Consider the following 57671-nt stretch of genomic DNA (forward strand, 5'->3'; position numbering starts at 1 on the left):
CTGACCGATATCGAAGAAAAGTTCGGCTCGCTTCTGCATCGTGTCGAATGGGTCAGCCTTGGCGGCGGCATTCATTTCACCGGTGAGAATTATCCCGTCGATGAATTCTGCGCGCGCCTGAAGGCGTTTTCGGAAAAGTTCGGCGTGCAGGTCTATCTGGAGCCGGGCGAAGCCTCGATCACCAAGACCACGACGCTGGAAGTGACGGTTCTTGACACGCTTTATAACGGCAAGAACCTCGCCATCGTCGATAGCTCGATCGAAGCACATATGCTCGATCTGCTCATCTATCGCGAAAAGGCGAAGATGGCGCCCAACAATGGCGGGCACAGCTATATGGTTTGCGGCAAATCCTGCCTTGCTGGCGATATTTTCGGCGAGTTCACTTTCGACAAGGAGCTCTCCATTGGGGACCGCCTCTCATTTGAAGATGCAGCCGGTTATACCATGGTCAAGAAGAACTGGTTTAATGGCGTGAAGATGCCAGCCATTGCCGTGCGTGAACTTGATGGCACGGTCAAATTAGTCCGCGAATTTGATTATGCGGATTTTGAAGGGTCGCTTTCTTAAAGATCCTTTTGCAGCCCTCAAACTGCAATGAATTCATGTGTTCCGGGTGAGAAGGCAATCGGGACGGTTAACAGATGGCGGGTAACCGCTGGAAGAGGAAGCATCGACAGAAAATGAAGAAGAACGTTCTCATTATCGGCGCCGGGGGCGTGGCACAGGTTGTTGCACATAAATGTGCGCAAAACTCTGACATATTGGGCGATATCCATATTGCGTCCCGCACGGTTGAGAAATGCCGCAAGATTATCGATAGCGTGCATGAAAAGAAGAGCCTCAAGACCGAGGTGAAGCTGGAAGCGCATGCTTTGGACGCGCTGGATATTGAAGCCACCAAGGCTCTGATCCAGAAGACGGGCGTTCAGATCGTCATCAATGTCGGCTCGGCCTTCCTCAATATGTCGGTCCTTCGCGCCTGTATCGATACGGGCGTGGCTTACATGGACACCGCGATCCATGAAGATCCGAAGAAGATCTGCGAAACCCCGCCATGGTATGGCAACTACGAATGGAAGCATCTCAAGGAATGCGAAGAGAAGGGTATCACCGCCATTCTCGGCATTGGCTTTGATCCGGGCGTGGTTAATGCCTATGCACGTCTGGCTGCTGACGACTATCTCGATGAAGTCAAATCCATCGACATCGTTGACATCAATGCCGGTTCGCATGGCCGCTGGTTCTCGACCAACTTCGACCCGGAAATCAACTTCCGCGAATTCACCGGCACGGTCTATTCATGGCAGGGCGGTCAGTGGCAGTCGAATAAGATGTTCGAAGTCGGCCACACCTTTGACCTGCCTGTCGTCGGCCCGAGCAAGGCTTATATGACTGGTCATGATGAAGTGCATTCGCTGTCTAAGAACTACCCGAACGCAGATGTGCGTTTCTGGATGGGCTTTGGCGATCACTATATCAACGTCTTTACGGTGCTGAACAATCTGGGCCTCCTGTCCGAACAGCCGGTCAAGACTGCCGAAGGTCTGGAAGTCGTGCCGCTCAAGGTGGTCAAGGCCGTTCTGCCTGATCCATCGTCGCTGGCACCAGACTATACCGGCAAGACCTGCATTGGTGATTTCGTCAAAGGCACCAAGGACGGCAAGGAGAAGGAAGTCTTCATCTATAACGTTGCCGACCATAAGGACGCTTACAACGAAGTGGGTTCGCAGGGCATTTCCTATACCGCTGGCGTTCCGCCGGTTGCGGCCGCAATCCTGATCGCCTCGGGTGAATGGGATGTGAAGAAGATGGTGAATGTGGAAGAGCTTAATCCAAAGCCGTTCCTCCACATCCTCAACCAGATCGGCCTGCCATCGCGCATCAAGGATGAAGACGGCGACCGCGCACTCGACTTCGCGTAAGCCTCATCTGAATGAGTAAAGAAAACCCCGCCCAATGCCATGCTTTGTGCGGGGTTTTTTATTGGCGCTTTGCTCTGGCTTACTCTGGCATATTTGGCCAAGTATCCGAGAGACGATACCCACTCGGAAACGGATCGCTCGGATCGAGCATGAGCTGCGAAGTTCCCGTCACCCAAGCGCGACCGGAAATGATTGGGCTGATGGCCGGTTTGCCACCAAGCTCCAGAGCCTTGTCCAACCGACAGTGAAACTCTGTGCCCAGCACGGACTTTCCGATAAATTTCTCGCCGACTTTCATCTGGCCTTTTGCATGAAGCACGGCCATGCGCGCCGAGCAGCCAGTGCCGGTCGGGGAACGGTCGAGTTTGGCCGGGCGAATGGCAACGGTGTTCACGCCAGTCAGCACATCGCCGTCGCGCGTCACCGGCTCGGTGATCTGGCAGAAGGAAATGTGGTTCCAGTCTTTTTCAGGATGGCGGAAACCAAGCTGCTCGTTGGCGGCTTTGGTAATCTTCACGCCAATTTCGGCAAGTTCCCGCGCCTGGCCCGGCTCGATCTTCATTCCGATAGAAGCTGCATCGACAATGACGAAACTGTCACCGCCATAAGCCGTGTCGACAATGATCGTGCCAAGGTCTTCAACTTCCAATGAGACATCCAGACGGTCAGCGAAAGATGGAACGTTGCGCACACTGATGCGCTCGGCCTTGCCGTTGCGACATTCGGCTTCCACTTCAATGATTCCGCCCGGCGCCTCCAGCACCATGCGCGTCACGGGTTCCTGCATCGGGATAATGCCGCTATCCAGCAAAACGGTGGAGACGCAGATTGAATTGGACCCGGACATGGGCGGCGTATCGGCTGGCTCCATGATGATGAAACCCATCTGCGCGCGCGGATCTTTTGGTGGCACCAGCAGATTGACATGGCGAAACACACCGCCGCGCGGCTCGTTCAGCACGAAATTGCGCAGGGTCTCGTCGCTGGCGATGAAGCGCGATTGTTCCCACACAGTATCGCCAGGAGGAGGGGCCACGCCACCGACAATGACATCACCGACTTCGCCTTCTGCGTGACAGCCGACAATATGGATGACTTTGGTGCTGCGCATGACGCCTCCTGCAATTAATGCAATCATTCCTATCGGTTAGGGCGTTAGCGTCAATCCTTTATCGGACGGGCAATTGCGCTTTCGCGTCAGAATGAGGATTCCATTCCCCTCAGTGTCAGGAGATGAAAAATCCATTCCGAGATGTGTTGCTTCTTTAAGCAAGTCTGATATCCATTGTGCTCTTATTTTGTGCAAATCGATGCGCAGCCCGCTTGGCTCCGGATCAGTTTCTGGAACATACACAACGTTCCCGTTAGAAATTGAGCAACCCGAAAAGTTGGGGTGTGATCGCTCTCTTGGCGATGGACACCCTTAGCCGGCATGGGACGGTCGATGATCGTATTTCCGCGCCTCTTCTCAGATTGACATGGTCTCTGATGTTCCGGGGCGTGACCTCATTCAAATGGAACATCCGGCGGATTGACGGCCCCGGATGCTTCGGGGAGCGGACAATGGACAGGACAATCGATGCGGGCTTTCGGGGGCCGCATGAATCCGGCACGCAACGCTGGGGCAGGGAGATGGCGGCAGCGTTGAAGCTTGGCTGGCCGCTGATCTTCACCAATCTTTCGCAGGCAGCGCTGACTGCAACCGACGTCATCTTCATCGGCCGTCTTGGAGCGGATACGCTCGCTTCGGCACTGCTGGCGACCAGCTTCTATCATACGCTCATGATCTTCTCGATGGGGCTCGTTTCGGCCGTCATGCCGATGATCGCCATCGCGCTTGGCAAGAACCGTCATTCGGTTCGCGATGTGCGCCGCACGGTGCGACAGGGGCTATGGACGGTCATAATGATCTCGATCCCGGTCTGGATCGTGCTCTGGCATTGCGAGGAGATATTCCTGTTTCTCGGCCAGCGCCCGGATATAGCTGCCCGATCGACGGATTTCATGCACACGCTGCAATGGGCACTGCTGCCTTATCTCGGATATATTGTTCTACGCTCGTTCTTTGCGGCGATGGAAAAGCCGATGTGGACGCTGCTTATTGCGGCCCTTGCCATCGGCTTCAACGCGCTTGCCGGCTGGACGCTGATATTCGGTCACTTCGGTTTCCCGCGCATGGAACTGCACGGCGCCGGTATCGCCACAACAGCGTCAAGCACGATGATGTTCCTCGGGCTTGCATTCATCACGGTGCGTCACCACCGCTTCCGCCGCTATCACCTGTTTGGCCGCTTCTGGCGTCCCGACTGGGCGCGCCTGCGTGAACTGTGGCGCATTGGTATTCCAATGGCGCTGACATTCGTGTTCGAGACTTCGATCTTCTATGCTGCAGTGGTGATGATGGGCCGCATCGGGCCGACGGCCATGGCGGCTCATGCCGTGGCGATCCAGATTGCATCGCTCAGCTTCATGGTGCCACTCGGTTTCGGTCAGGTTGCAACCGTGCGCGTGGGCCGTGCCTATGGCCGCGGCGACCCTCAGGCTGTCGCCTATGCAGGCTGGAGCGCCTATGCGCTCGGCGTCGGTTTCATGGCCGTGATGGGGCTTCTTATGGTTCTCATCCCGCGCGTGTTCATTGGTGTTTTTCTCGATCTGCACGATCCGCAGAACCTGCCAGTGATGGAACTGGCTGTCACATTTCTTGCGCTGGCGGCTCTCTTCCAGATCGTTGACGGTGCACAGGCCGTTGCCGCGGGCATGTTGCGCGGATTGCGCGATACACGCATTCCGATGTTCCTGGCTCTATTCGGCTATTGGGGTGTGGGTTTGCCGTTGGGTGCCTTGCTTGCATTCCAGTTTGAACTGGGTGGGGTCGGTATCTGGCTCGGCCTTGCCGCCGGTCTCGGTATTGTCTCGGTATTGATGACGCTGCGATGGCGCAGGCATCTCGCGCATATCTCGGCGCATCCGGCCTGACAAAAGAAAAAGCCATACGCCCGTCGGGCGTATGGCTTTTTCATCAAAGTTTTGAAGCTTACTTCGTCAGTGCGGTGATGCGGTCAAGCGCTGCGCCGAAGCCCTTCAGCGAAACCTTGAAGGCGACCGGCTGGCTTGGGCTCAGGGCTGTCGTGGTGACGTTGATATTGGTGCCAGCCTTGAGAGCTGCAACCTGCTTTGCTTCGAAGCTGACCGGCGCCAGGCAACCCTGCGGCAGGCAGGTAGAGAAAGCGAGGTTCGGTCCGGCAACTTCGTCGATCTTGAGAGCTGCGCCCTTGGCAAGATCAAGGCCAAATGGCATCAGCAGAACACCTTCGACCTTACCTTCCACATTGCGCAATTCCGCGGTCAGAACGCGCTGGCCGGTCTGCGTGCTGCTCTGGTCCTGACGCATCACACAGATGCTTGTTTCCTTCTGGCTCTGACAGGAAACGGTCCAGTCTTGGTAAGTCTCCTGAAGGGTGCTAGCTCCACCTGGAAGTGGAGCCGCAAAGGCCGAAGCGCCGGAAATGGTTGCAAGCGTGAATGCAAGACCGATTACGCGATAGCTTTTCATAAAAAGATTCTCTCTGAAATTAATGAGCCCCAGAACCGTATACTCGGACGCACTGTCCAAGAAAACATTATTGAACATAAAATATTCGTGTCTTCAACTATAAATTATTGTTTATATTTCAGTTATATAAGAAAAGAATAATATATTATTGGTTGTGCAAGCGTCTTTTTCTTGGGGCAAGGTTTTGCTGATTGTCCCCTTTTCCTCATCAAGCCGGAACTCTAAAGTCGCCTGGGAAAAGTCGGCTCGTTGTGCCGGGAGGAGAAGTCGTGACGCTACGCTATCAGATCGTTGCACTGGCGATTGTGCCCCTTATCGTGGCTATTCTGACGGTCACGGCCTTCATTACCTGGCAGTCGGCAAATCTTGTGCAGAGCAGTATCGCGACCTTCGAGAAGAATATGCTGAAGGCCAAGGAGACTGAGCTTCTCAATCTTACCAACCTGGCGCTTTCTTCCATCCAGCAGATTTACGACGATGCAGGCCCCGACGATACCGCTGCCATGGAAAAGGTGCGGAAGATTCTGACCTCGCTCGATTATGGTCGCGACGGCTACTTCTTTGTCTATGACTATGACGGCAACAATGTCGTCCATCCTCGCCAGACATTTCGGCCCGGCCATAACTGGCTCGATCTTGTTGATCCTGATGGAGATCGCGTTATTGCCAATCTGATTGACAAGGCGAAGGAAGGTGGAGGACTGCACCAGTATAAATGGGAAAAGCCGTCAAGCGGCGAAATGGCGGACAAGCTCTCCTTCGCTGTTGGACTGAGCAAATGGAAGTGGATGCTCGGAACTGGCGTCTATCTTGACGATGTCTATGCGCAGACTGCTGCCGCCAACGCCGATTTCCGGGCCAATATCCGAACGACATTCCTGATCGTCAGTCTGATCGCCGTGCCAGCTGTGATGCTCGTCTTCGCGACCTGTATGCTGCTCAATCTGCGCGAGCGACGTATGGCTGATAACAAGCTGAAGGAGCTGGCGCAGCGCATCATCGATACGCAGGAGGAGGAACGGGCACGTCTGGCGCGTGAACTGCATGACGGCATTTCCCAAAATCTCGTCGGCGTTCGCTATGCCATCGATTTAGCAAGCCGTCAGGTGCGCATGGACAGCGGAGGCGCGCCGCTTGCGATCGAGAAGGCATCGGATGCGCTCAATGGTGCAATCAAGGAGGTGCGGCGGCTTTCGCATGATCTGCGTCCGCGCATTCTGGACGATCTTGGCCTGACCGTTGCGCTCAAGGCTTTGTGCGAACATTTTTCGGAGCGGACCGGCATTGAAACGCAGCTCGAAGCAAGCGGACTAAACGAGACGCTGAAGCCGGAGGCAAGCACGGCGCTTTATCGCGTCGTGCAGGAAGCGCTCACCAATGTCGAGCGCCATTCCGGGGCAAGCCAGGTGAACATCCGCCTCTGGGGTTCCGGCGGCAAGGTGACGATGACAGTCGCCGATGACGGCAATGGTTTTACCGCGCGTGATCTGAAAGATCAGCTTTCAGGGCTTGGCTTGCGAAATATGCAGGAGCGGATGGCGCATTTCGGCGGTGTGCTCTTGGTTGAAACCGGCGCAGATGGTACGCAGCTCACCGCGCGCTTGCCGAAATCGGCAACAGAGAGAAAGCGGGAACCGGAAGTCGCATGACGAATGAATGCAAGATTCGCGTATTGCTCGTGGATAATCATCCGCTGGTTCTGGATGGTTTGCGAGCTGTACTCGAAACCTATGACGATATCGATATTGCAGGCGCGGCTTCCAATGCGCGGGCTGCACTGGAACTGGCGCTGACCGTTAATCCCGATGTGGTTTTGATGGATATCAACATGCCACTTCTCAACGGTATCGACGCTATCGAACTGTTCAAGAAACAATTGCCGGGCATTCGCATCCTCATGCTGTCCATGCACGACAGCCGCGAATATATCTCGACCTCCATCATGCGCGGAGCTTCCGGCTATGTGTTGAAGGATGTGTCCACCACTGAAATCGTCGCCGCCATTCATGCGGTCGCTTCGGGTGGAACTTATTTCTCTTCCGGTGTTTCGGAAGCGCTGCTCGACAGCGGCGACAGGAAATCGGAAGGGCTGTCGGTCCGCGAAAACGATGTTCTGGTGCTGGTGGCCGAAGGTGGAAGCAACCGCGAAATTGCAATCAGGCTCGGCATTTCGGAGGCGACGGTCGAAACTCATCGCAAGAATATCAAGAAGAAACTCGGAATAGCCAGCACTGCCGGGCTTACGCGCTACGTCATCGAGAACCGGTTGCGCCTGTCTTCGCAATAGCTGTCCTCGCAATAGCGGATATTCCGTTCGTCTCCCGATATTGCCTTACCCACTAATGGGTAGGTCTCCGTTTCTTAGAACTTTCGTCAACTTGCGGCATGGATTCGCCGGTCCTATCATTCGCTCCAAAACCGCTTGAGGAGGCGGAACAGGAGGGGAGGAGCGATGTCAGTCTTGCTGGCGTTGTCGCGTGCTATCGACGCGGCCAATAATTTCATCGGAAAATCCGTATCGTAGCTGATCCTGGTGGCAGTGCTCATCAGTGCTATCAATGCCGTCTCGCGCAAGCTGTTCAATGTCAGCTCGAATGCGTGGCTGGAAGCGCAATGGTATCTGTTCTCGGCGGTCTTTCTTATCGCCGCCGGATATACGCTTCTGCATAGCGAGCATGTGAAGGTTGATCTTCTCTACAGCCGTTATTCGCGGCGAACCCAGCTATTGGTCGAGATTTTCGGCACGCTCTTTTTCCTCCTGCCTTTCTGCCTCATCACCATTTACCTCTCCTGGCCCATCGTGGAAGCCAAGATCGCCAGCGGTGAAACCTCCAACAATACGGGTGGGCTGGTTCTCTGGCCGGTCTGGGTGTTGATCCCCATCGGTTTCGGGCTGCTCGCATTGCAAGGCATTTCCGAACTCATCAAGCGCATCGCCATCCTTCAAGGGCGCATACCGGACACGGTCGCCCTTGAAGATGCGGAAGCCCAGACGCTCTGAGGGGAACGGATATGATTGCTTTTATTGCGGAAAATCTCGCTCCGTTGATGTTTCTGTCGCTGGTGGTCGTGCTGTTGCTCGGCTACCCGGTGGCTTTTGCGCTGGCCTTCGTCGGTTTTGCCTTCGGCTTCGTCGGCATCGAAATGGGGCTTCTGCCTGTCAACCTGTTCGGCGCGATACCGGATCGCATCTTCGGGCAGATGTCGAATGAAACGCTGCTCGCTATTCCATTCTTCACCTTCATGGGGTTGATACTGGAGCGAAGCGGCATGGCGGAAGAACTGCTCGATACGATCGGGCAGCTTTTCGGTCCCGTGCGTGGCGGGCTGGCTTTTGCGGTGATCATCGTCGGCGCGCTTCTTGCGGCCACGACCGGCGTTGTCGCTGCCTCGGTGATTTCGATGGGACTGATTTCGCTCCCGATCATGTTGCGCTACGGCTATGATCGCAAAGTGGCGAGCGGCACGATTGCAGCATCCGGCACGCTGGCACAGATCATTCCACCAAGCCTCGTCCTGATCGTGCTTGCCGATCAACTGGGCCGTTCGGTTGGCGATATGTACAAGGGCGCGCTGGTTCCCGGTCTTCTGCTGGTTGGCTTCTACTGTGCCTTTATCATCGGCATGTCGATTTTCCGGCCTGATACGGTCCCGGCTCTGCCGCCGCATGCCCGTACATTGAAGGGCTGGAAACTGGCGCAGAAAGTGGTGATCTCGCTCGTGCCGCCGCTTGTGCTGATCTTCCTTGTTCTCGGAACGATCTTCATCGGCGTTGCAACGCCTACGGAAGGTGGCGCGATGGGGGCGGTCGGCGCTCTGCTTCTCGCTATCATCAATCGCCGCCTCAACATGACGATGCTGACGTCGGCGCTTTACGCCACGGCAAAACTGTCGTCCTTCGTCATTTTCATTCTGCTGGGCGCGCGCGTGTTTTCGCTCACCTTCTATGGCGTCAACGGTCACATCTGGGTCGAACACCTGATGACGTCCATCCCCGGCGGTGAAGTCGGCTTCCTGATTGTCGCCAATCTTCTGGTGTTCTTTCTGGCCTTCTTCCTCGATTATTTCGAGCTGGCCTTCATCATCATCCCGCTTCTGGCGCCGGTGGCCGACAGCCTTGGCATTGATCTGGTCTGGTTCGGCGTCATGCTGGCGGTCAATATGCAGACATCGTTCATGCATCCGCCTTTCGGCTTCTCGCTCTTCTATCTGCGTTCGGTCGCTCCATCCCGACCCTATAAGGACAAGGTCACAGGCGCGACTATCCAGCCGGTGACGTCGGGGCAAATCTACATGGGATCGATCCCGTTCCTTTTGATCCAGCTTGTCATGGTCGGCATCATCATCAGCTTCCCGGGCATCGTCACCCACTACAAGAGCGGCCATCCGCAGGCCGATCCGGCATCGATCCAGATCAATGTGCCAATGCCAGATGCTGGCGGCGGCAATCCGTTCGGCGCAGCACCCGCACCTTTCGGAGCGCCTTCGCCGTCAACTGAGCCTCTGCCCGCGCCGTCTTTCGGTTCTCCGCAGCCGAGCTTCGGACAGGACAAAGACCAACAGCAAAAACCTGCGCAATGAGGGGAAAACGAGCATTGCGTAGATTCTGATAAACCAGAACAATCTTAGGAGGAGACACATGACACAGGATTTGAGCCGTCGCACATTTCTGACGAAGGGTGCCGCAATCGGCGCTGCCGCTGCCACAAGTGGAGCGGCACTCGCAACACCGGCAATCGCGCAGGAGTTGCCGACGCTGCGCTGGCGCCTGACTTCGGGCTTCCCGAACAATCTGGATACGATCTACGGCGGTGCGGTCTATATGGCCAATGCCGTTTCAAAGATGACAGAAGGCAAGTTCCAGATTCAGGTATTCCAGGCCGGCGAAATCGTGCCTGGCCCACAGGCCATCGATGCGGTTCAGGCCAACACGGTCGAAATGGCGCATACGTGCGGCTATTATTTCACTGGCAAGAACCCGGCTTTCGCCATCGGGACGGCTATTCCCTTCGGCATGAACACACGCCTGCAGAATGCCTGGCTCTATCATGGCGGTGGCAACGAGCTTTATAATGCGTTCCTTGCCGATTATGGCATTGTCGGTATCGTCGGCGGCAACACGGCGGCCCAGATGGGCGGCTGGTATCGCAAGGAAATCAAAAGCCTTGCGGATCTGAAGGGCCTGAAGATGCGTATCGCGGGCGTGGCTGGCGAGGTCATGTCGCGCCTCGGCGTCGTTCCGCAACAGCTTCCGGGCGGCGACATCTATCCGTCGCTGGAGCGCGGCACGATCGATGCGGCCGAATGGGTCGGTCCTTATGATGACGAGAAGCTCGGCTTCTACCAGATCGCGCCATATTATTATTACCCGGCCTTCTGGGAAGGCGGCGCTTCGGTACACTTCTTCATCAACAAGCAGCAATATGAAAGCCTGCCGGAGCCATACAAGGTTGCGCTGAATACGGCTGCCGAAGCTGCGACCCAGAACATGATCTCGCTTTATGACGTGAAAAACACCGCTGCGATTCGTTCGCTGGTGTCGAAGGGCGTGAAGCTTCAACCGCTTCCGCGAGACGTTCTGGATGCCGCCTACAAGGTCGCGTTCGAACTCTACGCCGAATACAACGAGAAAAATCCGGCATGGGCGAAAATCTACCCGAGCTGGAAAAAATTCCGTGACGAGGGCTTCGAATGGTTCCGCGTCGCTGAATATACCTATGACAGCTACGTCTATGCGCAGCAGGCTGCAGGCAGGTAGCCATCGACTGACATAGTCGCGAAACGCTTGTGAAACGGGGCCTTCGGGCCCCGTTTTCGTTTATTGTATTTAAGGCGAAAGTGGTTTTGTAGTTAGAAATTGCTAGTGTTAATATACTTGAAATTTTATTTGATTTATATTTTATGAGTTATTTATTGTTATAAAGTAAAGATGTTTATAATTAGTGTCATAATGGACACATGTTCCTTTTCAACTTCATATAGTTCTTAAAATTGGAATTGATGTATTTGTAGAATTCATTCTATCAGGCCTCGTCTGAAAAATTTCTGGAGGCAATGAAATGAAGATCAAGAGCTTGTTGTTCGGTTCGGCTGCAGCACTGGTTGCAACCACTGGAGCATATGCTGCGGATACCGTTGTGGCACCGGAGCCTGAATCTGTTGAGTATGTTCGCGTTTGCGACGCCTATGGTGCGGGATATTTCTATATTCCGGGCACCGAAACCTGCCTTCGCGTATCCGGCTATGTCCGTTACGACGCTGCTGGCGGTGACAATGTCTACGGTCGCGGTTTCGTTGATCGTGACGGTAGCGTCGATACGCGCCGCAATTCCTGGGATAACAAGGCTCGCTTCACACTGCGCCTCTCCACGGCGTCGGAAACCGATCTTGGCACTCTGAAGACCTTTGCCGAAACCCGTTATGATTGGGGCAATGGTGTTGAAGGTGCCTCCGGTTCGCTGCGTTTTGCCTATATCCAGCTTGGCGGTCTCCGCGTCGGTCTCGATGAATCGGCCTTCGTTACCTTCCCGGGCTATCTCGGCGATGTCATCAACGATGACGTGATTCTCGCTGGCGGCTATCGCACCGGCTTGATCAGCTACACCTTCACCGGTGGCAACGGCTTCTCCGCCATTCTGTCGCTCGAACAGGGCAACAATGATGATACGGATAGCGCATACGGCTATGATGGCGTCATCAAGGACTACACGCCGCACGTTGTCGGTGGCCTGAAGTATGAAGGCGGCTGGGGCAAGATCGCAGGCGTCGCTGCTTATGACGCCCGCAACGAAGAGTGGGCCGGTAAGGTTCGCGCTGACGTGAACATTACGGACCGCTTCTCGGTCTGGGCGATGGGTGGTTACAAGTCCAATAAGGACCAGTACATCATGCAGACCGATGGCAATGGCCATGATATCGGTCAGGTTCGTGCGATCAGCAGCTTCTACGGTACCTGGGGCGGCGATTGGGCTGTCTGGGGCGGCGCAGCATTCAAGGCTACCGACAAGGCAGTCTTCAATGCGCAGCTTGCTTATGACGGCACGAACACTTTCGCAGCTACTGCCAACGTAGCGTATGAAATGGTTCCGGGCTTCACGGTCACGCCGGAAGTTTCCTACACCAAATGGAGCGACAGCAAGTCCTATCTCAACGGCAAGGATGCCGTTCAGGGTATGATCCGCTTCCAGCGCTCGTTCTAATGCTTAACCGGGAGGCCGACATCGGCCTCCCGGTCTGCATTCAAAAGTATATTGAACCGTTCATCTTGGTGTGACGGTCATGAGTTCAATAAAATTTCTAATACTTTGATATTTAATTGAAGAAATATTCTTGAATTTTCGAATGAAATAACAAGTAACCAAGTGCTGATATAACAAAAATGTAATTTGCATTCTGGTGTGCTTGTACTATTTTAAAAGAACCATTCGATAGCGTAGAAGGACTGCGCTGTTTACAAATCTGATCTCCAGTCGGAAGAGTGGTACGGCGAGCTTCGGCTCGCCGTTTTTGTTTCCGTCCTATCGTTCTGCACATATGAAAAAGGCCGGATTGATCCGGCCTTTTCGTTGCGTGAATGCATCGCAGAATATGAACTGCTCTCCTTTATCGGGAAAACTTCATATGCCGGTTGACGTCCTTGTAGAGCAGATAGCGGAACTTGCCGGGGCCGCCTGCGTAACAGGCCTGCGGGCAGAAGGCGCGCAGCCACATGAAGTCGCCGGCTTCCACTTCCACCCAGTCCTGATTGAGCCGGTAGACGGCCTTGCCTTCCAACACATAGAGGCCGTGTTCCATGACGTGGGTCTCGGCAAAAGGAATGACGCCGCCGGGTTCCAGGGTCACGATGGTGACGTGCATGTCGTGGCGCAGGTCATTCGGATCGACGAAGCGGGTCGTCGCCCAGGCGCCGTTGGTGTCCGGCATCGGATTGGGCGCGATATCCTTTTCGTTGAGGAATAGCGGTTCGGGAACATCGAGACCGTCGACATATTCATAAGCCTTGCGCACCCAATGGAAGCGGGCCGTCGTCGCGCCGTTGTTGCGAAGTGTCCAGCCGCTTTTCGGCGGCAGATAAGCGTAGCCGCCTTCGGTCAGCGTGTGCGTTTTACCAGCTACGGTGACGGCGATTTCGCCCTCGACCACGAACAGCACGCCTTCCGCGCTTTCATCCAGTTCGGCACGGTCGCTGCCGCCGCCCGGCTGCACTTCCATGATGTATTGCGAGAAGGTCTCGGCGAAGCCGGAGAGGGGGCGGGCAATCACCCAGAGCCGTGTCTTGTCCCAGAAGGGCAGGAAGCTCGTCACGATATCGCTGAACGTGCCCTTGGGGATCACCGCATAGGCTTCGGTGAACATAGCGCGATCGGTGAGGAGCTGGGTCTGCGGCGGCAATCCGCCAGTCGGTGCATAATAGCTGCGATTGTTCTTGTCGTTGCCCATGTGGGGAATTCCTTATGTGAGAAGCTGGCACTCACGGCGAGTTCTGGAAAACCTGTCGTGAGATCATGGAATGAATGCGCCCGGAAGTCGACCTTCCGGGCTGCAAGGATCAGTAGAGCGCTTCCGGCAGAATATCCTTGAGGCGCAGGAGGGCGATGCGCTCCACCTGAGCGCAAGCCGTTTCAAATTCCGTATCGCGGTCATTGGAAACGCGGCGCTGGAAAGCGTCGAGGATTTCCTTTTTGTTGCGTCCCTTCACGGCGATGATGAACGGAAAGCCGAACTTCGCCGTATAGGCGTCGTTCAATTCGGTGAATGTCTGCTTTTCCGCATCAGTCAGCGCATCGAGACCCGCACCAGCCTGTTCGGCGGTCGATTCCGCTGTCAGCCGCTTGGCCTGTGCGAGCTTGCCAGCAAGATCCGGGTGCGCCTTCAACACGGCAAGCCGCTCATCTGCCGAGGCGGCGCGGAATGCCTTCGTCATCGCGGCAGCAAGACCGGATGCGGTATCTTCCTCCAGGCTGAAACCCGCATCATATGCGCGTTCGGCAATCCATGGCGAATGCTCGAAAATGCTGCCATAACGTGCGACGAACGCATCCCTGCTGGCTTTCGAAGGCACGACGTCGGCGGTAACGGGCTTGTAGTTTTCGTGCCAGTGGCGGGCAATGTCGACGCGCTTGGCGACCCATACCTTGTCATGGCTTTGCACATAGTCGAGGAACCGTTCGAGCGCGGCCACACGGCCGGGGCGACCGACAAGGCGGCAATGCAGGCCAATGGACATCATCTTCGGTGCGCCTTCCGCGCCTTCGCGATAGAGCACGTCGAACGTGTCCTTCAGATAGGTGTAGAACTGATCGCCGGAATTGAAACCCTGCGGCGTCGCAAAACGCATATCATTGGCGTCGAGTGTGTAGGGCACGATCAGGTGCGGTCCCTTCGGACCTTCAACCCAATAAGGCAACTCGTCGGCATAGGAATCGGCGGAATAGAGAAAGCCACCTTCTTCCATCACCAGTTTCAGCGTGTTGTCGGAAGGCTTGCCCTGATAGATGCCGAGCGGTCGCGAGCCGGTAAGTTCCGTATGAAGGCGTACCGCATCGCGGATATGCTCGCGTTCGATCTCTTCGGGAACGTCCTTATATTCCCACCAGCGCAATCCGTGGCTGGCGATTTCCCAGTCAGCCTCTTTCATGGCGGCAACGGCTTCGGGATTGCGCGCCATGGCGAGTGTCACGCCATAGACGGTGACTGGCATGTTGCGGCGGGTGAAGGCGCGCCACAAGCGCCAGAAGCCGGATCGCGCGCCATATTCGTAGATGGATTCCATATTCAGGTTGCGCTGGCCCTGCCAGGGCTGCGCGCCGACAATCTCGGACAGAAGGCATTCGGAGGCCGCGTCACCGTCGAGAATGCTGCATTCGCCGCCTTCCTCATAGTTGACGACGAATTGAACTGCGATATTGGCTCCTCCCGGCCAGCGCGGATCTGGCGTGTTGCGTCCATAGCCGACGAGATTGCGCGGATATTTCATTGCGGGTCTTCCCTCGTTTTCGTTCGTTTTATCCATGATAATAAAGATTTATCGCTATTATTCCCCTCCAAAAATTTGAAAGACATCCAACGATAACCATCTTTCAGAATGAGGAGGATCGCGAAATACTAAATGCTGGGAACATGGTGTGGTTTGCGGCCCCCACAGCCGATGGCGACGTTGGGCTCAAATAAACCACCGGAAATCAAAAGCTTGTAACATTTTCCAATCTATTTGATGAGAGAATCAGCAAGCTGCAGGAGTGTAAATGGGTCAGGAAAACAGCGGTAATGGCCGGTTGACGACGCATGTCCTCGACACGGTAAGCGGCAAGCCGGCGGCAAATCTGCGCATCGAATTGCGTCGCGTCGAGAATCAGCAGGCCGAACCAATCCGGGAAATTCGCACCAACGACGATGGCCGCTGCAGCGAGCCGCTGCTGGCGGGCGAGAATTTGCGGGCCGGTTCCTACGAGCTTCTGTTCCATGTCGGCGAATATTTCGGCAAGACAGATGATGTCGTACCGTTCCTCGATGTCGTCCCTCTGCGCTTTGGCATTTCCGATGAAAAAGCGCATTATCATGTACCGCTTCTCGTTTCGCCGTTTTCCTATTCCACCTATCGCGGGAGCTAAGCGCCATGAACCAGTCTGTGCACCAGTCTGTGCGACACACGATCCGCTTTCTTCTGAACGGTGAAAAGGTTGAACTCGACCGCGTTTCCCCGACCGAAACGTTGCTCGATTATCTGCGGCTGTCCGCCAAGCTGCGCGGCACCAAGGAAGGTTGCGGCGAAGGCGATTGCGGTGCGTGCACGGTGCTGGTCGGCAAGATTTCCGACGGCAAGCTCGTTTACGAAAGCGTCAATGCCTGCATCCGCTTCATGGGTTCGCTGGATGGCTGCCATGTCGTGACGATCGAGCATCTGCGCGGCGCCGATGGCGATCTGCATCCGGTGCAGAAGGCAATGATCGAGTTTCATGGCTCGCAATGCGGCTTTTGCACGCCGGGCTTCGTCATGTCACTCTACGCTCTGTGGATGCGCGAACCGAAGCCCGCCGATGCACAGATCGAAAAGGCATTACAAGGTAATCTTTGCCGCTGCACGGGCTATGAGGCGATCATGCGCGCTGCCCGCATCATTTCCGACTACGGTACGGTCATGGAAGACCCGCTTGCTGCTGAGCGCGCCCATGTTCTTGAACAGCTGACGGCCATGCGCGATGGCGTTCGGGTGGAAGTGGGTGAAGGCAAGGACCGGTTGATTGTGCCCGGTGATCTCGATGATTTCGCCACCATCCTGGCGGCAGAGCCGAAGGCGACCATCGTTGCCGGTTCTACCGATGTGGGCTTGTGGGTCACCAAGATGATGCGTGACATTTCCCCGGTCGTCTTCATCGGTCATCTGGAGGAACTGCGCTCCGTCCGTGAGGAAAATGGTGTCGTTACCATCGGCGCAGGTGTCACCTACACGGAAGCATTCGGATTTCTTGCCAAGCGCATTCCGCAGCTCGGCCAGCTCATCAACCGCATTGGCGGTGAGCAGGTGCGCAATATGGGAACTATCGGCGGCAATATCGCCAATGGTTCGCCGATTGGTGACACGCCGCCGCCGCTGATCGCGCTCAATGCAAAACTGACGCTGCGCAAAGGGGCGGAACGCCGCACTATACCGCTGGAAGAGTTCTTCATCGCTTATGGCAAGCAGGATCGCCAGCCCGGCGAGTTTGTCGAAGCCGTGCATGTACCGGTTCCGGCAGAAGGCAGCCATTTTGCCATTTACAAAGTGTCGAAGCGTTACGAGGAAGACATTACGGCGACGCTCGGCGCTTTCCATCTGACGCTCGACGCGGCAGGCAATGTGGAAACGGTCCGCATCGCTTATGGCGGTATGGCCGCAACGCCGAAGCGCGCCAGCACGGTGGAAGCCGCACTGACGGCCAAGCCCTGGACCGAGGCTACGGTTGAAGCTGCATTGGAAGCCTATGCACAAGACTATACGCCCTTGAGCGATATGCGCGCGACAGCGGATTACCGGCTGCTCGCGGCGCGCAATCTGTTGCGGCGTTTCTTCGCCGAAACGGAAGGCAGTTACGTGCCGCTGCGTGCGGCTGAAATCGCGGCGGCGTGAGGAGGCAATCATGAACAAGCATCCTGCAAATGCATTGAAAGCTGCCCGCATTGTGGGTGGCGTCGCGACCGACCAGAAACACGATTCCGCGCACAAGCATGTGACGGGAACGGCTGTCTACATCGACGATATACCGGAGCCCGAAGGCACGTTGCATATCGGGGTCGGCTATTCGTCCGTTGCACATGGTTCATTCAAGTCGATTGATTTGTCGGCAGTGCGCGCCGCTCCCGGCGTGATCGACGTGTTGACCTACAAGGACGTGCCCGGCGAAAACGATGTTTCGCCATCGGGCATGCATGACGACCCGATCTTTGCCGTCGACAAGGTTGAGTTTCACGGTCAGCCGATCTTTGCGGTTATCGCGAAAAGCCGCGATCAGGCGCGCCGCGCTGCGCGTTTGGCAAAGATCGAATATGAAGAAACGACAGGTATCTATTCCATCGATGCGCTGGACGGTCTGAAGGACCGGCTTGTCACCACGCCGCTGACGTTGAAGCGCGGTGATGCACGTGCGGCCATTGATACTGCGCCGCACCGTATCAAGAACCGCATGTATCTTGGTGGGCAGGATCATTTCTATCTTGAGGGTCAGGTTTCGCTGGCTATCCCCGGCGAGGATGAAGACGTCACCGTCTATTGCTCCACGCAGGGACCGAGCGAAACCCAGCATCTGGTTGCCCATGCGCTGGGCGTGCCGAGCCATTCCGTGACGGTGGAAGTGCGCCGCATGGGCGGTGGCTTCGGCGGCAAGGAAACGCAGGCCAACCAGTGGGCGGCCATTGCAGCCATTGCTGCCAAGAAGCACAAGCGCGCCATGAAGATCAGGCTCGACCGCGACGAGGACATGACCTCGACCGGCAAGCGCCATGGCTTCGTCATCGACTATGAAGTCGGCTTCGACGATGACGGCAATATTCTGGGCATCGATTATCTGTTTGCCCTCAATGCCGGGTTCTCGGCAGACCTTTCCGGACCTGTCGGCGACCGCGCACTGTTTCACTGCGACAATGCCTATTTCTTCCCGGCAGTTCATGCGCAGTCGGCACCGCTTTACACGAACACCGTGTCGAATACGGCGTTTCGCGGCTTCGGTGGCCCGCAGGGCATGGTTGGTGCAGAACGCGTGATCGATGAGGTGGCTTTCGCCGTCGGCAAGGACCCGCTCGAAATCCGCAAGCGCAATTTCTACGACGAGATGGGTAAGGACGGCACACGCAACGTCACCCCTTACCATCAGAAGGTCGAAGATTGCATTATCCAGCGCATCGTTTCGGAACTTGAGGAAAGTTCAGATTACGCGAAGCGCCGCGAAGCGATCCGCGAGTTCAACGCGAAAAGCCGTTATGTCAAACGCGGCATGGCGCTGACGCCGGTGAAATTCGGCATCTCCTTTACCAAGACGGAGTCCAATCAGGCTGGCGCTCTGGTGCATGTATACAATGACGGCTCGGTGCATATGAACCATGGCGGCACGGAAATGGGGCAGGGGCTCCATTTGAAAGTGGCGCAAGTCGTGGCCGAGGAATTCCAGATCGACATCGACCGGGTGAAGATCACCGCGACGACCACCGCCAAGGTGCCGAACACGGCGCCGACGGCGGCTTCTTCCGGTGCCGATCTCAACGGCATGGCTGCACAGGACGCAGCCCGCCAGATCAAGAAACGTCTCATCCATTTTGCGGCACAGCAATATCAGGTGCCGGAAGATCAGGTTGTCTTCCTTCCCAACCGGGTTCGCGTCGGCAATCAGGAAATCAGCTTCAACGATCTCGTAAAGCAAGCCTTTATCGGTCGTGTGCAGCTGTCGGCGGCAGGTCACTACAAGACGCCGAAAATCCACTGGGACCGTGCCAAGGGCCGGGGCCACGCCTTCTATTACTATGCTTACGGAGCAGCCTGTTCCGAAGTTTCCGTCGACACTCTGACTGGTGAATATGTGGTGGAGCGCACCGATATTCTGCATGATACCGGGCGTTCCCTGAACCGCGCCATCGATATCGGTCAGGTTGAAGGCGGCTTCGTGCAGGGCATGGGCTGGCTGACGACAGAGGAGCTTGTGTGGGACGACAAGGGGCGGCTTCGCACCCATGCGCCATCCACCTACAAGATCCCGCTGGCTTCCGACCGGCCCAAGATCTTCAATGTCGCGCTGACCGACTGGTCCGAGGCTTATGAGCCGACGATCCATCGTTCCAAGGCTGTCGGCGAACCGCCACTGCCGCTTGGGTTGTCGGTGCTGCATGCTCTGGCCGACGCGATTGCCACCGTGGCGGATCACAAGGTCTGCCCACGTCTCGATGCGCCAGCAACGCCGGAACGTGTGCTGATGGCCATCGAACGGCTCCGCAAGCAAAAGGGCTAGAGAGATGCCAGGCGCGCGCGACGATATCCGGGCTTTTCTCAACCGGCGTCCCGATAGTGTGCTGGTTGAAGTCACCGATGTGAAAGGTTCCGCACCCCGCGATGCCGGGGCGTGGATGCTGGTTGCCCGCGATATGATCTTCCGGACGATCGGTGGCGGTCAGCTTGAATATATGGCTATCGACCATGCCCGGAAGGTGCTACTTGGCGGCAGGGACTCACCCAAGCACGTTCCCCCCATGAACGTGCCACTGGGGCCCGAAATCGGCCAGTGCTGCGGCGGACGGGTAGGCCTGAGCTTCAGGCGTGTCAGCCGCGGGCTCACCGACGAGCTTGTCAGCAAGGTCGATGCGGAAATAGCCACGCGCCCGCATGTCTATGTCTTCGGCGCGGGCCATGTTGGCGATGCGCTGGCGAGTGCTCTCTCGCTCACGCCCGTCCGGGTCATTCTGGTGGATACGCGGGAAGCGGAGCTGATGGCGTGCGATGTGCCGGGCGTCGAAACCTGTCTGTCGGCCATGCCCGAACAGGTGGTGCGTTCCGCCCCGCCGGGTAGCGCGTTTATCGTTCTCACCCATGACCACGCACTGGATTTTCTGATCGTCGCTGAGGCATTGCAGCGACGCGATGCCGTTTATGTCGGCATGATCGGCTCGAAGACCAAAAAAGCTACTTTCAAAAATTGGTTGAAACGCGAAATCGGTAGCGACAATCTTTTTGAAAATCTTGTCTGTCCCGTCGGCGGAGCCGTTGTGAAAGACAAGAGGCCGGAAGTCATTGCGGCATTGGCCGCAGCCGAAGTTCTGACGGCGGTGCTGACTTCCGTACGTGTATCGCAACCCGCCTGATCAGGCGGGTTTTTCTTTTCGCATTTCCGGTAAAGCGCGAGAAGGTTTCGCACGATATAATATTTGAAAAACAAAGGAATAGAGCGGTTTGAGCCGCTCTACACCAAAGCCTCGCGGATCAATCGCTGGCACCGCTCCGTCATGAAATCGATGATCAGACGTACCTTTGGGTCCTGAAAGCGCTTGTGCGGGTAGATCGCAGCAAGCTGAATCGGCGCCGGTGGTGTGCTTTCGAGGATTGGAACCAGCCGTCCGTCACGGATATATTCTTTCACTTCGAACAGCGGCTTGTTGATGATGCCGCGCCCGCCAAGCGCCCATTGCGTCAATACGTCGCCATCATCCGAGTCAAATGGCCCGGTGACTTCGAATTTGCGCAGACCTTCCGCCGTTTGCAGGGACCAGAAATATTCCTTTGAGCCTGGAAAACGCAGCAGAAGACAGTCATGCTTGTCGCCAAGCAACTCGTCAGGAGACTGCGGAACCCCATGTTTCTCGAGATATGCAGGCGCTGCACAGATCACGCGCTCGCAATTCATGATCCCGCGCATACGCAGGTTCGAATTCTCCAGAACACCGAGCTTGAAAGCCACATCGACGCCCTCGCTCATAATATCGACTTCATGATCGGACAGGCGAAGCCGTACTTCGATATCCGGATATTTGTCGTGAAACTCCGGAATTCCCGATGCAATCAGCCGTCTCCCGAAGCCAAGCGGAGCGGTAATGCGAATCGATCCCTTGGGATTTTTCGCCAGTTCAGCCACGGCAGCTTCCGCCTCATCCACAGCTTCGAGGATTTTCAACGCACCGTCATAGAATACGCGACCGTGTTCGGTCGGCGTAAGCTTGCGTGTCGTCCGGTTGAAGAGCCTGACCCCCAGGTGCTTCTCCAACTCTTTGATTCGATTGCTTGCAACTGCTGGCGAAGCGCGCTGGTCGCGACCCGCTGCAGATAGATTTCCCAATTCGACAACGCGCACAAAAACGCGCAGATTATCAAGATATGACATACGTCCCCTCCACGATTGTCTAGATTTTTTTGAAAGTGCTGGTCGTGATGTGACGTTCCCTGAACCTGATTCCTTTGGCACATAATGCAACAACGAACAATGGGGCTCAAAAATGGGTCAAGAAATGGGAGTGCCTGATGTATGATTTCGCCGTAGCCTGGGACTGGCTGGGCTTCGCAGCGCGGTGGCTGCATGTGATTACCGCGATTGCGTGGATCGGCTCGTCTTTCTACTTCATCGCGCTTGATCTCGGTCTGCGCCAGCGTCCCGGCTTGCCGGTAGGCGCGCATGGCGAGGAATGGCAGGTCCATGGCGGTGGCTTTTATCACATCCAGAAATATCTGGTTGCGCCCGCCGAAATGCCGGAACACCTGACCTGGTTCAAATGGGAATCCTACGCCACGTGGCTGTCGGGTTTCACGCTGCTCTGCATCGTCTACTATGCCGGCGCCGATCTCTACCTGATCGATCCGAATGTGCTCGATGTTTCCGTACCGGTCGCCATTGCGATCTCGATCGGTTCGCTGGCCTTCGGCTGGATCGCCTATAACACCATCTGCAAGTTGATGCTCGGCAAGAGCGATACGCTCCTGATGGTCATTCTCTACTGTATTCTGGTGGTGGTGGCGTGGGGTTATACGCACCTGTTTACAGGACGTGCGGCCTTCCTGCATCTCGGTGCTTTCACGGCAACGATCATGTCTGCCAACGTGTTCATGATCATCATCCCGAACCAGAAGATCGTGGTGGCGGATCTGATCGCAGGCCGCAAGCCCGATCCGAAATACGGCAAGATCGCCAAGCAGCGTTCGACGCATAACAACTATCTGACGCTGCCTGTTCTGTTCCTGATGCTGTCGAACCACTATCCGCTGGCTTTCGGGACGCAGTTCAACTGGATCATCGCCTCGCTGGTGTTCCTGATGGGCGTCACCATCCGCCACTGGTTCAACACACAGCATGCCCGCAAGGGCAGCCCGACCTGGACCTGGCTGGTAACGGTGATCCTGTTCATCATCATCATCTGGCTCTCGACAGTGCCGAAAGTTCTGACCGGTGAGCCGGAAGAACAGAAGGTTTCGGCATTGCAGCAGTCTTTCATCTCGGACCCGCACTTTGAAAAAGTGCGGGATACCGTTCTGGGGCGCTGCGCCATGTGCCACGCCAAGGAGCCGGGCTGGGAAGGCATCATTGCGCCACCGAAGGGCGTCGTGCTGGATACCGACCGGGATATTGCCGCGCATGCGCGTGAAATCTATTTGCAGGCAGGTCGATCCCATGCCATGCCGCCCGCCAATGTCACCGGCGTGAGCGAGGAAGAGCGCCAGCTTCTTGCCTCCTGGTACCAGTCCGCCACGCAAGGCACGAAATAAGGACCACGACTAAAATGACCAAGCTTCTTATCCGCGGCCGCGTGCTGACCTTTCGTGACGAACCGCAGAGCCTCGATGACAATGCCGCTTACCGCTATATCGAACACGGCGCTGTTCTTGTCGAAGATGGCCGCATCCAGCACGTCGGGGACTATGCTGAAGTAAGCAGCATGGCAGGCAACGACGTCAACGTCGCCGACCATCGCCCGCACCTGATCCTGCCCGGTTTCATCGATACGCATATCCATTATCCGCAGACGCAGGTGGTCGCTTCTTATGCAGCCAATCTGCTGGAGTGGCTCAATACCTATACGTTCGTCGCTGAACAGAAATTTGCCGATGAGCAGCATGCCGAATTCATTGCGGAGCGCTTTCTTGACGAGCTGATCCGCCACGGCACCACCACGGCGGTTGCTTACTGCTCGGTACATCCGCAGAGCGTCGATGCCTATTTCCGCGCCTCGCAACATCGCAACATGCGCATGCTCGGCGGCAAGGTCATGATGGATCGCAATGCGCCGCCAGCACTCTGCGACACGGCAAAGTCCGGCTATGACGATACGAAGGCGCTGATCGCACGCTGGCAGGGCAAAGGCCGCCTCGATTATGTGATCACCCCGCGCTTTGCCATTACGTCCACACCGGAGCAGCTTGAGGCAAGCCAGGCGCTTGTTCGTGAGCATCCCGGCAGCTACATCCAGACGCATCTTTCGGAAAATCACGACGAAATCTCTTTCACCAAGTCGCTTTATCCCGATGCACCGGATTATCTCGGCATATACGAGCATTACGGTCTATTGGGTGACAAGACCCTGCTTGGCCATTCGATCCATCTGGAGCCGCGCGAAGTGCGCGTCATGGCGGAAACCGGTTCGATTGCCGTGTTCTGCCCGACTTCAAATATGTTCCTCGGCTCGGGTCTTTTCGATCGCGACCGCTTAAAAGCATCGGGCGTGCGCATGGCGGTGGCGACCGATGTTGGTGGTGGCACCAGTTTCTCCATGCTGCGCACTATGGACGAGGGTTACAAAGTCCTGCAGCTGCGCGAACAGCGTCTGAACCCGTTCCAGTCATTCTACATGTTGACGCTGGGCAATGCCCGTGCGCTGTCGATGGAAGACAAGATCGGTACGCTCGACGAGGGCACGGAAGCCGATATCGTGGTGCTGGATTCATCAGCCACATCGCCGATGCGGCTTCGCATGGCGGCTGGCGCGACGCTGGAGCAGGAACTGTTCCTGTTGCAGACGCTGGGCGATGACCGCGCCATCGTCGAAACCTATGTGGCTGGCAAGCCGCTCAAGGCAGAACTGGCCTGATTACTCCAATCCTTGGAGGAGGATGACCCGTGGCGGAGCGATCCGCTGCGGGTCTTTTTATTAAAACTCTTCCGGGCGTTTGCCGCCCATGGCACGGGTCAGCTCGTCGGCGGTGGAGCGGATCAGCGGCCCGAACTCCTCGAGCCTCTTTTTCGGCAGGCGCACCGCAGGGCCGGAAACGGAAATACCAGCAATCGCCTCGCCATATTCATTGAAGATGGGAGCGGCGATGCAGCACATGCCGAGCGTATGTTCTTCATCATCAATCGACCAGCCACGGGTGCGGGTTGCCTGAATGTCTTTCAAGAGCGCTGGCAGGCTGTCGAGCGTGCGCTGCGTGAAATGTTCAAGCGTGCGCCCCGAAAGAGCGTGCGCGATTTCCTTGTCCGACCAGGTGGACAATATGGCCTTGCCAATGCCGGATGCATGGATGGGCCCGCGCCGCCCGGGCCGGAAAAAGGCGCGCATCGGCGCATGGCTTTCGATCTGCGAGATGAACACGACATCGCCGCCGTCCTCGACGCCGATATTGGCGGTTTCGCCGCTCGTTTCCATCAAGGTCTTGAGATAAGGCCGCGCCAGAATGCCGAGCTTGCGGAACCGGCGAAAGGCATTGCCGATTTCGAAAGCCTTGACGCCGATGGTCCAGTCTCCGCTTTCCAGATCGTGGGAAACCATACCATGATTTGCCAGCGACGACAGAAGGCGGTGCACGGTTGAAGGCGCCATGCCGCTCTCCTCGGCAAGGTCGGTCAGTGTCGAACCGTCATTTTCGGCGATTAATGCCAGCAGCTTCAGGCTTCGGTCCAGAACCTGCACAGACGAGGGCGCGGCGTTTTCCGCCGCCTTGCGGCCCCGCTTTACCTTTGCCTGTTCCATCATCGTCTCCGAATCCCGCCTTAGAGCGCATCCCGAAAAGTGTGAAACGGTTTTCGGACAAGATGCGCGTCAAAACAAACAGTTAGAGCGTGATCTGATTCAATCAGATCGAACCACGCTCTAAACTCACGAATTACCACTATCGCATCCATTGCTACTCGGAAAGGCATCGACGGATTATCTCCATTCCGTTGAAAATCTTTATTTCCATATAATGGTATGCATTTCCATTTTTTGATATTAGCTTTTGTAAATGGAGATTAATTCCACAGAGCATCTCCAGCAAAAGTGCGTAAGCCGTTTGCGTCTGGAAATGCGTGAGAAAAAGAAACAAAGCGGCAATAGCTGTTCCACAGGAACGGACGCCGCTTGAGGAGGGAGCCGTCATGGCCAGAATGCGTGCAGTCGATGCAGCCGTGCTTGTGCTGGAAAGAGAAGGGATCAATTGTGCTTTCGGTGTACCGGGCGCAGCGATCAATCCATTTTATTCGGCGATGAAAGCGCGCGGCTCGATCCGCCACATACTGGCGCGTCATGTCGAAGGTGCTTCGCATATGGCCGAGGGCTATACCCGCGCAAAGCATGGCAATCTTGGCGTCTGCATCGGCACCTCCGGCCCCGCCGGAACGGATATGATCACGGGTCTCTATTCGGCTTCGGCTGACTCGATCCCGATCCTATGCATCACGGGTCAAGCGCCACGTGCGCGTCTGGACAAGGAAGACTTTCAGGCGGTCGATATCGCCAAGATCGCAGCCCCCGTCACCAAGTGGGCGGTCACGGTCATGGAACCGGCATTGGTGCCTTTTGTTTTCCAGAAGGCGTTTCACATCATGAAGTCGGGCCGTCCCGGTCCGGTTCTGATCGACCTGCCGATTGATGTCCAGCTTGCCGAAATCGAATTCGACATCGACACTTACCAGCCGATGGAAGCCTACAAGCCTGCTGCCACGCGGGCACAGGCCGAAAAGGCGCTCGCCATGCTTAACGAGGCGGAACGTCCGCTGATCGTCGCTGGTGGTGGCATCATCAATGCCGATGCGTCCGATCTTCTGGTTGAGTTCGCCGAAATCACAGGCATTCCGGTCATCCCGACCCTGATGGGCTGGGGCGTCATTCCCGACGACCATCGCCTGATGGCAGGCATGTGCGGTCTGCAGACCTCGCACCGCTATGGCAATGCCAATCTGCTGGCCTCCGATGTCGTCATCGGCATCGGTAACCGCTGGGCAAACCGTCATACGGGTAATGTCGACACCTATAAGAAAGATCGCAAGTTCATCCATATCGACATTGAGCCGACGCAGATCGGCCGTGTCTTTGCACCGGACTTCGGTATTGTTTCGGATGCAGGCAAGGCGCTGAAGCTGCTGCTGGACGTTGCGACCGAATGGAAGTCTGTCGGCAAGCTGCGTGACTGGTCGGACTGGGCCAAGGAATGCGGCGAGCGCAAGCGCACCATGCTACGCAAGACGCATTTCGATCAGACGCCGCTCAAGCCGCAGCGCGTTTATGAGGAGATGAACAAGGCGTTCGGTCGCGATACCTGCTATGTCACGACCATTGGCCTCAGCCAGATTGCGGGTGCGCAGTTCCTGCATGTCTATCGCCCACGCAACTGGATCAATTGCGGTCAGGCCGGTCCGCTCGGCTGGACGCTGCCAGCAGCGCTCGGCGTGCGTGCTGCCGATCCTGACCGTCCGATTGTTGCGCTTTCCGGCGACTATGATTTCCAGTTCATGATCGAGGAACTGGCGGTCGGCGCACAGCACAAGCTGCCCTACATTCATGTGGTCGTGAACAATTCCTATCTCGGCCTGATCCGTCAGGCGCAGCGCGGCTTCAACATGGATTTCGAGGTGAGCCTCGCCTTCGACAACATCAATGCCAATGGCGACGCGGAAAAGGGCTATGGCGTCGATCACGTGGCTGTCGCCGAAGGCCTCGGCTGCAAGGCGATCCGGGTTCGCAGCCCCAACCAGTTTGCCGAAAGTTTTGAACAGGCAAAAGCGCTTATGGCGGAGCATCAGGTGCCGGTGGTTCTGGAATTCATTCTGGAACGCGTTACCAATATTTCCATGGGTGTCGACATCGATCAGGTTGTCGAATTCGAGGAACTGGCCGAACGTGGCGAAGATGCGCCGACCGCTATCGCAGCGCTTTTGGATTAAGAGCAATTCCCGGTTTTGTCCGCAATTGCGCAAATAGAGAATTATAAGGAGGCGAAAATGCCGAGATTTGCAGCCAATCTCACAATGCTCTTCAATGAAGTGCCTTTCATGGACCGCTTCGCACTGGCCGCAAAGGCCGGTTTCACCGGGGTGGAATATCTCTTCCCTTACGAGTTCAACCGGCACGAGCTGAAGGCGGTGCTGACCAAGCATAATCTGGCGCAGGTCCTGCACAATCTGCCTGCAGGCAATTGGGCTGGCGGCGAGCGTGGCATTGCGGTTCTGCCGGATCGCGTCGATGATTTCCGGCGCGGTGTGGCCGATGCCATCGATTATGCCACGACGCTCAACTGTTCGCAGGTCAACTGCCTTTCCGGCATTGCCCCGCAAGGTGTCGATCCGGACGTTTTGCGCGCCACTTTTGTCAGCAATCTGCGTCTGGCGGCAAAGGAACTGGGCAAGCATGGCATTCGCCTGCTGATCGAGCCGATCAACCACTATGATATTCCGGGCTTCTATCTCAACACGGTGGAGCAGGCGGTTTCGATCATCGACGAAGTGGGCAGCAACAACCTGTTCATCCAGTACGATCTCTACCATCAGCAGCGGACACGCGGCGAGCTGGTTGCAACGTATGAACGTTACAAGCCGCTGATTGCCCATGTTCAGCTCGCCGACAATCCGGGCCGCAATGAGCCGGGCACCGGTGAGATCAACTATCCGAACGTGTTCGAAGCACTGAAAAACGCCGGATACAAGGGCTGGATCGGCTGCGAATACAAGCCGAAGACCACCACTGAAGAAGGCCTCGGCTGGTTCAAGAACCATGAAGCCGAACGGCTGACCGCATAAAGAACGGCTGACTGCATAAATTTGATTAGGGAGTAAGCGACATGGCCAAGATAGGCTTCATCGGACTGGGGATCATGGGCACGCCGATGGCGCGTCATTTGCAGGATGCGGGACATCAGCTCTTCACCTCCCGGTTCAATCCTCCACCACGCCAGGAGCTGATCGACAACGGTCTGCAAATTCTGGAAACGCCGAAGGCTGTTGCCGAAGAGTGCGACACCATTATCCTCATGCTGCCGGACACGCCGCAGGTAGCCGAAGTTATTTTCGGCGAGGGTGGCGCGATCGGTGGCCTTGGCAAAGGCAAGTTGCTCATCGACATGAGCTCGATTTCCCCCATCGAGACGAAGGAATTTGCGAAGAAGGTCCGTGCGACAGGTGGCGAATATGTCGATGCACCGGTTTCGGGCGGTGAGGTCGGCGCGAAGAATGCCAGCCTCTCCATCATGGCTGGCGGCTCGCAGGAATCGTTCGACCGCGCTCTGCCGCTCCTGAAGCTCATGGGCAAGAACATCACGCTCGTCGGCGATTGCGGTGATGGCCAGACGACCAAGGTTGCAAACCAGATCATCGTCGCACTCAATATCGAGGCTGTTGCCGAAGCATTGGTTTTCGCTTCCAAGGCAGGCGCAGACCCGGCAAAGGTGCGCGAAGCCCTGATGGGTGGCTTTGCATCGTCCCGCATTCTCGAAGTGCATGGCGAACGCATGATCAAGCGTACTTTCGATCCGGGCTTCCGCATTTCGCTGCACCAGAAGGACTTGAACCTTGCGCTGCAAGGCGCAAAGGCGCTCGGTGTTTCGTTGCCGAACACTGCCACGGCACAGGAACTGTTCAATTCCTGCGCGGCGCATGGCGATGATGGTCTCGACCATTCGGGTCTGGTGCGTGCTCTGGAACGGATGGCGAACCACGACGTCGCCTGACACTACAGCTGCATTCCTCGTGATGCCGGACTGCAAAGAGCAATTTTTTGCGCTCCGGTGCTCACGTACCCTTAAGTACGCTCCGCTCCGTTGCTCGAAAATCACTCTTTTCGCCACGGCCTGACGAGTTTGCAACTGTGGTGCTAAAACAGACCTGACTTCTCTGGAGGGAGAGGGGTGGAGCTGGCTGCTTGGAGGAAGTGGCCGGCTCCATTGATTTTATACGTGTAGCGCGGAATAGTGCCGTCAAACGATAATCAAGACCGGGAAACTCATGACCACGATTGCCGACCCGAAGAAATTTCTGACCAGCCTTTTCGATGCCGCTGTTGCGGCTGCCGATCCCGAACTGGTGATCCGTGCCAATCTTCCGGCCAAGCCGAAGGGGCGCACGATTGTCATCGGTGCGGGTAAGGGCTCGGCGCAAATGGCGGCGGCTTTCGAGCGGGCCTGGGCCGAGAAACACGATGCCCCATTGGAGGGCGTGGTGGTCACGCGCTATGGCTATGGCGCGCCCTGCGAGCGTATCGAAATCATCGAAGCCGCGCATCCGGTTCCCGATGCTGCAGGGCTTCAAGCCTCGAAGCGACTGTTCGATGCGGTGTCCGACCTCACCGAAGATGACCTCGTGGTGGCGCTTGTTTCCGGTGGTGGGTCTGCCTTGTTGCCCTCGCCGCCGGACGGGTTGACGCTTGAGGACGAAATCGCCGTCAACAAAATCCTGCTTGCGTCCGGTGCGCCGATCTCGGCGATGAATGCGGTCCGCAAACATCTGTCGACAATCAAGGGCGGCAGGCTGGCCGCAGCCGCACATCCGGCAAAGGTCTTTTCGCTCGTTGTCTCGGATATTCCGGGCGATAATCCGGCCTTCGTGGCTTCCGGCCCAACTGTGCCGGACGAGACAAACCGCGATGAGGCTTTGAAAATCATCGAACGCTATCGCCTTGAACTGCCCGATGCTGTGCTTGCGCACATCAAGAGCGAGAAGGCTCACGCGCCAAAACCGGATGACAAGGTTTTTGCGAGGAACGAAGTGCGCGTCATTGCTTCCGCTGCTGTTTCGCTGGAAGCGGCAGTGAAGGAAGCCGCGCGTCATGGCGTCGAAGCGGTGATTCTCTCCGATGCGATGGAAGGCGAGGCGCGGGAAGTGGCGCATGTTCATGCGGCGATTGCCCGCGAGGTGGCCGACCGTGACCGCCCGTTCAGGAAGCCAGTGGTCATTCTGTCAGGCGGTGAGACGACCGTCACCATTCGCGGCAAGGGCGGCAAGGGTGGACGCAACAGCGAGTTCCTGCTGTCTTTTGCCCTCGATATTGATGGTTATGACAATATCCATGCGCTGGCCGCTGACACGGATGGTATCGACGGATCGGAGGACAATGCAGGAGCCTTTGCCGATGGTTCCACTGTTTTGCGTCTGCAAAAAGCGGGCGAGGATGGCGCGGCGCGGCTCAACGCCAATGATGCATGGACGGCATTCGACGCCATCGGGGATCTGTTCGTACCGGGGCCAACCGGCACGAATGTCAATGATCTCAGAGCTATTTTGATAGTGGCTTAGACTCGTCGTCCAACAGGATGCGACTGGCCGCCCCATCCAGATCGTCATACTGGCCGTTTTTCAACGACCAGAGAAAGGCGACAAGGCCAAGCAGGCCCAGAAACAGCGCGATCGGAATGAGAAAGAGAAGTCCGCTCATTTGTGCGCTTCCTTGATGATAGCAACAGGCGCGATGGTCTTCTGCGTCTGTTGCTTTTGTTTTCCGGCCCGCAACCGCAATGCGTTGCTGACGACCACGATGGACGACAGCGACATCGAAAGTGCAGCCACCAGCGGGGTGACATAGCCGAAAATCGCAATGGGCACGGCTATGATATTATAGCCGATGGAAAGCGCAAAATTCTGGCTGATCAACCGGCCCGCTTCCTTCGAGACGGCAAAGGCAAGCGGTACTGCCGACAGGCTTTCGCGCAGAAAGACGAAATCTGCTGCATTGCGGCCAATGTCGGCTGCCGTCGCCGGGGCCATGGAAACATGGGCGGCGACAAGGGCCGGAGCATCGTTCAATCCGTCGCCGACCATCAAAACCTTGCTGCCTTCGCTCGACAGCTTCTGCACCAGCTCCGACTTGTCGGCAGGCAGTACCTGAGCGTGAAAATTGTCGACGCCGAGATAGCCTGCTAGCCTTTCGACGGCAGACAGCCTGTCGCCGGAAATGATGCCAAGCTTCAGGCCGTTGCGCTTCAGTGTGGCGATGGCTCCGGCAGCGTCTTCGCGCGGCTGATCTTCAAAACGGAAGGTTTCAACCAGCTTGCCATCAATGGAAAGACAGGTTTCGGGGCCATCTGCATGAGGCATGACAGCGGTACCATCCGCCCAGTCCCGCTTGCCAAGCCGATAGATGGAGCCGTTGAGCTCTGCTTCGATGCCTGCGCCCGGCACTTCCTCGATACGGGTAAATGCGGTCATCGGTTTTGCGCCCGAGAACAGCGCAAGCGCGCGCGACAAAGGATGGCGCGAATAAAGCGACAGCTCGGCTGCGATTTCCAGATTGTGGGGATCAATCGCATCGGCATCAATCAGTCTCGGCTGACCGAGGGTCAATGTGCCGGTCTTGTCGAAAATGGCAGTGTCGATCTCGGCCATCCGTTCCATGGCGGAGCCGTCCTTGATCATGATGCCGTTTTCGAAGAGGCGACGGGCCGCAACCACCTGCACAATCGGCACTGCAAGGGCGAGCGCGCAAGGGCAGGTGATGATGAGGGTGCAGATCGCGATATAGATGGAGCGATACCAGTCGCCACCGGTGTAGATCATCCAACCGACAAAGGCCGCAAAGGCAATCGTATGGACCATCGGCACGTAGAGTTCAGAAGCGCGGTCGGCGAGGCGGCGATAGTAAGCGCGGCCACCTTCGGCGACATCCATCAGCCGCACCATTTCGGCGAGGAAGGAATCCTTGGCTTCCGCCGTCGCGCGGATGATAAGAGGCGTGGAAAGATTAAGCGTGCCTGCGCGGATATCCGAGCCGGGGCCGACCGGGACCGCATCGCTTTCACCCGATGCAATGGCGCAATCGAGTTCTGAGCGGCCTTCTTCCACTTTGGCATCGACAGGTACGCGCTCACCTGCTGCAAGGATGATGCGCATTCCGGGGCGGATTTCGTTGACCGGCAGGTAATTGCGTTCGTCGTTCTCGCCGATCACCACCGCGCCGCGGCTGCCGAGCTGCGCCAGTCCGCGCACGGCGGAACGGGCACGGGCACGCATCATGTAATCGAGCGTGCGACCGATCAGCAGGAAGAACAGCAGTGTCACCGATGCGTCGAAATAGGCGTGCTGGCCATGGTTCATCGTCTCATAAACGCTCATGCCGAAGGCGAGCGTGATTGCGAGTGCAATCGGCACATCCATGTTCACGCGTCGTGCGCGCAGCGCATTCCAGGCTGAAACATAGAAAATGCGGCCTGAATAGATCAGCGTCGGCAGGGCGATAAGGCCGGAAATCCAGTGAAACATGTCGCGTGTCGCGGCATCCGCACCCGACCAGACCGCGACAGACAGAAGCATGACATTGCTCGAAGCAAAGGCCGCGACGCCAAGCGCGATCAGGAGCCGCGTGAAGGTGGGGTCCTTGTCCTGCGCCATGTCGAAGATATGCGCTTCATAACCGAGCCTGCGGAGCGGATCGACCACATCTGGCGGCGTCTCGCCATCTTTCCAGCGCACGGTGACGCGGCGCGCCGTCAGGTTGACGCGGACATAGGCAACGCCCGCGATCTTGCCGAGCGTCTCCTCGATATTCTTGATGCACAGGCCGCAATGAACACCGGGAACCGACAGGTCGAGCTGGCGAAAGCCGTCTCCAAGCGCACGGCTTGCGACCTGCATTTCATCTACAGAGACGGCCTGAACGACGGTCGCTATCTGTGCATTCTCGACGCAGCAGCTCATAGTATCCTCCCGTCCTTCACAAGAACGCGGATGATATGGCGATAGGGGTCTTCAAGACCGGCATCGGCATTCACTTCCATGATCCAGGCGCCTTCGCCCAGTTCCAGCGGAGCGGTCAGCACGCCGGGTTCGCGGACTGTCAGCGTGACCTTGGTGTCGTGCACATCGCCGACAGGGCGCTTGAACTCAACCGTGCCGCCGGTCATGGCGACGGCCTTGCCGTCACGATCGGCCAGCTGCCAGGTGAAGATGCCGCTTTCAAAAGCAGGCTTCGACTGCCATTGCAGCGCGGCCTGCTCCTTGCCGGTCTGTGCCTTGTCGTTGAACTCCTGACTGGCGACATAGGTGTTCTTCACCACCAGCCCGCTCCAGCTATGGATGGCATTATAGGCCATGGTCAGATTGACGGCGATAATGACACCGAAGAAAGCGAGCATGATGCCCAGCATATGCCAGCCGGTAAACGTGCCTGGAGTTTTCGACTTGATCGACATTATCTGCCCTCCGGTGCCATGAAAGTTGCCTTGTAACGTGCATGTTCCGCACCGTTTGCGTCACGCACTTCGATTTCATAGTCCTTGCGATGATCGGTAATCGCATCATGCGGCATGGTGACGAAGACACGCAATGTCTTCAGACGGTCCGGCTCCACCGGAACATCGTAATTACCGTTTGTATCCGCTGTTTCGTCTTGCACCGTCAGTGTTGCCCCCGGCAGGCCCTCAATGGAAAGGCGGAAGGTGCGCGGCGTCGGGATCATGTTGAGCAGCTTGACCGTGTAGCCATTGCGGATCGATCCGTCCGACAAAAGCACATATTGCGGCGTGCGATCATGCAACACGTTGATGCCGATGCGCTGGCGCGTCGAAAGCGAGATGACGAGTGTCAGGCCGATCAGCGCCCATACGGCGAAGTAGAACATGCTGCGCGGACGCAACACCTTCTTCCACGACAGGTTCTGCACCTTGTCCGAGAAGCTGTTCGGCGCCTTGTAGACGCGTGCCGGATCGATAGGAGCCGTGCCATTATTGGTCGCCAGCGCCATGTTGAAGTCGTAATCGGCAAGCGTTGCATAGGAGATGAGACCGCGCGGCTTGTCGATCTTGTCCATCACCGAATTGCAGGCATCGATGCACAGCGCACAGGTGATGCATTCGAGCTGCTGGCCGTCGCGAATGTCGATACCCATCGGGCAGGCAGCGACACAGGCATTGCAATCCACGCAGTCGCCCACGGTTTCGCCTGCGGCAATCGCCTTCTTGGAATGGCGTGAGCGTGGCTCGCCGCGCCAGTCATTATAGGTGACGGTGAGCGAATTTTCGTCCAGCATCGCAGCCTGAATGCGTGGCCACGGGCACATATAGGTGCAGACCTGCTCGCGCATCAGCCCGCCGAAAATATAGGTGGTGGCGGTGAGGATGGCGACGGTGAAATAGGCGACGGGTGCGGCCTGACCTGTCACGAAATCCATGAGCAGCTTCGGCGCATCGGCGAAATAGAAAATCCATGCGCCGCCGGTCAGAACACCGATGACGATCCAGACGGAGTGTTTGGCAACCCGCTTCCAGACCTTGTCGAAGGTCCAAGGTGCCTTGTCGAGTTTCATGCGCGCATTGCGGTCGCCTTCAATGGCGCGCTCGACGACCAGATAGAGATCGACCCAGACGGTCTGCGGACATGTATATCCACACCAGGCGCGGCCCGCGACGGAGGTTACAAGAAACAGGCCGAGACCCGCCATGATAAGCAGTCCTGCGACGTAGTAGAATTCCTGCGGCCAGATTTCGACAAAGAAGAAATAGAAGCGGCGATTGGCAAGATCGATCAGCACCGCCTGATCGGGCGCATAGGGACCGCGATCCCAGCGCAGCCAGGGCGTCAGATAGTAGATGCCCAGTGTAATGAGCATGACAATCCATTTGAAGCGCCGGAACTCGCCCTGCACACGCTTCGGAAAAATCTTCACCCGCGCCGCATAAAGCGACTGCCGGGTCTTGGGGGAATTGACTGCCTGAACGTCAATGCGTTCGACATCGTCTGACATTTGCCTTGCTCCTGAAGCGTGATCCCGGAAAGACAGAAGCTGGTTTCCCGGAATGATCGCACTTGCAACAATTGAGAGCGGGTGGTTATTCGCCGTCCGTTCCAACGCAGTGGTTTGAAGTGTATCCCGACCTGCCGTTTAAGCCGGGAGCATCTGGCCCCCGCATCGGTTCCGATGCGGGGGCCAGTTATTGTTACTCACCACCGCCCAGCGAATGGACAAAGATGGCAAGCTGCTTGACGGTCGCATCGCCGAGGCGTGTTTCCCATGCAGGCATGACGCCATGCTTGGGATGCGATACCTGACGCACGATGGCGTCCTCGCCGGAACCATAGAACCAGATGGCGTCTGTCAGGTTCGGCGCACCGAACTCACGCAGGCCCTTGGCATCCGCGCCATGGCAGACAGCACAGTTTTCGGCAAACACCTTCTTGCCTTCCGGCACCATTTCCGGATTGTGCGGTGTGCCGGAGAGGCTCACCACATAGGCTGCGACATCGCGGATCTGCTGTGGTTCCAGCACGTCGACAAAAGCCGGCATTTCGGAAACGCGGGTGTCGGCATCGTCCTTCGAGCGCACACCATGACGAATGGTCGTCAGAACGTCGTCGATGGAACCGCCCCACAGCCAGTCGTCATCGTTGAGGTTCGGATAGCCGGGTGCACCCTGTGCGCCAGAACCGTGGCACTGCACGCAGTTGACGCGGAAGGCAGCAGCGCCACCGGCAATCGCATATTGGCGCAGGTTTTCATCAGCCAGAATCTCGTGCACGTCCTTGGCCTTGATCTGGTCGATAATGCCCTGGCGCTCGCTGTCGATCTTGGCGGTTTCTTCCCAGAAGGCGCCACGACTCGACCAGCCGAGCACGCCGCCGGTGGAGCTGGAAATCAGCGGCCAGGCTGGATAGGCGATGACATAGGCGATCGCCCAGAAAATGGTGGCGTAGAATGTCCACAGCCACCAGCGGGGCATTGGATTGTCGAGTTCCTTGATGCCGTCCCATTCGTGGCCGGTCGTCGCTACGCCGGTGACATCGTCAATTTGCTTGTCAGTCATTTGCGTCATCCTTGAAAGGAATGTCCTTCGCGTGGTCGGCTATCTGCTTGCTGCCTGGCCGGAAGGCGTAGAAGACGACGAAGAGGAAAAAGAGCGCCATGCCGAGCAAGCCCCAGCTATCGGCGAACGTGCGCATGGTATTGTAATCCATCGCTAAATCTCCGCTTTATCTCGCTTTGGGGGACTGGTCGTAGGTCGAGAAGTCGACCAGCGTGCCGAGCATCTGGAGATAGGCGATGAGTGCGTCCATCTCCGAGATCATCTGCGGATTGCCGTCGAAATCACCGAGCTTGGCCTTGGGATAGCGGGCCTCTACACCGGAAGTATCGGCATCGGGATTAGCCTGTGCCTTAAGATCGTCCAGCGCGCTGTCGATCATTTCCTGGCTGTAGGGCACGCCGACCGCCACATTGGCCTTCAGATTGCCAGCAATGTTGGAGGCGTCCAGCGGACGGTTCTTCAGGAAGGCGTAGCTTGGCATGACCGATTCCGGCACCACGTCACGCGGACGGACAAGGTGCTGCACGTGCCATTCGTTCGAATAGCGGCCACCGACGCGCGCAAGGTCAGGCCCCGTGCGCTTGGAACCCCACTGGAACGAATGATCGTACATGGATTCCGCAGCAAGGCTGTAATGACCGTAGCGTTCCACCTCGTCGCGGAACGGACGGATCATCTGGCTGTGGCAAAGGTAGCAGCCTTCACGCACATAGACGTCACGGCCCGCGAGTTCCAGCGGCGAGTAGGGGCGCATGCCCTCCACCTTCTCGATTGTGTTCTCGAGATAGAAGAGCGGCGCGATTTCAACGATGCCACCGACCGTGACCACGGCGAGCGATGCGATCAGCAGCAGCGTTGCGTTTTTCTCCAGCTTGGAGTGGTTCTTTAGTATCGACATAAATCACACGCTCCTTATTCGGCAGGCTGCATGGTGGTGCCAGTTGCAGGCTGCGCACCGCCCATTGGGGCTTCGTTGCGCAGATTGCCGCGAATGGTCTGATAGACGTTCCAGGCCATCACGAAGCCTCCGGCGAGGTAGAGCACGCCGCCAAGCGTACGGATGACGTAATATGGGAACATGGCGAGCACGGTTTCCGCGAAGGAATAGACGAGGAAGCCCTGATCGTCGTATTCGCGCCACATCAAGCCCTGCTGGATACCGGCAACCCACATGGCCGCCGCATAGAGAACGATGCCGAGCGTCGCCAGCCAGAAGTGCCAGTTGACCATGCGGATCGAATAGAGCCGCTGGCGGTTCCACAGCTTCGGTGCGAGATAATAGACGGCGGCAAAGGTGATCATGCCGTTCCAGCCGAGCGCACCCGCATGAACGTGACCGATGGTCCAGTCCGTATAGTGCGACAACGAATTGACGGCCTTGATCGAAAGCATCGGGCCTTCAAAGGTCGCCATGCCGTAGAAGGCGATAGCTGCAACCATCAGGCGGATGATCGGATCGGTACGGACCTTGTCCCATGCGCCGGAAAGCGTCATCAGACCGTTGATCATGCCACCCCAGGACGGCATCCACAGCATGATGGAGAACACCATGCCCAGCGTCTGCGCCCAATCGGGAACGGCGGTGTAATGCAGATGGTGCGGACCAGCCCAGATATAGAGGAAGATGATCGACCAGAAGTGCACGATCGACAGGCGGTAGGAGTAGATCGGACGCTCTGCCTGCTTGGGCACGAAATAGTACATCATGGCCAGGAATGGCACGGTCAGGAAGAAGGCAACGGCGTTATGGCCATACCACCACTGCGTCACAGCATCCTGAACGCCGGAGAAAGCCGAATAGCTCTTCACGCCGAGGAAGGAGACCGGGATCGCCAGATTGTTGATGATGTGCAACATGGCGATGGTGATGATGAAGGACAGGTAGAACCAGTTCGCCACATAGATATGCGGCTCCTTGCGCTTCAGGATCGTGCCGAGGAACACGACCAGATAGGCGACCCAGACGATGGTGAGCCAGATGTCGACATACCATTCCGGTTCTGCATATTCACGGCTCTGCGTGATGCCGAGCAGATAGCCGGTCGCAGCCATGACGATGAAGAGCTGATAGCCCCAGAATACAAACCATGCGAGATCACCGCCGATGAGGCGGGCGCGGCAGGTGCGCTGCACGACATAGAACGATGACGCGATCAGGATGTTTCCGCCAAACGCAAAAACAACCGCAGAGGTATGCAGCGGACGCAGGCGGCCAAAGTTCAGGTAAGGTTCCAGATTGAGATCTGGAAAGGCGAGCTGCGCGGCGATAACCACACCGACCAGAAAACCGGTCACTCCCCAGAAAACCGTCGCGATGACACCGTATCGGATCGGGCCGTCCATATAGGTGGACTGGTCGACCTTTTTCGGCGTCAGGCCGTAATCGGCATTTCGCATCAGAAGAATGGTGAAGATGGCCAGTGTAGCGAACAGAATCCACATATGGGTTCTGAACAGCTCATCATGGGAAAATCCGGCCAGAAGCACGGCAAAAAGTGCTCCCAGACCGGAAAGGACTGTTCCAGCGGCGTAGTTCATGAAATCCCCTCGCAGCGCATGACAAGAGCCATCTCGGATGAGACAGCAATAGCGATAGGTTTCCTATCAGCGCTTAGAGAGCAGCTGTCATTGATCTAAATCAAAGACAGCTGCCAGAAGGCCCGAAAAATAGGGAAGAGAGCCTTGCTCAGGATTCGTCAATATTCCGCTTCAGCCGGATCATGATGCGGGACGCAGTATTATGTCATTCGACAATCGTGCCCGGCACGATGATTGATGCGCTTAACCCGCCTTGTGAGCGGTTTTGCAGCTGCAATTCGCCACCCATCCGTTCTGCCGCCATTTTCACAATTGCGAGGCCAAGGCCGCTGCCGGTTTCGTTGCGATGCGCGCCGCGGAAGAAACGCTCGGTTACATGCGGCATTTCGCTGTCGGGAATGCCAGGTCCATTATCCTCGACAGTGAGCCTGACTTTGCCCGCTTCAGCTTCGATCCGGCAGCGCACGGCGCCATCCCTGGGCGAGTGATTGACGGCATTTTCGATCAGGTTGCGGGCAGCAAGCGTGAAGAGATGCGGGGAGGGCAACTGCACCAGCGGCATGTTGTCTGGCAATTCGATGGAAATGCCGCGCTGGACTGCCAGCATCCGCATGTCGGTGGAAACCGCAACCAGAAGCTGGCACACAGGTTCGCATGCTGGTGCTTCAGTCTCATCGCTGGTTTCAAGCGCTGCCAGATCCAGAAGCTGGTTGGTGAGGCGGCTGGTGCGGTCGACGCCCGCCGCGATCTGGCGCACTGCATTGGCGCGCATTTTTTCATCCTTCGCACCTTCGGCAATCTGTGCCTGCGTCTTCAGTCCGGCGAGCGGCGTCTTCAGCTCATGCGCGGCAAAGATCGCAAAGTTGCGCTCGCGCTCGCGAGCCTCTTCAACGCGATGGAAAAGCCCGTTCAGCGCGGTGACGGCGGGTGCGATCTCCTTGGGCAGGTTCTGTTCGGGCAGCGGTCGCAGATCCTGCGCCTGCCGCTTGGAAAGCACGGACGCAAGGCGGCTCAGCGGGTCGAGACCGCGTCGCACGCACAGCCAGATCATGAGCGCCAGAACAGGTAGCATCAGCAGGGCTGGCAGCACGAGGCCCGCCACGACGTTCTGCACCAGCCTTTCACGAACGCTCAGGCTGTCGCCGACCATGACACGCAGGCCGAGCTGGGTATTTTCGACAGCGAACACACGCCAGCGATCGCCCGCAACTTCCGTATCGGAAAAGCCGTTTGCGACATTGGTGAGCCGCACGCCGGGCGCACTTTCGGAACGTCCCACAAGCTTGCCGTCAAGCGCCCATATCTGACAGAACAGCTGCCGGTCATAAAGCGGAAAATCCGGCATTGGCTTCAGCGACAATTGCCCGCCATCGCCTTCCGGGCCAACCTCCACACGGTGCTCGGTCAAAAGCGAATTGACCATGCGTGCGGCCTCCATCAGGCGCGCATCGAGTACTTTTTCAAGCTGTGACTGGGTGCTGATATGGATCCACACCACCGCGAAAAGCCAGACAAGACAAGTGACGCCGATCAGGATGCCGGTCAGGCGGCTGCGGATGGAATTCATGCGCTTGCCCCTGCCAGACGGTAGCCGACCCCACGCACCGTTTCGATATAATCCGAACCGAGTTTCGAGCGCAGATGATGGATATGGACTTCCACCGCGTTGCTCTCCACTTCTTCCTGCCAGCCATAAAGCGCTTCTTCCAGTGAGGATTTGGAGAAGGTGGCGGTCGGCCGTTCCATCAAGGCGCGCAGGATCGAGAATTCGCGTCGGGTCAGCCTGACGGGTTCACCATGGAGAAGCACCGACATCTCCGCCGGGTCCAGTTCCACGCCGCGCCATTCAAGCAGGGCATTGGCGCGTCCGGCACCGCGTCGGGCGACAGCGCGCACGCGGGCTGCAAGCTCATGCAGGTCGAAGGGCTTGCCGACATAATCGTCGGCACCTGCATCAAGGCCGGCAATGCGCTCGGGCACCTGATCGCGGGCAGTCAGCAACAGCACCGGTGTCTCGTCGCGGCCGCGCCGCATCGTTCTGAGGATGTCGAGGCCCGAGCCATCGGGCAGCATCAGGTCGAGCACCACGGCATGATAGTTCTGGGCGGCAAGGGCTGCTTCCGCATCGCCGCAATTGGAAACGGCATCCACGGTGAAACCGGCAAGCCCCAACCCTACGGTCAGTCCGTCGAGGAGGATCGCGTCGTCTTCTACCACGAGTATGCGCATGAGTTCCTGTTTCCGCCTTCATTGACAATTAGAAGCTCACGGGCTTTTCACCGCGCCAGCTTAAGGCTGTCTTAAGGTGGCCGGAGCATTCGCCTTTTGCAACATGATCAATTTGTCCGAATCGAATTTATGCGGAAAATCGTAATGCGTTTCTTTACGGGCCTCGCTGGCTTATTCATCAGTTTGTTTCTTGCGCTTGGCCCGGCATCGGCAGCGAACCCGCTGCCAGTCGATCAGGCTTTTCGCCTGAGTGTGCTGAAGGATACGGATGGCCGTCTCGTGCTGAACTGGCAGATCGCGGACGGTTACTATCTTTATCGCGATCATATCGAGGCGAAGGACGGGCAGGGAAACGCGCTTGCCGTCGATACGCAGCCCGGCCAGCCCAAGGACGATCCGAATTTCGGACGGCTTGAAGTCTATTACACCTATGCCACAGCAAGTGTGAAAGCAGATGCACAGCCGGTGGAACTGACCTATCAGGGCTGTCAGGAAGACGGCATCTGCTACCGTCCGGAAACCAGAACAGTCGATCCGGTCACGCTCGCCATATCCAGCGAAATGGGGCAGAAGGCCAAAGCGCTGACGCAGGCATCGGTATTTGCTCCAGCTGCTATGCCAACCGTTGAGCAGAATACGGCGTTTGCCCTTGCACCCGAAAAAGGCATGGTCGAAGGACTGCTCGATCAGGGCGGCACCGGGCTGGTGATCGCGGCGTTTCTGGCTTTCGGTGTTCTGCTTGCTTTCACGCCGTGCGTGTTTCCCATCTATCCGATCCTTGCCGGAACGCTGGCCCGCGAAGGTGAAAAGCTGACGGCAAAGCGTGGTTTCGTGCTTTCCGCCGTCTACGTCGTCAGTCTCGCACTGGGCTTTGCCGTGGTGGGTGCAATTGCAGGCTGGTCGGGGCAGAATCTGCAGATGGTGCTGCAGTCGAAATGGACCGCGCTTGCACTGGCCGGACTATTCACGCTTCTGGCGCTTTCCATGTTCGGCCTGTTCCAGATACAGCTTCCAAATTCATGGGTCAGCGCAATTTCGTCGCGCACTGGACAGAGTGGGGGCCGACGGACAGGTTCCAAACGTTCCGCCGCCATTCTGGGTTTCTCGTCCGTGCTGATTGTCGGGCCTTGCGTGACGGCACCGCTTGCAGGAGCGCTGCTCTATATTGCGCAGACGGCCAATGTGGCTCTGGGCGCTTCCGCGCTCTTTGCGCTCGGTATTGGCAAGGGATTGCCGCTCATTGCTTTCGCCACGCTTGGCGCTGGCACGCTTCCGCGCGCAGGCGCATGGATGGAAACGGTGAAGCAGATTTTCGGCTTCGGTTTTCTGGCAACCGCAATCTTCATGGCCGCCCCGCTTCTGCCGCCCGGCGTGGACATGGTGCTGTGGGCGCTCCTGCTTTTCGGGGCTGCAAGTTTCGCGTTTCTGAGGATTCCGGGGCACAGCGTTGTCGCGCGCACAATCGGCACCGCAGCCTTCGTTTACGGCGTCATTTTGATGCTCGGCGTGGCTTCGGGCGGAAAAGACCCGTTGCAACCGCTGGCCGCATTCGGTAACCGTGGCGGCAACCAGAATCTGGCCGCGCTGCAATTTGCGCCGGTCGAGACTGTTTCTTCCCTTCAGGAGAAACTTGTTGAAGCGCGCGGCGACAAGCCGACGCTTGTCTATTTCACGGCGGACTGGTGCGTAAGCTGCTCCACCGTGGAGCGCCGGGTTTTGCCCGACGCGAGCGTGAAGAAGGCGCTGGGCGACTATCAGCTCATCAAGGCGGATATTTCGCAGCTTACCAGCGGCAATGCCGATCTTATGGCAAAGCTTGGTGTCGCCGGCCCGCCGACGATGATCTTCTTCGATCGCATCAGCAAGGAACCGGAGGGGACCAGACTGGTGGGCGATGTCACGACCGCCTCTATCGAACGTTCGGTAGGCCTTGTGAGCGCTGACTAGAGCATTTCCAGCAAAACTGCGAAGCGGTTTTGCGTCGGATAATGCGAAAAACAAAGAGATAGAGCATTTCCGATGGCTCAGGAAAAACAGGAAATGCTCTAGAAATAAAGGATTTCGAGATGGCCCGGGGGCAAGGAAATTGATGGTACTGAATGAAAAGCCGGATGCACGGAGATCGCTGCTACGGATGGCTGTGGTTGCCTGTCTGCCTTTTGCTGCCGCAGCATGTACGACCGCATCCGCAGATCGACCGATTGCCGTTACCATGCCGCAGACTGTTGCTTTCACGCCGGAGCCTGTTGCCGTTGAACCGGTTAGCGAACCGGCACCGGAAGTACAACCGGCCAAGAGCGAGTATGAGACCATGTATGGCGCGGTAAACGACCGCGGCAATCTCATTCCGGCACTTGATCTCAGCAAGATTGCGGATCGCAATCTGCGCCGGGAAGTCGATTATGCCACGACGGAGCCGGTTGGCACTATCGTGGTCGATCCCTATGCGCGCTATCTCTATCTCGTGCAGCCGGGCGGCAAGGCGATCCGTTATTCTGTGGGTGTCGGTCGCGCTGGTCTGACTTTCAAGGGCGATGCCAAGCTTGCATACAAGTCGCAGTGGCCGCGCTGGACGCCGACAGCCAACATGATCAAGCGCAATCCGGAGCATTACGCAAAATATGCGAATGGCCTTGAGGGTGGCATCCGCAACCCGCTCGGTGCCCGTGCGCTTTATCTTTATCGTGATGGCAAGGACACGCTGTACCGCATCCACGGCACCAACGAGCCCTGGTCCGTCGGCAAGGCTGCGTCATCCGGCTGCATCCGTCTCTACAATCAGGACATTCTCGATCTCTACAAGCGCGCCACCGCCGGTGCGCGTGTCGTCGTGTTGGATAAATCCCAATCGGGCAAAGGAGCAAGCTCATGATGAACCGTCGTCAGATATTGGCCGCAACGGCAGCCGGTGCCGCAACGATTGCGATTTCAGGCGGCGAAAGCCTTGCGCAGCGCGTGCCGACGGTTGCGGAAGTGCTCTATGACAAGGAAATTCCGGTTCTGGGCAATCCGAACGGCAACGTGACCATCGTGGAATATTTCGACTACCAATGCCCCTATTGCAAGAAGGGGCATGGCGAGCTGATGCGCGTGATCAAGAATGACGGCAATGTACGCCTTGTCATGAAGGACTGGATCATCTTCGGCGACACGTCGGCTTATGCCGCACGTCTCGTTCTGGCTGCGGAAAAGTCAGGCAACTATGTAAAGGCCATGGAAGCCTTGATGGCAACGCCCGGTCGTCTTACGCCGGAACAGGTGGATGCGGCGCTGAAGAAGGGTGGGCTTGATCCGGCAAAGCTCAATGCAGCCTATAAAGCCGATTCCAAGCGCATCAACGCCATTCTTGAGCGCAACATGGATCAGGGCGAAGCCTTCAATTTCGGCGGTACGCCTTCCTTCGTTATCGGCACCAAGCTTTATGGCGGGGTCATGAAAGAGCCGGAACTGATCGAAGCGATCAAGGAAGCGCGGAAGGCCTAATTCAAATACCATTTGTCAAAGGGCGGAGTTGAAATGCCGCCCTTTCTTGCTTCAAAACGGATAATGCTGAGGACCTTCGATGGTGATCCAGCATGCCAAACTGGTCGATATCTGTCTTGCTACTTCATCGTCTGTCGATCGCATGCCTTCGCAGTCTCCGAAGACGCATTTCGATGCTTGTGAGAGTATTAGCGCAATTTTACGATCAGGATTCCGCCCGGCATCAGTTCCGAGGAAATATTCCTTGACCAATTGTTTCCAGTCTGGGGTGCGCCATTAATGCAAATCAGCCCAAGGTTTTGAAGTGCGCTGGCAAGAAATGCGTTTCCATTGTTGAATTGAATTTCAGATGTATTCGGGCCGAATTCGATATCTACTATGAAGTTGAATCGGAAGTCCGGATTGTTAGTAAAATCAGCATAATCCTATACAGTAATCTCTAGAGGGCTTGAATTAAAAATATCAATTTCAGAGTTACTAATCAATGTTCTAGGTGACTGAACTTTAAGATTTGAGTTTAATATTGTTATGTTCTGGCGGAAGATTGCTTCTTTGCTGAAATAAAATTCTTTTGAATAAAATTCAAATTTACTGTTTGTGATGTTTATATTCTTTCCATCAAGTGCAAATACGTTTGAGTTTGCTGTGAAGTCGGATCCACTTATAGAGAATTCTCCAGTTTTTATAGTTTTTGAATCGATAATAAATGCGCTACTATTTATATATAGAATTGATCATGTTAAATCCGTTACATCTGAAGTTAGAATGTGTGTGAGGGAGTTTTCATCCAGATATATTCTTCCAGATTCTGATATAAATCTTGATACGTTGTGTACCAAAAAACGGCCATTGAGTATTTTTATTGTTTCGTCACCGAATGGATTATAAAGATATAATGTTTGTGCATTCCCCATGAAATCAAAGATAACTTCTCCACCCGTTACTGAAATTACCGGAGTTTCTTGGTCTGTCGTCGGGTTCCAGGAAACAATGTCTGTCGCTGTGGATTGCCTCAAGGTCAGCGTTTTTCCCGGCGCATTAATCAGGAAGCTGGTTCCGTTTTCCTTGGAAAAGGAGACAGCCGAGGTGCAAAGGCTCTCTTGAGATTCATAGCTGCTATCAAATACCTGTGATTTCTTCGGGTCCCATTTGAACTGTTCAGCCATTTTAAATTCCTTGGTACTATTGAAAATGTATTTTAATCGCTAAATAATATCGGATTGGCGATCTATTTAAATCTAGTATTTCTTCCGGGGGAGGAGATTTATTGATTCTCTGTTTTGTTGCTGGATTTGATATTACTGTGCGTTGAGGCGAGTTTCTGTCCGGCCAGATGATGGAGCTGATTGCCGAATTGTTCTCATTTGCGGATAAAACGTGCAACGATATCGTCTCGAATTTGAAAGCAAGCAGCGGAGTGTAGCTTCGACGCGGTGGCATTAGCCTTCCTTCATGCTCATATTGAAGGAATACCGACATGAACCTTATGACCATGAAGACCCTCGACCCTGATGAAAACCGCTGGCAGAAAGTGCTCGACCGCGACAAGGCGTCGGACGGTGCATTTGTCTATGCGGTGCGCACTACGGGCGTCTATTGTCGTCCATCATGTCCGTCGCGGCGTGGAAAACGCGAAAATGTGCAGTTCTTCGACGGTTGCGAGGATGCAGAACGCGCCGGTTGCCGGCCATGCATGCGCTGCAAGCCGCATCTCTCCGAAACCTTGGCGACGCAAAACAGCACCCGTTACGCCGATATGGTAGCTGCCGCCTGCCGCTTCATCGAGATGGCGGAAGAAGTGCCTTCCCTTGAAGAAATAGCGGCTTCCGTGAAGGCGAGCCCTGCCCATTTCCATCGTGTTTTCAAAGAGTTCACGGGGCTGACCCCGAAAGCCTATGCGGATGCGCATCGTGCAAAGAAGATGCGGGCGGCGCTCGATGCACCGGAAATCCGTGTAACCGACGCCATCTATGATGCCGGTTACAATTCCAGCAGCCGATTTTATGAGGCTTCGGACGGGATTTTGGGAATGACTCCAAAGGCTTACAAGCAAGGTGGCAAGAATGCGGATATTCGTTTCGCCATCGGTCAGTCGGCACTCGGGGCCGTTCTGGTGGCCGCAAGCGGCAAGGGCGTCTGTGCCATTTTGATGGGGGACGACCCGGAAGAATTGATCCGCGATCTGGAAAAGCGTTTTCCGCAAGCCAATCTCATCGGCGCGGACCGCGATTTCGAGAACATGGTGGCCGAGGTGGTCGGCTTCGTCGAAGCGCCACGCATCGGCCTTAACCTGCCACTCGACCTGCAGGGAACCGCTTTCCAGCAACGCGTCTGGCAGGCATTGCGCGAAATCCCTGCGGGAAAAACAGTGAGTTACACTGATATTGCCGAGCGCATCGGCGCGCCGAAATCGGTGCGGGCGGTGGCACAGGCCTGTGCGGCCAACAAGATTGCTGTCGCGGTTCCGTGCCACCGGGTCGTGCGCAACGATGGCGGTCTTTCCGGCTATCGCTGGGGCGTCGAGCGCAAGCGCGATCTCCTGAAGCGGGAGAGCCAGGCATGAACAGAAATGAACCCATGCAGGCGGATAATATCGCCGCCTATGACTGGCAAAAAATTGGCGCCGAACTGGATGAGTTCGGCGCCACAATCCTCAGGAACATAATTTCGCTACAGGGTTGCCGCGAATTAGCCGCCGGCTACTACAATCTGGCCGCATTTCGAACTGTTATTTCGATGCGAAAACACGGTTTTGGGCGCGGAGAATACAAATATTACGCAAATCCCATTCCTGCCTTAATTTGGAATCTGCGCCAGACGCTCTATCCGCAGCTTGCGCCCATCGCCAATCGCTGGAGTGAGAGACTGGGATCGGATGTCCGTTTTCCTCCGACCCATGACGAATTTCTGGACCGGTGCCACGCGGCAGGACAGACCCGTCCGACACCACTCATCCTGCAATATGTAGAGGGTGACTATAATTGCCTGCATCAGGATATTTACGGCGATATCGCATTTCCGTTGCAGGTTGCGATTTTGCTTTCCGAACCGGAGAAGGATTTTACGGGCGGGGAATTCGTGCTGACCGAACAGCGCCCCCGGATGCAGAGCCGTGCGGAGGTCGTGCCGCTCCGTCAGGGGGATGGTGTGGTTTTTGCGGTCAATGACCGTCCGATGCAGGGCACACGCGGCGATTATCGCGTCAAGATGCGGCACGGTGTCAGCCGCATCCGGTCCGGCCAGCGGCATACGCTGGGCATAATCTTTCACGATTCCAGATAAAGCATGTCTCCCAAAAGTGGGAACCGGTTTTGGGATAAAGACATGCGTGAAAACAAAAGCTTAAAGCGTGTTCCCTGAATATAGTAGGATGCAACACGCTTTAAAGGTTGAAACCGAGGTTTCGATCGCCTTTGATCGCGGCCAGAGCATGATTCCGAAAAGTGGGAACCGGTTTTCGGATACAATCATGCTCAAACAAAAGTTTAGAGCGGGATAGTGGTTCAACTTGAAAACATCACGCTCTAGTCGATCAAAGGAGTCGGATATGAGCGTGACCATCTACGGTATCAAGAACTGCGACACCATGAAGAAGGCGCGCACCTGGCTTGAAGACCATGGCATCGACTACGCATTTCACGATTACAAGAAGGAAGGGCTCGACGGCGAAACGCTCGACCGCTTTCTGAAAAGCGTTCCGTGGGAACAATTGCTCAACCGGGCCGGAACGACGTTTCGCAAACTGCCCGAGGAAGAACGCCAGAACGTCGATGCCGCCAAGGCGCGGGCGCTGATGCTGGCACAGCCATCCATGGTCAAGCGTCCGGTTCTCGACAAGGACGGAAAGCTGACGGTCGGTTTCAAGCCGGAACTATATGAAAGTTTCTTCAAGTCTTGAGGCAGAGGAGCGCTGCCATAGATAGCTGTCGACAAGCAGATGGAGAGATCTATGCGGCAGCGCGCGAATAAGGTCGTTCAGCAATGGTCGGTAAGTTGGCGTGACTCCCTGATCGCGTCCTTTGCAGGCGGTGTCGCGTGGCTGATCTGCCAGTTGGCGCTGGGGCAGCCGAAACCTGTCTTTGCCATGGTCACGGCCGTGATCTGTCTGGCACCGAACCTGCCCAACCATGGCAAGCAGGCGATAGGGGTGATGGTCGGCGTCACGACTGGCGTGCTGGTGGGAGAACTTTCGCTGCTCTTGCCGGAAACGGTTCCGGTCTTCCACACAAGCATAGTGACGTTCGTCGCCATGGTGCTGGCGACCTCTTTCGGCATGGCTCCTGCAATTGCCATCCAGTCGGGCGTCTCTGCGATTCTGGTTCTCGCCATGGGACCGCAGGTCGCAGGTATAACGCGGCTGGTCGATGTTCTGGTCGGTGCCGGTGTCGGCTTGCTGTTCAGTCAGATATTGATGACGCCAAGCCCGGTGCTCCTGATCGACAAGGCCGTCCGCGGCCTGCTCGACCGTCTTGCCAACGGACTCAAGCAATCGGCAGTGGCGCTCGAAAAACAGGACCTCGTGCGCGCCCAAAGTGCAATCAACCAGTTCACATCCGCGCACCGGGCAGTGATCGCCCTCGGCGACGGTATTGCGCTGGCGCGCAGCAATGCACGCTGGTCGCTGCGTGGTCGGCTGGTGGCGCGCGAGGTTACGGAAATGGCGGGTCGGTACGACCGGCGTGGCATCCGCCTTTACGCATCGGCGCTGCTGTTCGGTGAAGCGCTGGGCAATGCGCTGCGAAAGAAGGAGGCCCCACCGCCGTCCTGGCTGACGGAGGCCTTGCAGGTTGTCATCGCCAATTGCGAGCTGGAGGAAGGGCAGGAGCCAAGCCGGATTCCGCCCATGCCAAAAGACATTCCGTTCGGCTGGCGCGATTGCGCGCACCGGCTGTTATCGGTTCAGGATACGCTGCTGCACTTCCTGCATTCCGATATTCCGGACAGTGTTCCCATCGCCGGAAGGAAGACTGAAGAAAAGCCAACTGCAGCATAGGTGGACGCGCACCGCTGCTGCAGAAAGACGTCACGCCGCTGGAACTTCACGCCGTTCCAGTATGCGGTCGATCAATCCCCATTCGAGACCGGCTTCCGCAGTCATGAAATTATCGCGGTCAAGGGCACGTTCCACCTCTTCATAGGTGCGACCGCAATGTTCGGCATAAAGACGCGTCATCAGCCGCTTGGTTCGTTGCGCTTCCTCGGCATGGATGAAGATATCCGATGCCTGCCCCTGAAAGCCACCGGAGGGCTGGTGGACAAGCAGGTTTGCGTTGGGAAGTGCTGCCCTATGACCGGGTTCGCCCGCCATCAGCAGAAAGGAGCCCATCGAGCGGGCCGTCCCCATGCAAAGCGTGTGCACTGGTGCACGGACATAGCGCATTGTGTCATAGATCGCGAGGCCGCTGGTCACAACGCCGCCCGGCGAGTTGATATAGAGATTGATCGGCTGTTTGGAATTTTCCGCTTCCAGAAACAGCAATTGCGCGCAGATCAGTGCAGACACAGTGTCGTTCACTTCACCATTGAGAAAGATGATCCGTTCGCGCAGCAGGCGCGAATAGATATCGAACGACCGTTCGCCACGGCTCGACTGTTCCACGACCATAGGGACGAGTTGCATCGTTTCGCGCATCGGCGAACTCCTCTCTGTCAGAAATTCCGGGGTACTAGAGCATTTCCAGCAAAAGTACGAAGCGTCTACGCGGGGAAATCAGTTCACCGGACTGATTTCTCATGCCGCTTCGATGCGTAGGATAATGCGTAAAAACAAAGAGATAGAGCGGTTCCAATAACTCTGTTTTAACTGGAACCGCTCTAGGCGGCGCGCATCATCGGCATCCGGTTGCTGTTGGCAGCAACTACCGCGGTGTGCTTCAGGCGCGTGTCGTTCAGTTCATGGATGACGCGCAGAAAGGTGCCGCCGGAAACGCCTGGCACAATGCGGAACGTGACCATGCTTTCCAGAAAGGGCGGTTCGCTTTCCCGCATCCGGTAGCTGATCTCCTTGCCGGGCTTGCAGGATGTTGGCTCCGGATCGGCCAACGCCTCGGATGGAAGCCAGTTTTCGCGAAACTCCGGAATGCTGATCGCACGCCACACTTTCTGCGGCGTGGCATCCAACTCATATTCCTGTTCAATGCCTTTCACGCGTGGTTCTTCCTGCCGGTCGGTCATTGGTCCATATCCTTCAGCAAGGTTTTGAGAGCGTCGATACGTTCCGGCCAGTAGGCGCGATATTTCGCAAGCCAGTTGGCAATGAGGGTCAGCCCGTTCGGATCGACTTCGTAATTGACGAAGCGCCCCTCACGCTCCTCACGCACCAGCCCGGCGCCGCGCAACACGGCCAGATGCTGCGACATGGCTGGCTGGCTGATCTCCATGCCCGCCCGCAGCGCACTGGCATTCATGCTGCCCGATGCCAACTTCTCGAAAATCATCCGGCGGGTCGGATCGGCAAGCGCCCTGAATATATCGTTGAATATATCGTTCTCATTCATGAAAATACATAAGCATACGCTTATGTGATTCGCAAGAGCATATCTGTCAAAGTTGCTTCGATTAATCCGGAGAATGAAACTGCGTGGTAAAGACACCCCCGCTAATTTCCTGCGCCAGTGAGGGAGCAAGTTGCAGAGGCGTACATTTTTCGACGGCTTCGATAGCAGCGTTCAAAAATGCCGCTTTTGCATTGTCATCACCTAGAACGTTGATCGCGGTAGCGCGGGGCGGCCCCATCAAGCTTCCGTCACGCCTAAAACTGAAGCTGAGGGTAACGCTGGATTTGATAATATCTGGCGGTGGGGACCAGCAGGTGTGCAACTCACTGCGGACCTCACTCATCGTTTCCAGTTTTTTTGCCTGAACGACACCTGCTGCGATCACCGTCACGGCTGCTAACAGACAAGCGGATATGCCCGATCTATTCATCACGATCCTCCATCGCGAGTGTGTACTCCAATTTTAGGACGGTCTCATAAGGGCACAAACCCAAACAACCGGGGGCAAGCTTCAAGGAGGGCGAGCGCGTATGAGGCTCAATAGTGGTGATCGGTCCGATCAGAAAAATTCAATTGTCCTTGGATGATTGAGGTTTATTTTCCCGCCAATGACCGAGACCTCCCTAGAGATGACCAAGCCCGCATCCCCACAACATCGCACTGCCGTCCGCTATGCTTTCGGCGGTTTTCTGGCTATGGCCGCAGCCATGGGGATCGGGCGTTTCATCTATACGCCGATCCTGCCGGGAATGATGGCCGATATCGGCTTCACTGCCGCCGATGCAGGCTTTATCGCATCGGCAAATTATATCGGCTATCTGCTGGGGGCAGTCGTTGCCGGTTATGGATGGTCCGCGGGCATCGAACGGAAAAGCGTGATTGCGGGCCTGATCATCAGCGGATTGCTGTGTGCTGCCATGGCGCTTTTTGACGGTGTCTGGCTGTTCTCCATCATCCGCTTTGCGGCGGGTTTCATCAGTGCGGTGACGATGATCCTCTGCACGGCAATCGTGCTGAGCCATGTCACGGCGGCGGAAAGAGCGGGGCTTGGAGCCCTGCATTTCGGCGGTGTCGGCAGTGGTATTGCACTCTCTGCCGTTCTTGTGGCGCTGATCCGTTTTGCGGGGCTTGACTGGCGTGCCGACTGGATCGGCGCTGCGGTTCTGACCATCGTCATGGTTGTTCTGGTTGGCGCTTTCGTCAGGGAAGGGCCGGTTGGCGGAAACAGTGGCACGCGTGAACCGCCGCTCCCCAAGAGCTTCGCCTTCAACGCACTGGCGCTGGCCTATGGCATTTTCGGCTTTGGCTACGTGATCACGGCAACGTTCCTGATTGCAATCGTGCGCGTGACCGATGGCGGCCCGCTGATGGAAGCGGCTGTGTGGGTGGTGACCGGCCTGACGGCTGCGCCCTCGATCTGGCTGTGGGCACCGGCTGCCAGGAAATTCGGCCTTTTCAATGCATTTGCCCTGACAGCCATTCTGGAAGCTGTCGGCGTTGCCGCAAGCGTGGTTCTGGCTCCGCCGCTCGGGCCTCTGGTGGGCGGCACGCTTCTGGGCATCACTTTCATGGCATTGACGGCGTTCGGATTGCAGATCGCCCGTACACTCGCACCGGCTTCGCCAAAACGCGCTTTGGCGCGGATGACGGTCTGCTTCAGCATTGGCCAGATCATCGGCCCGCTGGTGGCTGGCTTCATGGCGCAGCGTTCCGGTTCGTTTACTTCGGCAAGTCTGGCCGCAGCGCTCTCGCTGGTGGTCGTCGCGGTGCTTGGCATCATGGCGGGACGCGCCGCCAGAACATCGGGCTGAAACCTTACAGGAATTTAACTGGTAAAGGCGCGAGAACCGGCTTCATATGCGGAAAATTCCTCACGAAGTTGGACTGAAATTCAGTGTTTGTGTCGTTCTTTCCCCGCCCGAAATTGTTCTTCTGGTCCGCGCTCGTCTGGAGCCTGCTTGCGGTGCTTGGCTGGTATGAAGGAGGGGAAAGGTTGGGTGCCATATTCGGCCTGCCACCCCTGGCACAAGACGCAGCGCCGATTATCGGTGCGAGCCTGTTCTGGTCGGCGCCGTTTCTCTGGTTCTATATATATTTTGCGGTGGCGACATTCGCCTTCTATCTTTTCTGGGCTTGGTTTTCACCGCACCCGTGGCAACGCTGGTCCATACTTGGATCGGCACTGATCCTGTTCACTACCTATTTCGGCGTGCAGGTCAGCGTTGCGGTCAATGCCTGGTATGGGCCGTTCTACGATCTGGTTCAAAAGGCACTCACATCGCCCGGAGCCGTCAGCGCCTCCGATTTCTACTGGGGCATGGTCACCTTTGCCGAGATCGCCTTTATCGGCGTGACGGTCGGCGTTCTGAGCCTGTTCTTCGTCAGCCACTATATCTTCCGCTGGCGTTCGGCGATGAACGAATACTATGTCAGCCATTGGCCGAAACTGCGTTCCATTGAAGGTGCGGCCCAGCGCGTGCAGGAAGACACGATGCGCTTTTCCACGACGCTGGAACAGCTTGGTGTCAGTCTCGTCAAATCGGTGATGACGCTGATTGCCTTTCTGCCGGTCCTGTTCAGTTTTTCGGAAAAGGTCAGCGAGCTGCCGGTGGTTGGCATGGTGCCGCATGCCCTGGTCGTTGCGGCGGTCTTCTGGGCTGCTTTCGGCACCGGATTTCTGGCGCTGGTCGGTATCAAGCTGCCGGGGCTGGAGTTCAACAATCAGCGTGTCGAAGCGGCCTACCGCAAGGAACTGGTCTATGGCGAAGATCACGCGGATCGCGCGGAACCGATCACGCTCGGCGAACTGTTTCGCAATGTCCGGCACAATTATTTCCGGCTCTATTTCCACTATGTCTATTTCAACGTCGCCCGCATTTTCTATATTCAGGCCGATAATATTTTCCCGACGCTGATCCTTGTTCCGTCGATTGTGGCTGGCAAGCTGACGCTTGGCCTGATGAACCAGATCACGAATGTCTTTTCGCAGGTGCAGGGATCGTTCCAGTATCTCGTCAACTCATGGACGACGATCATCGAATTGCTGTCGATCTACAAGCGTCTGAGAGCTTTCGAGGCGGTTATCCGCGACGAGCCGCTGCCGTCGCTCGATCAGGCAAATCTTGATGCAACGCCTTCAGCTTAAGGGGACGATTACGACCTGTTCTGGCTTGCATGGACGGCATCCTTGTCGAGACTGTCCAGATAATCGCTGTAGGTTGTGCATTTGACGTCGGGCTTGGTGCAGACTTCCGTCACGAGCCGCTCCATGGCGCGCCAATAGGCGCCATCATTCATCAGCACGAAATGGAAGCCGAGCTGGAGCGGAATGCGCTCGCCGGTATATTGCTTGTCGAATGCCGTGCGGAAAGCTTTATAGGCCCGGTCTTCGAAAGCTGCCGATTGCTGTGGCGCCTCCTGGCCCTTCGAGTGACGGACATAAAGATTATAGTCCATTGCCACGATAGGGCGTTGCGACGGGCCTTCCGGAACAAGCGGCAATCCAAATGAAGCAAACTGACCGGCAAGGGTTGGCTCTTCTGGGCCACGCGTGATGGACGATGCCTGATAGCGAAAACCGTTTGCCTTGAGCGCATCTTGCACCGGCTTCGATGCGGCGAGATAGGGCGCGCGAAACCCGTCGATGCCCTTCAGCGCAAGATCACGCCAGCCTTCCGGCTCGCCACTGATGCCATTATTCTTGTAGGCGTCAGCGGTAATGCGGCGGAACTCCTTGATTTCCTTGTCCCAGTCGGCGGCCGACCAATCAGTGCCGTCAAAATGACCGCAGCCATGGCTGGCGATCTCGTTGCCTTCCAGATGGGCCTGCCAGATATTGCCAAGGCGGGCGACAACTTCGTCGCGGCCGAGCGCAAAGCCGACATTGGACGAACCGGCCCGCTTATGGGGCGGCTTGTAATCGCGCCGGTCCTGTTTGGTCATCAGGAAGACGCAGGAAAGGAAATAGGTGAAATGGGCGTTGTTTTTCTTCGCCAGTTCGCGCGAGCGGGTCCATAGTGCATTGTCATGTGCGCCATCGAAGGAAATCAGCACATATTGCGGCTTTGTGGATACCGGTTCCGCCTGTGCGGCACAGGTAGCCAGAACCAGGGCGGACAAAAGAACAGGGCGGGGGGACAGGATGCGCATGGACCACGAAACGAGGGGGGAAGAGGAATAGTTCCAGAAATTCCGTTGCTAGTTCTTGAATAAGGCTATTGTCGGACCGAAATGCACTTTGTGACACGTGTTTCGGCTTATTTCGCTGACGGGTCTTACATATGGCGCGAAATGCGACTAAAAGCGCCAGAACGAACAAATACGAACATCAATTTGGCTTTAGTGGCAGGTCCATGGCAGACGACAGTTTCATTCGCGAGGTAAACGAGGAAATCCGTTCGGAACGGGCAAAGCAGATCTGGCGGAATTTCGGTCCGCTGTTGATCGGCGGCGCTGTGGCCATTGTTCTGGGAACAGCTGGCTGGGTCGGCTATCAGCACTGGGTCGACAGCAAGGCTTCCGCTTCCGGTGACAAGTTCCTCGCCGCACTGGACCTCGCCTCGGAAGGCAAAAACGACGAAGCGCTGACCGCGCTCGACGATCTGGAAAAGACCGGCTACGGCTCCTATCCGGTGCTGGCGCGTCTTCGCGCCGCGTCGGTTATCGCTGACAAGGGCGATGCAGCCGGTGCCGTGAAGGCGTTCGATGAGGTTGCTGCCGATAACGCCGTGCCTGCACCGCTTCGCGATGTCGCGCGCCTGCGTGCCGGTTATCTGCTGGTCGACAGCGGTTCCTATGACGACGTCGCCAAGCACGTCGAGACGCTTTCCGCAGACGGCAATCCTATGCGTTCAAGCGCACGGGAAGCGTTGGGTCTGGCTGCCTGGAAGGCTGAGCGTTTCGATGATGCGGTCAAACTGTTCCAGCAAATTGCCAATGACAGCCTTGCTCCGGCCAATATCCGCCAGCGTTCCAATACGATGCTCGATCTGATGCGCAGCGCTGGTGTCAACGTGCCTGACGCGCAAAGCACATAATAAAACAAGCGCATCCCGAAAAGTGCGAAGCGGTTTTCGGACAAGATGCGCGTCAAGATAAATAAATAGAGCGGTTCCACGTTTCGGTTGAAAGCGGAACCGCTCTGGTTTCTGGAGTTATCTTCTCCCATGGGTTTCACAGTCGCCATCGTCGGGCGTCCCAATGTCGGCAAGTCCACGCTGTTCAATCGCCTCGTCGGCCGCAAGCTGGCGCTGGTCGATGACCTGCCGGGCGTCACGCGCGACCGGCGCATCCACGATGCCAAGCTCTACGATCTGAAGTTTCAGGTCATCGATACGGCAGGTCTTGAAGAAGCTGCCAATGACAGCCTGGAAGCGCGCATGCGCGCCCAGACCGAGGCTGCCATCCAGGAAGCCGACGTGATCCTGTTCGTCGTTGACGCCAAGAACGGCCTGACGCCGACCGACAGCACCTTTGCCGAAGTGGTGCGCCGTTCCGGCAAGCCGGTCGTGCTGGTCGCCAACAAGGCGGAAGCGCGCGGCGCGCAATCCGGCATGTATGACGCTTTCCAGCTTGGCCTTGGCGAACCGTGCCCGATCTCTGCCGAACACGGTCAGGGCATGCCAGACCTGCGTGACGCCATTGTCGAGCTTCTGGGCGAAGAGCGCGTCTTCGCCGACGAGAAGGAAGAGGAAGTTGCCGACGAGGTTTTCACGCCGAAGGCTGTCGGTGAACTGATCGGCGATGACATCGAAGACCCGGATGAAGAAGAAATCCCGGCCTATGATGCGACCAAGCCGCTGCGGATCGCCATTGTCGGCCGACCCAACGCTGGCAAGTCGACGCTCATTAACACGATGCTCGGTGAAGACCGCCTGCTGACCGGACCGGAAGCAGGCATCACCCGTGACTCGATCTCGGTAGATTGGGAATGGCGTGGCCGCAAGATCAAGCTGTTTGACACGGCCGGTTTGCGCCGCAAGTCGCGCGTGCAGGAAAAGCTCGAAAAGCTTTCGGTTGCTGACGGCCTGCGTGCGATCCGTTTTGCGGAAGTCGTCATCATCGTGCTCGATGCGACGATCCCGTTTGAAAAGCAGGATCTGCAGATTGCCGATCTCATCATCCGTGAAGGCCGGGCACCGATCATCGCATTCAACAAATGGGATCTGATCGAGGACCGCCAGATGGTTCTGGCCGATCTTTACGAAAAGACGGCCCGCCTGCTGCCACAGGTGCGCGGGCTTCGCGCCGTGCCGATTTCCGGCGAGCGCGGACAGGGTATCGACAAGCTCATGGAGAATGTCGTCAAGACCCACGAAATCTGGAACCGCCGCGTTTCGACCGGACGTCTCAATCGCTGGCTGGCTGGCGTCATCGCGCACCAGCCGCCACCGGCAGTTTCTGGCCGCCGCCTGAAGGTAAAATATATGACGCAGGTGAAAACCCGTCCGCCGGGCTTCGTCGTGTCCTGCTCGCGTCCCGATGCGATGCCGCAATCCTATGTGCGCTATCTCATCAACGGCCTGCGTGAGACTTTCGAT

The 57671-nt window shown here is 56.8% G+C and carries 51 protein-coding genes and 1 pseudogene (2 of these 52 only partly in view); 30 read left to right on the forward strand and 22 right to left on the reverse strand.

The window, feature by feature from the left end; all coding sequences use genetic code 11:
• Both nspC and ABDF71_RS03485 read left to right on the forward strand, forming a co-directional pair.
• Positions 1–570, forward strand: partial view of a carboxynorspermidine decarboxylase gene (gene nspC / locus ABDF71_RS03480; protein ID WP_010658260.1) — the 3' portion only. The gene continues 528 nt to the left of window position 1, outside the view; the window shows 570 of its 1098 coding nt (coding positions 529–1098); its start codon lies beyond the left edge, outside the window; the stop codon is at positions 568–570.
• Positions 571–683: 113 nt separating this feature from the next.
• On the forward strand, positions 684–1925 hold the full coding sequence (locus ABDF71_RS03485) for a saccharopine dehydrogenase family protein (RefSeq protein WP_010658261.1): 1242 nt from the start codon (positions 684–686) through the stop codon (positions 1923–1925).
• A gap of 79 nt (positions 1926–2004) precedes the next feature.
• Here the strand turns inward: ABDF71_RS03485 and ABDF71_RS03490 are convergent, their stop codons facing one another.
• Complete coding sequence (locus tag ABDF71_RS03490) at positions 2005–3036, reverse strand: trans-3-hydroxy-L-proline dehydratase (protein WP_151615017.1); 1032 nt, start codon at positions 3034–3036, stop codon at positions 2005–2007.
• A gap of 452 nt (positions 3037–3488) precedes the next feature.
• On the opposite strand from ABDF71_RS03490, the gene ABDF71_RS03495 reads away from it, so the two are divergent.
• Positions 3489–4901 carry an MATE family efflux transporter gene (locus tag ABDF71_RS03495; protein ID WP_010658263.1) on the forward strand — a complete coding sequence of 471 codons (1413 nt, stop codon included), beginning with the start codon at positions 3489–3491 and terminating at the stop codon, positions 4899–4901.
• 58 nt (positions 4902–4959) lie between these two features.
• On the opposite strand, the gene ABDF71_RS03500 is transcribed toward ABDF71_RS03495, so the two are convergent.
• Complete coding sequence (locus ABDF71_RS03500; RefSeq protein WP_010658264.1) at positions 4960–5478, reverse strand: invasion associated locus B family protein; 519 nt, start codon at positions 5476–5478, stop codon at positions 4960–4962.
• Positions 5479–5747: 269 nt separating this feature from the next.
• Here ABDF71_RS03500 and mctS point away from each other — a divergent pair, with 269 nt between their 5' ends.
• The 6 genes and pseudogenes from mctS to ABDF71_RS03530 all read left to right on the forward strand — a co-directional run bounded on the left by mctS (position 5748) and on the right by ABDF71_RS03530 (position 12677).
• Positions 5748–7127, forward strand: a complete 1380-nt coding sequence (gene mctS / locus ABDF71_RS03505; protein ID WP_500061061.1) for a two-component system sensor histidine kinase MctS — start codon at positions 5748–5750, stop codon at positions 7125–7127.
• Positions 7124–7765, forward strand: coding sequence for a two-component system response regulator MctR (mctR, locus tag ABDF71_RS03510; protein WP_010658266.1), 642 nt, complete (start codon positions 7124–7126; stop codon positions 7763–7765). Before mctS ends, mctR begins: the two co-directional genes overlap by 4 nt.
• A 165-nt stretch (positions 7766–7930) precedes the next feature.
• Positions 7931–8479 (forward strand): annotated as a pseudogene (locus ABDF71_RS03515) (TRAP transporter small permease subunit).
• A gap of 11 nt (positions 8480–8490) precedes the next feature.
• Positions 8491–10059 (forward strand): TRAP transporter large permease, encoded by a 1569-nt coding sequence (locus ABDF71_RS03520; protein WP_010658268.1) that lies wholly within the window; start codon positions 8491–8493, stop codon positions 10057–10059.
• 58 nt (positions 10060–10117) lie between these two features.
• Positions 10118–11236 (forward strand): TRAP transporter substrate-binding protein, encoded by a 1119-nt coding sequence (locus ABDF71_RS03525; RefSeq protein ID WP_029925687.1) that lies wholly within the window; start codon positions 10118–10120, stop codon positions 11234–11236.
• Between the two features lie 301 nt (positions 11237–11537).
• Positions 11538–12677 carry a porin gene (locus ABDF71_RS03530; protein ID WP_010658270.1) on the forward strand — a complete coding sequence of 380 codons (1140 nt, stop codon included), beginning with the start codon at positions 11538–11540 and terminating at the stop codon, positions 12675–12677.
• Positions 12678–13080: 403 nt separating this feature from the next.
• Here the strand turns inward: ABDF71_RS03530 and ABDF71_RS03535 are convergent, their stop codons facing one another.
• Both ABDF71_RS03535 and puuE read right to left on the reverse strand, forming a co-directional pair.
• Positions 13081–13917: a bifunctional allantoicase/(S)-ureidoglycine aminohydrolase gene (locus ABDF71_RS03535; RefSeq protein ID WP_010658271.1), complete on the reverse strand. Its 837-nt coding sequence runs from the start codon at positions 13915–13917 to the stop codon at positions 13081–13083.
• 109 nt (positions 13918–14026) lie between these two features.
• A complete protein-coding gene (gene puuE, locus ABDF71_RS03540) occupies positions 14027–15454 on the reverse strand; it encodes an allantoinase PuuE (protein WP_151609736.1) in 1428 nt (475 codons plus the stop codon).
• Between the two features lie 268 nt (positions 15455–15722).
• Here puuE and uraH point away from each other — a divergent pair, with 268 nt between their 5' ends.
• The 4 genes from uraH to xdhC are packed head-to-tail and all read left to right on the forward strand — an operon-like array spanning position 15723 to position 20796.
• Entirely contained in the window at positions 15723–16088 is a 366-nt protein-coding gene (uraH, locus tag ABDF71_RS03545) for a hydroxyisourate hydrolase (RefSeq protein ID WP_010658273.1), read from the forward strand.
• Between the two features lie 17 nt (positions 16089–16105).
• Entirely contained in the window at positions 16106–17584 is a 1479-nt protein-coding gene (gene xdhA, locus ABDF71_RS03550; protein ID WP_182505873.1) for a xanthine dehydrogenase small subunit, read from the forward strand.
• A 10-nt stretch (positions 17585–17594) separates the two neighbouring features.
• The gene (xdhB, locus tag ABDF71_RS03555) at positions 17595–19949 is read left to right on the forward strand and encodes a xanthine dehydrogenase molybdopterin binding subunit (protein WP_010658275.1); all 2355 of its coding nucleotides are present in this window, start codon (positions 17595–17597) and stop codon (positions 19947–19949) included.
• Positions 19950–19953: 4 nt separating this feature from the next.
• Positions 19954–20796 (forward strand): xanthine dehydrogenase accessory protein XdhC, encoded by an 843-nt coding sequence (gene xdhC / locus ABDF71_RS03560; RefSeq protein WP_151615019.1) that lies wholly within the window; start codon positions 19954–19956, stop codon positions 20794–20796.
• A 98-nt stretch (positions 20797–20894) separates the two neighbouring features.
• Here the strand turns inward: xdhC and ABDF71_RS03565 are convergent, their stop codons facing one another.
• Positions 20895–21809: a LysR family transcriptional regulator gene (locus tag ABDF71_RS03565; protein ID WP_010658277.1), complete on the reverse strand. Its 915-nt coding sequence runs from the start codon at positions 21807–21809 to the stop codon at positions 20895–20897.
• A 137-nt stretch (positions 21810–21946) separates the two neighbouring features.
• Here ABDF71_RS03565 and ABDF71_RS03570 point away from each other — a divergent pair, with 137 nt between their 5' ends.
• Entirely contained in the window at positions 21947–23182 is a 1236-nt protein-coding gene (locus ABDF71_RS03570) for a urate hydroxylase PuuD (protein ID WP_125333732.1), read from the forward strand.
• 14 nt (positions 23183–23196) lie between these two features.
• The gene (gene guaD / locus ABDF71_RS03575) at positions 23197–24501 is read left to right on the forward strand and encodes a guanine deaminase (protein ID WP_151615020.1); all 1305 of its coding nucleotides are present in this window, start codon (positions 23197–23199) and stop codon (positions 24499–24501) included.
• Between the two features lie 60 nt (positions 24502–24561).
• Here guaD and ABDF71_RS03580 read toward each other — a convergent pair whose 3' ends face one another.
• Positions 24562–25380, reverse strand: a complete 819-nt coding sequence (locus ABDF71_RS03580; protein WP_125300568.1) for an IclR family transcriptional regulator — start codon at positions 25378–25380, stop codon at positions 24562–24564.
• Positions 25381–25766: 386 nt separating this feature from the next.
• Here ABDF71_RS03580 and gcl point away from each other — a divergent pair, with 386 nt between their 5' ends.
• From gcl to ABDF71_RS03600, 4 genes are all read left to right on the forward strand, one after another.
• Positions 25767–27551 carry a glyoxylate carboligase gene (gene gcl, locus ABDF71_RS03585; protein WP_151615021.1) on the forward strand — a complete coding sequence of 595 codons (1785 nt, stop codon included), beginning with the start codon at positions 25767–25769 and terminating at the stop codon, positions 27549–27551.
• A gap of 57 nt (positions 27552–27608) precedes the next feature.
• Positions 27609–28403: a hydroxypyruvate isomerase gene (gene hyi / locus ABDF71_RS03590; RefSeq protein WP_125300569.1), complete on the forward strand. Its 795-nt coding sequence runs from the start codon at positions 27609–27611 to the stop codon at positions 28401–28403.
• Between the two features lie 41 nt (positions 28404–28444).
• Positions 28445–29329, forward strand: coding sequence for a 2-hydroxy-3-oxopropionate reductase (locus tag ABDF71_RS03595; RefSeq protein ID WP_029925676.1), 885 nt, complete (start codon positions 28445–28447; stop codon positions 29327–29329).
• Positions 29330–29603: 274 nt separating this feature from the next.
• Positions 29604–30890 (forward strand): glycerate kinase type-2 family protein, encoded by a 1287-nt coding sequence (locus ABDF71_RS03600; RefSeq protein WP_040129869.1) that lies wholly within the window; start codon positions 29604–29606, stop codon positions 30888–30890.
• Here ABDF71_RS03600 and ccoS read toward each other — a convergent pair.
• From ccoS to ABDF71_RS03650, 10 genes are all read right to left on the reverse strand, one after another.
• Positions 30871–31029, reverse strand: a complete 159-nt coding sequence (ccoS, locus tag ABDF71_RS03605; protein WP_010658285.1) for a cbb3-type cytochrome oxidase assembly protein CcoS — start codon at positions 31027–31029, stop codon at positions 30871–30873. The two genes, ABDF71_RS03600 and ccoS, sit on opposite strands and share 20 nt — an antisense overlap.
• On the reverse strand, positions 31026–33284 hold the full coding sequence (locus tag ABDF71_RS03610; protein ID WP_151615022.1) for a cation-translocating P-type ATPase: 2259 nt from the start codon (positions 33282–33284) through the stop codon (positions 31026–31028). Before ABDF71_RS03610 ends, ccoS begins: the two co-directional genes overlap by 4 nt.
• Positions 33281–33778 carry a FixH family protein gene (locus tag ABDF71_RS03615; protein ID WP_040129865.1) on the reverse strand — a complete coding sequence of 166 codons (498 nt, stop codon included), beginning with the start codon at positions 33776–33778 and terminating at the stop codon, positions 33281–33283. Before ABDF71_RS03615 ends, ABDF71_RS03610 begins: the two co-directional genes overlap by 4 nt.
• A complete protein-coding gene (gene ccoG / locus ABDF71_RS03620; RefSeq protein ID WP_010658288.1) occupies positions 33778–35328 on the reverse strand; it encodes a cytochrome c oxidase accessory protein CcoG in 1551 nt (516 codons plus the stop codon). The genes ABDF71_RS03615 and ccoG overlap by 1 nt, the downstream gene beginning before the upstream one ends.
• A 193-nt stretch (positions 35329–35521) precedes the next feature.
• Entirely contained in the window at positions 35522–36385 is an 864-nt protein-coding gene (ccoP, locus tag ABDF71_RS03625) for a cytochrome-c oxidase, cbb3-type subunit III (RefSeq protein ID WP_010658289.1), read from the reverse strand.
• Positions 36378–36536, reverse strand: a complete 159-nt coding sequence (locus ABDF71_RS03630; RefSeq protein ID WP_010658290.1) for a CcoQ/FixQ family Cbb3-type cytochrome c oxidase assembly chaperone — start codon at positions 36534–36536, stop codon at positions 36378–36380. Before ABDF71_RS03630 ends, ccoP begins: the two co-directional genes overlap by 8 nt.
• A 15-nt stretch (positions 36537–36551) precedes the next feature.
• Positions 36552–37283: a cytochrome-c oxidase, cbb3-type subunit II gene (ccoO, locus tag ABDF71_RS03635; RefSeq protein WP_151615023.1), complete on the reverse strand. Its 732-nt coding sequence runs from the start codon at positions 37281–37283 to the stop codon at positions 36552–36554.
• A gap of 14 nt (positions 37284–37297) precedes the next feature.
• Positions 37298–38923 carry a cytochrome-c oxidase, cbb3-type subunit I gene (ccoN, locus tag ABDF71_RS03640; protein ID WP_012090753.1) on the reverse strand — a complete coding sequence of 542 codons (1626 nt, stop codon included), beginning with the start codon at positions 38921–38923 and terminating at the stop codon, positions 37298–37300.
• 205 nt (positions 38924–39128) lie between these two features.
• Positions 39129–40490: an ATP-binding protein gene (locus tag ABDF71_RS03645; protein ID WP_010658293.1), complete on the reverse strand. Its 1362-nt coding sequence runs from the start codon at positions 40488–40490 to the stop codon at positions 39129–39131.
• A complete protein-coding gene (locus ABDF71_RS03650) occupies positions 40487–41152 on the reverse strand; it encodes a response regulator (protein WP_012090755.1) in 666 nt (221 codons plus the stop codon). The genes ABDF71_RS03645 and ABDF71_RS03650 overlap by 4 nt, the downstream gene beginning before the upstream one ends.
• A gap of 144 nt (positions 41153–41296) precedes the next feature.
• Between ABDF71_RS03650 and dsbD the strand changes: the two genes are divergently transcribed.
• The 3 genes from dsbD (at position 41297) to ABDF71_RS03665 (ending at position 44635) form a co-directional block, all read left to right on the forward strand.
• Positions 41297–43099 (forward strand): protein-disulfide reductase DsbD, encoded by a 1803-nt coding sequence (gene dsbD / locus ABDF71_RS03655; protein ID WP_151615024.1) that lies wholly within the window; start codon positions 41297–41299, stop codon positions 43097–43099.
• A 142-nt stretch (positions 43100–43241) separates the two neighbouring features.
• A complete protein-coding gene (locus tag ABDF71_RS03660; RefSeq protein ID WP_258123280.1) occupies positions 43242–44024 on the forward strand; it encodes a L,D-transpeptidase in 783 nt (260 codons plus the stop codon).
• Positions 44021–44635: a DsbA family protein gene (locus ABDF71_RS03665; RefSeq protein ID WP_040129858.1), complete on the forward strand. Its 615-nt coding sequence runs from the start codon at positions 44021–44023 to the stop codon at positions 44633–44635. Before ABDF71_RS03660 ends, ABDF71_RS03665 begins: the two co-directional genes overlap by 4 nt.
• 734 nt (positions 44636–45369) lie before the next feature.
• Here ABDF71_RS03665 and ABDF71_RS03670 read toward each other — a convergent pair.
• Positions 45370–45801: a hypothetical protein gene (locus tag ABDF71_RS03670; RefSeq protein ID WP_151615835.1), complete on the reverse strand. Its 432-nt coding sequence runs from the start codon at positions 45799–45801 to the stop codon at positions 45370–45372.
• 311 nt (positions 45802–46112) lie between these two features.
• Between ABDF71_RS03670 and ada the strand changes: the two genes are divergently transcribed.
• The 4 genes from ada to ABDF71_RS03690 all read left to right on the forward strand — a co-directional run bounded on the left by ada (position 46113) and on the right by ABDF71_RS03690 (position 49628).
• The gene (gene ada / locus ABDF71_RS03675) at positions 46113–47198 is read left to right on the forward strand and encodes a bifunctional DNA-binding transcriptional regulator/O6-methylguanine-DNA methyltransferase Ada (protein WP_500061075.1); all 1086 of its coding nucleotides are present in this window, start codon (positions 46113–46115) and stop codon (positions 47196–47198) included.
• Positions 47195–47917 (forward strand): 2OG-Fe(II) oxygenase, encoded by a 723-nt coding sequence (locus ABDF71_RS03680; protein WP_151615833.1) that lies wholly within the window; start codon positions 47195–47197, stop codon positions 47915–47917. The genes ada and ABDF71_RS03680 overlap by 4 nt, the downstream gene beginning before the upstream one ends.
• Positions 47918–48182: 265 nt before the next feature.
• Positions 48183–48533, forward strand: a complete 351-nt coding sequence (locus tag ABDF71_RS03685; RefSeq protein ID WP_010658301.1) for an ArsC family reductase — start codon at positions 48183–48185, stop codon at positions 48531–48533.
• Between the two features lie 51 nt (positions 48534–48584).
• Positions 48585–49628, forward strand: coding sequence for an FUSC family protein (locus ABDF71_RS03690; RefSeq protein WP_151615832.1), 1044 nt, complete (start codon positions 48585–48587; stop codon positions 49626–49628).
• A 30-nt stretch (positions 49629–49658) separates the two neighbouring features.
• Here the strand turns inward: ABDF71_RS03690 and ABDF71_RS03695 are convergent, their stop codons facing one another.
• The 4 genes from ABDF71_RS03695 to tolA all read right to left on the reverse strand — a co-directional run bounded on the left by ABDF71_RS03695 (position 49659) and on the right by tolA (position 51562).
• Positions 49659–50267 (reverse strand): ATP-dependent Clp protease proteolytic subunit, encoded by a 609-nt coding sequence (locus ABDF71_RS03695; protein ID WP_010658303.1) that lies wholly within the window; start codon positions 50265–50267, stop codon positions 49659–49661.
• A 182-nt stretch (positions 50268–50449) separates the two neighbouring features.
• On the reverse strand, positions 50450–50809 hold the full coding sequence (locus ABDF71_RS03700) for an SRPBCC family protein (protein ID WP_040129846.1): 360 nt from the start codon (positions 50807–50809) through the stop codon (positions 50450–50452).
• Positions 50806–51132, reverse strand: a complete 327-nt coding sequence (locus ABDF71_RS03705) for an ArsR/SmtB family transcription factor (RefSeq protein ID WP_010658305.1) — start codon at positions 51130–51132, stop codon at positions 50806–50808. The genes ABDF71_RS03700 and ABDF71_RS03705 overlap by 4 nt, the downstream gene beginning before the upstream one ends.
• 61 nt (positions 51133–51193) lie before the next feature.
• Positions 51194–51562, reverse strand: coding sequence for a cell envelope integrity protein TolA (gene tolA / locus ABDF71_RS03710; protein WP_010658306.1), 369 nt, complete (start codon positions 51560–51562; stop codon positions 51194–51196).
• A 199-nt stretch (positions 51563–51761) separates the two neighbouring features.
• Here tolA and ABDF71_RS03715 point away from each other — a divergent pair, with 199 nt between their 5' ends.
• Together ABDF71_RS03715 and sbmA are read left to right on the forward strand one after the other, a co-directional pair.
• On the forward strand, positions 51762–52943 hold the full coding sequence (locus tag ABDF71_RS03715; protein ID WP_151615844.1) for a YbfB/YjiJ family MFS transporter: 1182 nt from the start codon (positions 51762–51764) through the stop codon (positions 52941–52943).
• Between the two features lie 83 nt (positions 52944–53026).
• Entirely contained in the window at positions 53027–54277 is a 1251-nt protein-coding gene (gene sbmA / locus ABDF71_RS03720) for a peptide antibiotic transporter SbmA (RefSeq protein ID WP_151615831.1), read from the forward strand.
• An 8-nt stretch (positions 54278–54285) separates the two neighbouring features.
• Here the strand turns inward: sbmA and ABDF71_RS03725 are convergent, their stop codons facing one another.
• The gene (locus ABDF71_RS03725; protein ID WP_151615830.1) at positions 54286–55281 is read right to left on the reverse strand and encodes a polysaccharide deacetylase family protein; all 996 of its coding nucleotides are present in this window, start codon (positions 55279–55281) and stop codon (positions 54286–54288) included.
• Positions 55282–55484: 203 nt separating this feature from the next.
• Here ABDF71_RS03725 and ABDF71_RS03730 point away from each other — a divergent pair, with 203 nt between their 5' ends.
• Positions 55485–56168, forward strand: a complete 684-nt coding sequence (locus tag ABDF71_RS03730; RefSeq protein ID WP_010658310.1) for a tetratricopeptide repeat protein — start codon at positions 55485–55487, stop codon at positions 56166–56168.
• Positions 56169–56297: 129 nt separating this feature from the next.
• On the forward strand, positions 56298–57671 hold the 5' portion of the coding sequence (der, locus tag ABDF71_RS03735) for a ribosome biogenesis GTPase Der (protein WP_010658311.1). Its footprint extends 78 nt past the window's final position; the window shows 1374 of its 1452 coding nt (coding positions 1–1374); its start codon is at positions 56298–56300; the stop codon falls past the right edge of the window.

The sequence above is a fragment of the Ochrobactrum sp. WV_118_8 genome (genome assembly GCF_039631535.1).
Classification (GTDB): Bacteria; Pseudomonadota; Alphaproteobacteria; order Rhizobiales; family Rhizobiaceae; genus Brucella; species Brucella anthropi.

Excerpts from the sequence above, each read along its gene's own strand:
- ABDF71_RS03660 (WP_258123280.1), top strand. The coding sequence starts at position 43,242 with ATGGTACTGAATGAAAAGCCGGATGCACGGAGATCGCTGCTACGGATG.
- mctR (WP_010658266.1), top strand. The coding sequence starts at position 7,124 with ATGACGAATGAATGCAAGATTCGCGTATTGCTCGTGGATAATCATCCG.
- ABDF71_RS03685 (WP_010658301.1), top strand. The coding sequence starts at position 48,183 with ATGAGCGTGACCATCTACGGTATCAAGAACTGCGACACCATGAAGAAG.
- ccoP (WP_010658289.1), bottom strand. The coding sequence starts at position 36,385 with ATGACTGACAAGCAAATTGACGATGTCACCGGCGTAGCGACGACCGGC.
- ABDF71_RS03530 (WP_010658270.1), top strand. The coding sequence starts at position 11,538 with ATGAAGATCAAGAGCTTGTTGTTCGGTTCGGCTGCAGCACTGGTTGCA.
- ABDF71_RS03570 (WP_125333732.1), top strand. The coding sequence starts at position 21,947 with ATGTATGATTTCGCCGTAGCCTGGGACTGGCTGGGCTTCGCAGCGCGG.
- ABDF71_RS03600 (WP_040129869.1), top strand. The coding sequence starts at position 29,604 with ATGACCACGATTGCCGACCCGAAGAAATTTCTGACCAGCCTTTTCGAT.
- xdhB (WP_010658275.1), top strand. The coding sequence starts at position 17,595 with ATGAACAAGCATCCTGCAAATGCATTGAAAGCTGCCCGCATTGTGGGT.
- ABDF71_RS03695 (WP_010658303.1), bottom strand. The coding sequence starts at position 50,267 with ATGCGCGAAACGATGCAACTCGTCCCTATGGTCGTGGAACAGTCGAGC.
- uraH (WP_010658273.1), top strand. The coding sequence starts at position 15,723 with ATGGGTCAGGAAAACAGCGGTAATGGCCGGTTGACGACGCATGTCCTC.
- ABDF71_RS03725 (WP_151615830.1), bottom strand. The coding sequence starts at position 55,281 with ATGCGCATCCTGTCCCCCCGCCCTGTTCTTTTGTCCGCCCTGGTTCTG.
- xdhC (WP_151615019.1), top strand. The coding sequence starts at position 19,954 with ATGCCAGGCGCGCGCGACGATATCCGGGCTTTTCTCAACCGGCGTCCC.
- guaD (WP_151615020.1), top strand. The coding sequence starts at position 23,197 with ATGACCAAGCTTCTTATCCGCGGCCGCGTGCTGACCTTTCGTGACGAA.
- ccoN (WP_012090753.1), bottom strand. The coding sequence starts at position 38,923 with ATGAACTACGCCGCTGGAACAGTCCTTTCCGGTCTGGGAGCACTTTTT.
- ABDF71_RS03730 (WP_010658310.1), top strand. The coding sequence starts at position 55,485 with ATGGCAGACGACAGTTTCATTCGCGAGGTAAACGAGGAAATCCGTTCG.
- ABDF71_RS03535 (WP_010658271.1), bottom strand. The coding sequence starts at position 13,917 with ATGGGCAACGACAAGAACAATCGCAGCTATTATGCACCGACTGGCGGA.
- ccoO (WP_151615023.1), bottom strand. The coding sequence starts at position 37,283 with ATGTCGATACTAAAGAACCACTCCAAGCTGGAGAAAAACGCAACGCTG.
- ABDF71_RS03665 (WP_040129858.1), top strand. The coding sequence starts at position 44,021 with ATGATGAACCGTCGTCAGATATTGGCCGCAACGGCAGCCGGTGCCGCA.
- ccoG (WP_010658288.1), bottom strand. The coding sequence starts at position 35,328 with ATGTCAGACGATGTCGAACGCATTGACGTTCAGGCAGTCAATTCCCCC.
- hyi (WP_125300569.1), top strand. The coding sequence starts at position 27,609 with ATGCCGAGATTTGCAGCCAATCTCACAATGCTCTTCAATGAAGTGCCT.
- ABDF71_RS03565 (WP_010658277.1), bottom strand. The coding sequence starts at position 21,809 with ATGTCATATCTTGATAATCTGCGCGTTTTTGTGCGCGTTGTCGAATTG.
- ABDF71_RS03715 (WP_151615844.1), top strand. The coding sequence starts at position 51,762 with ATGACCAAGCCCGCATCCCCACAACATCGCACTGCCGTCCGCTATGCT.
- ABDF71_RS03485 (WP_010658261.1), top strand. The coding sequence starts at position 684 with ATGAAGAAGAACGTTCTCATTATCGGCGCCGGGGGCGTGGCACAGGTT.
- ABDF71_RS03615 (WP_040129865.1), bottom strand. The coding sequence starts at position 33,778 with ATGTCGATCAAGTCGAAAACTCCAGGCACGTTTACCGGCTGGCATATG.
- ABDF71_RS03690 (WP_151615832.1), top strand. The coding sequence starts at position 48,585 with ATGCGGCAGCGCGCGAATAAGGTCGTTCAGCAATGGTCGGTAAGTTGG.
- ABDF71_RS03495 (WP_010658263.1), top strand. The coding sequence starts at position 3,489 with ATGGACAGGACAATCGATGCGGGCTTTCGGGGGCCGCATGAATCCGGC.
- ABDF71_RS03490 (WP_151615017.1), bottom strand. The coding sequence starts at position 3,036 with ATGCGCAGCACCAAAGTCATCCATATTGTCGGCTGTCACGCAGAAGGC.
- ccoS (WP_010658285.1), bottom strand. The coding sequence starts at position 31,029 with ATGAGCGGACTTCTCTTTCTCATTCCGATCGCGCTGTTTCTGGGCCTG.
- ABDF71_RS03580 (WP_125300568.1), bottom strand. The coding sequence starts at position 25,380 with ATGGAACAGGCAAAGGTAAAGCGGGGCCGCAAGGCGGCGGAAAACGCC.
- ABDF71_RS03700 (WP_040129846.1), bottom strand. The coding sequence starts at position 50,809 with ATGACCGACCGGCAGGAAGAACCACGCGTGAAAGGCATTGAACAGGAA.
- ABDF71_RS03680 (WP_151615833.1), top strand. The coding sequence starts at position 47,195 with ATGAACAGAAATGAACCCATGCAGGCGGATAATATCGCCGCCTATGAC.
- ABDF71_RS03630 (WP_010658290.1), bottom strand. The coding sequence starts at position 36,536 with ATGGATTACAATACCATGCGCACGTTCGCCGATAGCTGGGGCTTGCTC.
- ABDF71_RS03705 (WP_010658305.1), bottom strand. The coding sequence starts at position 51,132 with ATGAATGAGAACGATATATTCAACGATATATTCAGGGCGCTTGCCGAT.
- tolA (WP_010658306.1), bottom strand. The coding sequence starts at position 51,562 with ATGAATAGATCGGGCATATCCGCTTGTCTGTTAGCAGCCGTGACGGTG.
- ABDF71_RS03650 (WP_012090755.1), bottom strand. The coding sequence starts at position 41,152 with ATGCGCATACTCGTGGTAGAAGACGACGCGATCCTCCTCGACGGACTG.
- ABDF71_RS03525 (WP_029925687.1), top strand. The coding sequence starts at position 10,118 with ATGACACAGGATTTGAGCCGTCGCACATTTCTGACGAAGGGTGCCGCA.
- dsbD (WP_151615024.1), top strand. The coding sequence starts at position 41,297 with ATGCGTTTCTTTACGGGCCTCGCTGGCTTATTCATCAGTTTGTTTCTT.
- ABDF71_RS03520 (WP_010658268.1), top strand. The coding sequence starts at position 8,491 with ATGATTGCTTTTATTGCGGAAAATCTCGCTCCGTTGATGTTTCTGTCG.
- ABDF71_RS03645 (WP_010658293.1), bottom strand. The coding sequence starts at position 40,490 with ATGAATTCCATCCGCAGCCGCCTGACCGGCATCCTGATCGGCGTCACT.
- ABDF71_RS03500 (WP_010658264.1), bottom strand. The coding sequence starts at position 5,478 with ATGAAAAGCTATCGCGTAATCGGTCTTGCATTCACGCTTGCAACCATT.
- ada (WP_500061075.1), top strand. The coding sequence starts at position 46,113 with ATGAACCTTATGACCATGAAGACCCTCGACCCTGATGAAAACCGCTGG.
- ABDF71_RS03610 (WP_151615022.1), bottom strand. The coding sequence starts at position 33,284 with ATGAGCTGCTGCGTCGAGAATGCACAGATAGCGACCGTCGTTCAGGCC.
- gcl (WP_151615021.1), top strand. The coding sequence starts at position 25,767 with ATGGCCAGAATGCGTGCAGTCGATGCAGCCGTGCTTGTGCTGGAAAGA.
- ABDF71_RS03670 (WP_151615835.1), bottom strand. The coding sequence starts at position 45,801 with ATGGCTGAACAGTTCAAATGGGACCCGAAGAAATCACAGGTATTTGAT.
- ABDF71_RS03595 (WP_029925676.1), top strand. The coding sequence starts at position 28,445 with ATGGCCAAGATAGGCTTCATCGGACTGGGGATCATGGGCACGCCGATG.
- puuE (WP_151609736.1), bottom strand. The coding sequence starts at position 15,454 with ATGAAATATCCGCGCAATCTCGTCGGCTATGGACGCAACACGCCAGAT.